The organism is Streptomyces sp. NPDC059740 (assembly GCF_042733155.1).
Lineage (GTDB): Bacteria > Actinomycetota > Actinomycetes > Streptomycetales > Streptomycetaceae > Streptomyces.
The window spans coordinates 1-56125 of the sequence record NZ_JBHWGP010000026.1; the positions used below are offsets into that span (position 1 = coordinate 1).

The window sequence follows — 56125 nt, forward strand, 5'->3', positions numbered from 1 at the left end:
GACTCGACACCCACATGATCACCAGCGGCCATGCCTGTTCTGCGTCCAGGGTCGCCTCCGACAGAAGTCGACAAGCCGTCATATCCGGAACTCAAAGGCCCTGCTCGCCCACCCGCCACCCACCACCAACCACCAACGGCAGCTCTTCCGTCGAAAGAACGACGTGGCAGGGCAGACCTGTGCCGGTAGACGTCAGCCCCTCAATGCCGGCACGGCGCCAGGCTCCATGAGGACTTCTTCCGGGGCGCCAGGGAAGCCGGCCGCCCAACCCTCCGGCAGCAGGGCCAGCACCCACGACCCCGTCTGCTCCGTGACAGCTCGGCCTCCAGCGGCGCCGGGTCTCGGGCCCGTACGCCCGGCAACAACTGGTCCTCAGGGGGGGCAGGAGGCCGCGGGGCACTGGACCGGTGGCTGAAGCGTCGAGAGCCGGTGGCTGAAGCGTCGAGAGGGGGCGCCCGGAAGGTGTTGCCGTCAGCCACTACCGTGAACGCCCCTGTGACTCATGATCACAGGGGCGTTCACGCTGTTCAGCAGCTGAGCCGACTGTCGGGTTCGAACCGACGACCTTCGCTTTACAAGAGCGGTGCTCTACCAGCTGAGCTAAGTCGGCGAGGCGTGTCCGTACGGGTGGCGGGGCCGTGCGTACGGGCAGGTGGACCCAGGGTACACAGTGCGGCTTCCGGTGTTCCACCACGATCGGCCGGCTGCCCCGCGGGCCTGTGGCGCGGGTGGCGGGCGGGCGAGGGGTGGGCGGCCGGCCGGTGAGCAGGAGTCGAACTCGTGACCTCCGGAGTACTGACACCGGCCGGGGTGCAGGGGTAGCGTCCACGCCAGCCCACGCAGTGGGCCGGACCGCGCGGGCAGGTCAGTGCGCGTCCACAGCACCTTTACTCGGATCGTCCGGCACGTTCCTGCCGGTGAAGGGACATACCGCCATGGCATCGGTCACCTATGACCAGGCAACCCGCATCTACCCGGGTGGCGACAAGCCCGCCGTCGACAAGCTCGACATAGCTATCGAGGACGGCGAGTTCCTCGTTCTGGTCGGCCCCTCCGGCTGCGGCAAGTCGACCTCGCTGCGCATGCTCGCCGGCCTGGAGGACGTCAACGACGGCGCCATCCGCATCGGCGACCGCGACGTCACCCACCTGCCCCCCAAGGACCGGGACATCGCCATGGTGTTCCAGAACTACGCGCTGTACCCGCACATGACCGTCGCCGACAACATGGGCTTCGCCCTGAAGATCGCCGGCGTGCCGAAGACCGAGATCCGCAAGAAGGTCGAGGACGCGGCGAAGATCCTGGACCTCACCGAGTACCTGGGCCGCAAGCCCAAGGCGCTCTCCGGTGGTCAGCGGCAGCGTGTGGCGATGGGCCGGGCCATCGTGCGTGAGCCCCAGGTCTTCCTGATGGACGAGCCGCTGTCCAACCTCGACGCCAAGCTCCGCGTCCAGACCCGTACGCAGATCGCCAGCCTCCAGCGGCGCCTGGGCATCACCACCGTCTACGTCACGCACGACCAGGTCGAGGCGCTCACCATGGGCGACCGCGTGGCAGTGCTCAAGGGCGGCCTCCTCCAGCAGGTCGACAGCCCCCGCAACATGTACGACCGGCCGGCGAACCTGTTCGTCGCGGGCTTCATCGGTTCGCCTGCCATGAACCTGGTCGAGGTGCCGATCACCGACGGCGGCGTGAAGTTCGGCAACAGCGTGGTGCCGGTGAACCGCGAGGCGCTGACCTCCGCGGCGGACGGCGGCGACCGCACGGTCACCGTCGGCGTGCGCCCCGAGCACTTCGACGTGGTCGAGCGGGGCGGCGAGGCCGCGGCGAAGTCGATGAGCAAGGAGACCGCGGACCAGCCCGCCGGCCTCGCCGTCACCGTCAACGTCGTCGAGGAACTCGGCGCCGACGCCTACGTCTACGGCACGGCCGAGGTCGGTGGCGAGCAGAAGGACCTCGTCGTCCGCGTCGGCGGCCGCAGCGTGCCGGACAAGGGCAGCCAGCTCCACGTGGTGCCGCGTCCCGGCGAGACGCACGTGTTCTCCACCTCCACCGGCGAGCGCCTGAGCGACTGATCACCGAGCGACTGATCACCGAGCGCATGAGCGACTGACGCCTGAGCGTCCTCACAGTGGTCCCAGCGGCGGCCCGCCGCACCTCGCCGAGTCCCCGGAAAACCGCACCACGCCGGACCACGCCGGACCACGCCGGACCGCACCAACACCAGCCGGACAGCGCCGGACCACTGCCGGCAGACACCCGCGGACAGCCCCGGACGCCCAAGTCACCAGGGTCGGGCGCACCACCGCGACCGGGTGCGTCACCAGGGTCGGGCGCGCCACCGCGACCGGGTGCGTCACCACGACCAGGCGTGCGCACCACGATCGGGCGACCCAAACCCGGGGTTTGGGGCAGGCGGGGGTGCGCTGCGCCGCAAATCGGGTCGGGACAAGGGCTCTTCGGGGACCAGTTGGCCGGACACTTCACCCTTTTCGGTTCCAGTCGTCAACATGGTGCACTTCTCGACGCCGTTTTCTGTCCCTCGAAGAGGTGACCAAATGTCGCCAAATCATTACTCCTCGCTACCATCGCGTCGTGAACTACGCACGCCGCATCGGCCGATCCCTCGCCTTCATGCTCCCCGTGGTGCTCGTCCTCTCGGGCACCCTCGCCGTGGCCCGCGTCCCGTGGGCGTCGACGACCTCCGACGCGCAGGTCCTCACGGCCGCCACGTCCTCCGACAGCGCGGCCCGCAAGAGCCGCCCGCAGGCGCCGCAGGACGTCCTGCGCAACCGGCTCCTGGACGAACTCCAGGAGAAGAACCCGGGCGTGGCTCTCACCGACCTCCAGAAGGCCACCACCGAACGCCCCTCGCTGGCCCGCTACTGCGCCTCCATCGCGCGTGCCCTCGGCCGGGCCGCCGTGGCCAAGTACGGCGCCGGCCACCGCGCGCAGTCCTTCTCCCGTCCGGTGTGCGACACCTCCTTCGCCGGCGGCGTCGCCTCCGCGCAGTGACCCCGGATCCCACCCAGCGACCACACACCCGCCCGTCCCACCGTCCGCAGTACCGCCCGCACCCCCGGTGCCCGGGCACCCGTACTCCGGACGCCCCCGCCCCCGTCGCCCGTCCTGCGCCCGCGCGTACGACGGGCGACCTCATGTCGTCCCCCGGAGCCCCCGACCGTCCCATCCGGCCACGCCCGTCCTGCCACGCCCTGCCACGCCCGGCCGTCCGCGCCCACCCCGCCACGCCCTGCCACGCCCGGCCGTCCGCGCCCGCCCTCCACGCTCGTCCTGCCACGCCCTGCCACGCCCTGCCACTCTCTGCCGTCCGCGGCACGTCCCCGCCGTCCGCGGTACGTCGACGCCGCGGTGCCGGCCCCGGCGCACCGTGTCGGGCATAGGCTGCGCGGCATGACAGGCGCCACCCCCTCCTCGCCCTCGCCCCTCCACCGTCCGACCCAGGCCGTCGTCCTGGCGGGCGGGCAGGGCACCCGCCTGCGCCCGTACACCGACGACCGGCCGAAACCGATGGTGGAGATCCCCGGCACCAGGACGCCCATCATCGGCCACCAACTGGCCTGGCTCGCCGAGGAGGGCGTCACCGACGCCGTCGTCTCCTGCGGCCACCTGGCCGAGGTGCTGGCGGACTGGCTCTCCCGCACCGAGCTCCCGCTGCGCGTGACGACGGTCGTGGAGAAGGAGCCGCTGGGCCGCGGCGGCGGGCTGAAGTACGCCGCCGCCTCGCTGCCCCGGCCCGACTGCCCCTGGTATGCCACCAACGGCGACATCTGGACCCGTTTCAGCCTCCGCGAGATGGCCGACTTCCACCACGAGCGCGGGGCGGTGGCCACGCTGGCGCTGGCCCGTCCCCGCATCCCCTGGGGGGCGGTGGAGACCGACGAGTTCGGCCACATCCTCGACTTCATCGAGGCCCCGCCCTCCCCGTACCTCATCAACGCGGGGGTGTACGTGTTCTCCGCCGACTTCGCCGGCCTGCTGCCCGACCGCGGCGACCACGAACGCACCACCTTCCCCCGCCTCGCCCGGGACCGTCACCTCGCCGGGTACCCCCTGCCGCACGGCGCCTACTGGCGGGCCATCGACACGGCCAAGGACCTGACGGAGGTGGCCAGGGAACTGGCGGGCCACCGGGGCTGAACCCGGAACGGTCCGGGCACCGCCCCGCCCCCGGGGCGGTCACCGGCCCACGACCGCCGCGCACCGGCCGAAATCCCCCGGAGCGCCCACCGCGTGGCCCCGGACGGCCCGGTACGCCCGCCCCGCCGCCCCAGCCCTACGCGGCACCGGGCCCCACCGCGCCCCGCCCCCGGAAACGCGGACGCACAACGCCCACGTGGCCGGCGCCGCGGGGTGCGGTACCGGCCACGTGGGCGTGGTGGGGGCGGTGGTGCGTCAGCCGCCGAGGAGGCCGCTCAGGGCACCCCGGCTGCCGCCGGAGCCCCCGTCCGAGCCGCCCTCGGAACCCGCGTCGCCCTCGCCCGAACCCGAGCCCGAGGCGCCGCCGCCGGAGGTGCCGCCACCGCTGCCCGTGCCACCTGCCGACGGCTGCTGGGGAGCGGTCGGCGGGCGTTGGGGGGTGGTGTTGCCCGGAGTGGTGCCGGCGGAGCCGCCGGTGGTGAGGGAGCCCGTGGCGCTGCCCGAACTGGGTGCGGTACCCGGCGCGGACGCCTCCGGGGAGGCCGACTTGCCGGCCCGGTGGGAGGGGTCGGCGGCGGGGCTGCCCTGGTGCGAGGGCGTCTTGCCGGTCCGCTCGCCGTCCTGCGAGCGGGCGGAACCCTTCCGCTTCTCCTGGGGCAGCGGGGAGCCCTGGAGGTTGTTGACCGGCGGCTCGCCGGGGCCGGGCACGGTCGGCACCGAGGCCGACCGCACGGCGCCGCCCAGCAGCGACCCGACGAGCAGCGTCAGCCCGGCCACGACGGCCGTCATCACCCCGCCGCGCCGCAGCACCCGGCGCCGCAGCTCCGCGACCTCGACCCGCGGCCCGAGGGTCCGCCACGCCTCACCCGCGAGCCGGGCGTCGAGGCTGAAGACCGGGGCGCCCGCGATGACCAGCGGGCTCCAGGCGGCCAGGTAGATGATGTCGGGCGTCTCGTAGGCGGGGACGGTGCGCCAGGTGACGGTGACCAGCAGCGCCGTGGACAGCAGCGCGCCGACGACGGCCGCGGCCCGCTGCCACAGCCCGAACATGGTGAGCACCCCGACCACGACCTGGAGGAAGGCCACGGTCAGCCCGGCCCCGACCGGGTGCGCGAGCGCGAAGTCCCGCAGCGGGGCGGCGAGCGCCCAGGGGTGGAGGGAGTTCAGCCAGGTCACCATCGACCCGCGCTCGCCGCCGTCGAAGTACACCGGGTCGCAGAGCTTGCCCATGCCGGCGTAGATCGAGATGAAGCCCAGGAAGACGCGGAGCGGGAGCAGCACCACGCCCAGGTTCATCCGGTGCCCGGGGTAGTAGGCGTGGCGCACGGAGTCCCCGGCCGGGCGCCGGCCGAAGCGGCGGGCCGGCGCGGGGGCACCGGATGCCTCCTCCGGCTCGTCCCACCCGGTGCCGCCGCCGTCCGCCCCGGATCCGCCCGCGGGCCCGGCAGGGCTCTGCGCGGGGACGAAGAGGTCGTCGTAGGCGCCCTCGGTGGGACGGACGCCCTGCAACAGGCGGGTGTCGGCGTCGGCGGCGTCGCGCGGCCCGACGACGGAGGGGGCCAGGGCGGTGTGCGCCGCGTCCCCCTCGGAACGGGAGCCGCCCCCTCGCACCCGCGGCAGGACCTGGGTGGCGCCGGCCGGCAGGGCGAAGCCCCCGGCGGGGGCCCCGCTCTCCGGTGCGGCCGGCAGGGCGCGGGCGGTGCGCTGGACGGCGTGCCGGAGCTGGTCCGCGGCGGCCGGGTCCACGCCGTCCGGTCCGCCGCTCCAGAGCACCGGGGCCCGGCGCCGGGTCACCGCGGTGGCGCCCCGTACCGCGGGCACGACGCGGGCCGCGGTCCCGGCGGTCGACGCCGCCGAGAGCACGGGGAGGCGTGTGGTGTCGGCCAGTGCGCCGCTGACCACGGGCACGGCGAGGCGTACCCGGAAGCTGGCGTGGTTGACGATGACCTGCGCGGGATCGCACGGCACCTTGACCGAGCTCAGGACCGGCTCGTCGTCGAAACTCGACGAGCGTCCCCCCGTAGGTGTGCGGGGTGTTCTTGTGTCCACGCTCATCTAACCGAGTGACCCGCGCTTAAGACACTGCCTTGACCGCGTCGATCTGTCCGAGACCCGTCAAAGATCTTGTGCGGCGGCCGGTGTCGGACCGCGGCGCCGCCGGGCACCGGCCCGCGAGCCCCGGGCGTGGTGCGGTCGGACGGGCGGGCGCGCACGTGCGTGCGGTGTCGCACCCGGCCGCCTCCGGGGCACTCGGAACAACGCAGGACTGCCGGCAGACGTCACGCAGGAGGACAGCATGGCCACTCCTACCAGCCGAGCGATCCAGGTCGCGGCACCGGACGAGACCCTCGGGGAGGTCCGGGTCGAGCAGCGGGAACCCGGTCCCGGACAGGTGCGGATCACCGTGGAGGCGTGCGGCGTCTGCCACTCGGACGCGATGATCATCTCGGGCGCGATGCCCGGTGTGGAGTTCCCCGTGACGCCGGGGCACGAGATCGCCGGCCGGATCGAGACGCTGGGCGAGGGCGTGGCCGGCTTCGCACCGGGGGACCGGGTGGCCGTCGGCTGGTACGGCGGCAGCTGCGGCCACTGCGAGGCGTGCCGGACCGGCGACGGGGTGAACTGCCCGGAGTTGCAGGTCCCCGGGGCCGCCTACCCCGGCGGTTACGCCGACCAGGTGACGGTGCCGGCCGTCGCCCTGGCCCGCATCCCCGACGAGCTGACGGCGGTGGAGGCGGCCCCGCTGGCCTGCGCCGGCGTCACCGTCTTCAACGCGCTCCGCCGCAGCGCCGCCGGGCCCGGGGACACCGTCGCGGTCCTCGGCGTCGGAGGTCTGGGCCACCTCGGGGTGCAGTACGCCGTCGCGATGGGCTTCGACACCGTGGCGGTCGCCCGGGGTGAGGAGAAGCGGGAACTGGCCCAGCAGCTGGGCGCACGCCACTACGTCGACAGCACCGCTGAGGACCCGGCGCAGGCGCTCCAGGCGCTGGGTGGCGCCAAGGTGGTACTGGCGACAGTCACCAACGGCCCGGCCATGACGGCGACGGTCGACGGTCTGCACCGGCGCGGTGAACTGGTCGTGGTGGGGGCCACCCCCGACGTCCTGGAGATCAGCGGCCTGCAGCTGATGGCCGGCGCGCGCCGGGTCTACGCCCACCCCTCGGGCATCGCCGTCGACACCGAAGACGCCATGCGGTTCGCCGTGCAGAGCGGGGTGCGGGCCTGGACGCAGGAGGCGCCGCTGTCCGAGGCGAGCACCGCCTACCAGCGGATGCTCACCGGGAAGGCCCGGTTCCGGATGGTGCTCACCACCGGGAACTGAAACTCCGCCGGGCCCACGGGCGGTGCCGGCAGACGCCTTCACCGCCCGTGGGGGGCGGGTTTCAGGAGGAGGACCTGCGGCGGGCCGCCTCCCACAGCACGACACCGGCGGCGACACCCGCGTTCAACGACTCGGCGCCACCGGGCATCGGGATGCGCACCCGCACGTCGCAGGTCTCGCCGACCAGGCGGGAGAGGCCCTTGCCCTCGCTGCCGACCACGATGGCCACCGGCCCGTCCAGCACCTGAAGGTCCTGGAGTTCCACCTCCCCGTCGGCGGCGAGGCCGACCACCGTGAGACCGGCCTTCTGGTAGGCCTCCAGGGCGCGGGTGAGGTTGGTGGCGCGGGCGACCGGGGTGCGGGCGGCGGTGCCCGCGGAGGTCTTCCAGGCACCGGCGGTCATGCCGGCGGCGCGCCGCTCGGGCACGACCACGCCGTGGCCGCCGAAGGCCGACACCGACCGCACGACGGCGCCGAGGTTGCGCGGGTCGGTGACCCCGTCGAGGGCGACGACCAGCGGGTCCTCACCCTCGTCGAAGGCGTGGGCGACCAGGTCCTCGGGGTGCGCGTACTCGTAGGGCGGGACCTGGAGGACCAGGCCCTGGTGGTTGAGGCCGTTCGTCATGCGGTCCAGCTCGGGCCGCGGGGCCTCCAGCAGGTTGATGTTGCCGCGCTCGGTGGCCTGCCGCAGCGCCTCGCGGACCCGCTCGTCGGAGTCGATGAACTGCTGGACGTACAGGGTGGTCGCGGGCACGCCCTCACGCAGCGCCTCGACCACCGGGTTGCGGCCGACGACCAGCTCCGAGGTGCCCTTGGCACCGCCGCGCCGGGGTGCCGGGCGGCGGTTGGCGGCCTGCTTGGCCTTGGCGTTGGCGATGCGGTTCTTCACGTGCCCCTTGCGGGCGGAGGCGGGCGGAGTGGGGCCCTTGCCCTCCAGGCCGCGCCGGCGGTTGCCGCCGCTGCCGACCTGCGGGCCCTTCTTGCCGGACATGCGGCGGTTGCTGCCTTGGCTGTTGCCGGCCATGGGTCACCTGTCTCTTCACAGCTCGCGCGCCCGTCGGCGCGTGGTGGTTCCTACGGTGGGTGGGGCGTCCGGGCACCGGACGCGCGCCCCTGACGTCGAGTGTCGCCCGGGACCGGGGCCCGGGGCGAACCGGCCGGTCGGGGCGGTGCGGGCCGCCGTGACGGGGCCCGCCCGGTGGGGTGCCGGGCGGGCCGCCGCTCCGGTCAGGACAGCGTCCACCTCGGTCCGGCGGGGGTGTCCTCGATGGCCAGCCCGGACTGCTGGAGGCTGTCCCGGATGGCGTCGGCGGTGGCGTAGTCCTTGCGGTCGCGCGCCGACTGCCGCTGCTCCAGAACGAGGTTGACGAGGGAGTCGACGACGCCGTGCAGCGCCTCACCACGCTCGGAGCCCGCGGCGCCGCCCCTGGTCCACGACGGGTCCAGCGGGTCGAGGCCGAGCACGCCCAGCATGGCGCGGACCTCGGAGAGCCGGGCCACCGCCGTCTCCTTGTCGTCGGCCGTCAGGGCGGAGTTGCCCTGGCGGACCGTGGTGTGCACGACGGCGAGGGCCTGCGGCACGCCGAGGTCGTCGTCCATGGCCTCGGCGAAGGCCGCGGGGACCTCGGCCGCGGGCTCGACCGCCCCGGCGAGTTCGGTGACGCGCTGCGCGAAGCCCTCGATGCGGCCGAAGGCGGCCTCCGCCTCGCGCAGGGCCTCCTCGCTGTACTCGATCATCGACCGGTAGTGCGGGGTGCCCAGGTAGTAGCGGAGCACGATGGGACGCCAGCGCCGGACCATCTCCGCGACGAGCACGGAGTTGCCCAGCGACTTGCTCATCTTCTCGCCGCTCATCGTCACCCAGGCGTTGTGCGCCCAGTACCGCGCGAACTCGTCGCCGTAGGCCCTGGCCTGGGCGATCTCGTTCTCGTGGTGCGGGAAGACGAGGTCGACTCCGCCGCCGTGGATGTCGAAGGTCTCCCCCAGGTACTTGTGCGCCATGGCCGAGCACTCCAGGTGCCAGCCGGGGCGGCCGCGTCCCCAGGGGGTCTGCCAGCTCGGCTCCCCGGGCTTGGCGGCCTTCCACATCGCGAAGTCCCGGGGGTCGCGCTTGCCCGTCTCCCCCTCGCCCGAGGGCTGCCGCAGGTTCTCCAGCTCCTGTCCGGAGAGGCTGAGGTAGTCGGGGAAGGACTTCACGTCGAAGTAGACGTTGCCGTCGACGGCGTAGGCGTGGCCGCGCTCGATGAGCCGGCTCATCATCTCGATCATCTCCGGCACGTGGCCGGTGGCGCGAGGCTCGTAGGTGGGACGCAGGCAGCCGAGGACGTCGTACGCGTCGTTGAAGGCGACCTCGTTCTCGTAGCCGATGGCCCACCACGGGCGGTGCTGCTCGGCCGCCTTCTGGATGATCTTGTCGTCGATGTCGGTGACGTTGCGGACGAAGGTCACCTGGTAGCCGCGGTAGGCGAACCAGCGGCGCATGATGTCGAAGTTGAGGCCCGAGCGGATGTGCCCGATGTGCGGGGCCGCCTGCACGGTGGCACCGCAGAGGTAGATCGAGACACAGCCCGGGACGAGCGGGGCGAAGTCGCGGATCTTCCGGGCGCTGGTGTCGTACAGGCGAATAGTCACCCCACAAGGGTAGCGGGGCCCGGCGGGCGGTCGGCGCCCTTCGCCCCGGTGGGCCCGTACCTCCCGGAACCGGTGCGGGAGCACCCCCGGACGGATCCGCCGGAGCCCGCCGCTGCGACGCGGCGGAACCGGTACGGCCGGCTCCGCCGCGTCCGGCGGGTCAGGGCGTGCGGCGGGGCACGACCAGCGCGGTGGCGATCGCCGCCAGGCCCTCCGCGCGGCCGGTCAGCCCCAGGCCGTCGGAGGTGGTGCCGGAGACCGCGACGGGCGCCCCGGCCGCCTCGGAGAGGACCTTGCAGGCCTCCTCGCGGCGCTTGCCGATCTTGGGTCGTACGCCCACGACCTGCACCGAGACATTGCCGACGGTGAAGCCCGCGGCACGCACGATGCGGGCGGCCTCGGCGAGGAGGGTGAGGCCGGAGGCGCCTGCCCACTCGGGGCGGCCGGTGCCGAAGTGGGTGCCGAGGTCGCCGACACCGGCAGCCGAGAAGAGGGCGTCGCAGGCGGCGTGCGCGGCGACGTCGCCGTCACTGTGGCCGGCCAGCCCGTACCCGCCGCTGTCCGCCTCGTCCCACAGCAGCCCGGCGCACCACAGCGGCCGGCCCGCCTCGAAGGCGTGGACGTCGGTGCCGATGCCCACCAGGGGCAGGGCCGGGAGGTGTTCAGACGTAGCCATCGGTGACCCTCCTGCGGGCGAGCACGGCCTCGGCGAGCAGCAGGTCGAGGGGGCGGGTGACCTTGAAGGCCTCCTCGTGGCCGCGGACCACGACGACTCGCTCGCCCAGACGCTCGACCATGCCGGCGTCGTCGGTGGCGCCCTCCCCTTCGACGGCCACCGTCCGGTGCGCCTTGACGAGCGTGGCGCGGTCGAAGCCCTGCGGGGTCTGCACGGCGCGGAGCCGGGCCCGGTCGGGCGTGGCGACCACGGGTTCCGGCTCGTCCTCGGCGCCCGGGCGGACCTCCTTGACGGTGTCCGCGAGCGGCAGGGCCGGGACCACGGCCAGAGCCCCGTCGCGCACCGCGGCGACGACCGCGTTGACGGTCTCGACCGGTACCAGGGGGCGGGCGGCGTCGTGGACGAGCACCGCCTCGATCGCCTCGGGCACGGCCCGCAGGCCGCAGCGCACGGACTCCTGCCGGGTGTTCCCGCCGGCCACCACGAGGAGGTCGGTCTCGGCCGCCGCGGCCTCGGGCAGCGGGTGGCTGTCGAGGATGCGCCGCACCTCGGCCTCACCGTCGGGCGGGGCGACGACCACCACGAGCTCGACGGCACGGGAGGCCGCCATGGCGCGTACGGCGTGGACGAGCATCGGCATGCCGCCGAGGGTGCGGAGTGCCTTGGGGGCGCCCGGGCCGAGCCGTACGCCCTTTCCGGCCGCCGGGATGACCGCCGCGGTCCGGAGCCGCGGGGGCGAGGCGGACATCTGTTGCGCGTTCAGGGTTTGCTTCCTCAGCCGTCTTGGGTATGGCCTCAAACGTGCCGGACAGGCCGCCCGACCGGACCCCTTCCGTGAACCGGTCGCCGGCGGACCGAGCCTGGCACGTCGGGGCAAGCGGATGATCGTCGTGGGTACAGCGCGGTACGCCCACCACTCACTCGGGCGCCCCGGACCGTCCCCGCAGACGCCGCGGCGCCCGGCGATCGCCCCGACGGGCCTCCTGGAGAGGACCACGTCGTGGGGGCGTCACTCGGGCACCACCGGCGGGTTTCGTCCTGTGCGCGATCCGTCCGTCCTCGTCGTCGGACGGCCCTCGCGGGTCACCGCTGGAGAGGGGAACGGCTCGGCACAGCCGGGTCAGGAGGCGAGCACCTCGTCGAGGAGAGCCTCGGCCTTGTCTTCATTGGTGTTCTCCGCCAGCGCCAGTTCGCTGACGAGGATCTGCCGCGCCTTGGCGAGCATGCGCTTCTCACCGGCGGACAGTCCGCGCTCGCGCTCCCGGCGCCACAGGTCGCGCACTACTTCGGCGACCTTGATGACGTCTCCGGAAGCAAGCTTCTCGAGATTCGCCTTGTAGCGGCGGGACCAGTTCGTAGGCTCTTCCGCATACGGTGCACGCAGCACCTCGAAGACCCGGTCCAGGCCGTCTTGACCGACTACATCGCGTACGCCGACGAACTCCGCATTGTCCGCGGGTACGCGTACCGTCAAGTCACCCTGGGCAACCTTCAGCACCAAGTAGGTCTTGTCCACGCCTTTGATCTGGCGAGTTTCGATGGCCTCGATCAGCGCGGCCCCATGATGGGGATAGACCACGGTGTCGCCAACCTTGAACGTCATGTGACAGGTACCCCTTCCGTGGCTATCCATGCTAACACGGGAACGGCGCGTTCTGAATGGCGTTTTCGCAGGTCAGAGCATATCTCAGGGCTTGACAACAGTGGTCGGGTCATGCTGGGCACCGGGTTCGGGGGCGGGTATCCGCAGGTCGGAGGGGATGTGCACGCGGAGGGAAACATCACCGTCACACCCCTTCGAGAAGCCCGGCACACCGGTGAACGTCCCGGTTTGCCGGAGTCCGGGTGATCGACTTCCCGGGATTCGGCATCACCTTCCCCGGCAGTGCCGCAAGGCCTCACGGGAGAACTCCCGTGCAGTTCGGAGGGTGTACGGGAACATCCTCTCGGCGTGTTCCGCAATATCGGAAATCGATCACCTAATCGATCTACAAGAGGTGGGGAAGTGGTGTGGCGGAGGTGACACGCCCCTCGGTCGCGGTGAATTTCCCGCACCGCTGCGAGTGGGCCGTTCCACCCACCGCACAGCCGCCGGCCAGGTGATTTCCCTGCACCGCGGCAGTCACTCACGGACCCGTCGGCCGGTGCTCGACGGGCGCGCCGCGAACCACCGCGAACCGCCGCACCCGGGGCCCGCCGTGCCCGTGGCCCGCGTCCGCCGCGGAGGTCGCCGTTCGGGACCGGAAGGCGGATGGGCTTCGGGAGGGGCGGTGGGGGCAGCGGGCGCTGCGGCCGGGAGAGCCGCCACGCCGCCGGCGCGGGCCCGTCCCCGGTGGGTGGGGTCGGCGTGGCGGCCCGGTGGCCGGGTGGTGATCGGCGCTGGGGCGGGTCGGGTGCGGCGAGCGAAGGGCGGCTCGATAACCTGGCGGCGCTGCAAAACCCTTAGGGCGGCTTTACGCGGGCGTCGTTTCCGGCGCCGGGACGTGAGCGTCGCCCACCGCCCACCCCGCGACCGGGCACCCCGTTCGGCCGCCAGCTCGTCCAAGGAGAAGCCGCCGCCGTGAGCCTCCCCAGCCTTCGCCGCGGTGCCCGTCGCGGCGCCGTCGCCGCCGTGCTCGGCCTGTCGGTCCTCTCGCTGTCGGCCTGCGCTGCCGGCAACGACGCGCAGACCAACGAGATCAAGCCTGACAACGCCGCGGTCTCGGTCGGCGACATCAAGATCCAGAACGCCTCCGTGGTCACCCAGGCGGCCTCGGACGCCAAGGGGCCGGCCACGGTCACCGCCCGGATCTTCAACTCCGGCACCCACGCCGAGACGCTGAAGTCGGTCACCGTCGTCGGCTCCGGCGAGAAGGCGCAGCTCAGCGCCGCCAAGGGCGGCGGCTCGATCACCGTCCCGGCCGGTGGCTGGGTCATGCTCGGCGGCAAGAACAACGCCTCCGCCGTCATCAAGAGCGGTCGTGAGTCCGTCCAGGACGGCAACTCCCAGGCCGTGGCCTTCGAGTTCAGCCGCGCCGGCAAGGTGCAGCTGAGGGCCCTCGTCGTGCCGGCCAAGGGCAGCTACGCCGACTTCGGCCCGACCGGCGGGCCCTCCCCGAGCGCCTCGAACGGCTCCTCCCCCTCCGGCAGCGCTTCGCCGGGCGCCTCCGGCTCCCCCAAGTCCTCGGGCTCCCCGGCGTCGCCGTCCGCCTCCTGACCGGGGCGCAGGGGCGCCCGTGCGGCAGCCGCGGGACCGTGCGCCCGCGCGGCAGCCGGACCCGCCCGGAACGGTGACCACCGGACGCCGAGGGCGCCGCTCCCCTCCACGGGGTGCGGCGCCCTCGGCGTTCCTCGCGCAACGGCCCGCGACGGCCGCGCTGCGGGGGTGGTGTCTAGGGCTCGAACTTGTAGCCGAGGCCGCGGACGGTGACGAGGTAGCGCGGGGCGCCGGGGTCCGGCTCTATCTTGGCGCGCAGCCGCTTGACGTGGACGTCGAGTGTCTTGGTGTCGCCCACGTAGTCGGCGCCCCACACCCGGTCGATGAGCTGCATGCGGGTGAGCACCCGGCCGGCGTTGCGCAGCAGCATCTCCAGGAGGTCGAACTCCTTGAGCGGCAGGTCGACCTTGCCGCCGTCGACGGTCACCACGTGCCGGTCGACGTCCATCCGGACCGGACCGGCCTCCAGGGCCTGCGGGGCGACCTCCTCCGGTTCGCCGCGGCGGCGCAGCACCGCACGGATGCGGGCCACCAGCTCGCGGGAGGAGAACGGCTTGGTGACGTAGTCGTCGGCGCCTATCTCCAGGCCCACGACCTTGTCGATCTCACTGTCCTTGGCGGTGACCATGATCACCGGGACGTTGGAGCGGCCCCGCAGCTGCCGGCAGACCTCGGTGCCGGGCAGGCCCGGCAGCATCAGGTCGAGCAGGACGAGGTCGGCGCCGTTGCGCTCGAACTCGTCGAGGCCCTCGGGTCCGGTGGCCGCGATAGCCACCTCGAACCCTTCTTTGCGCAGCATGTAGGACAGCGCGTCACTGAAGGACTCCTCGTCCTCGACGACGAGCACACGGGTCACGGAAGGACCTCCGGGGCGGTTTCGGGGGTGCACGAGGCGCCGGTCGGGGCGCTGCGCGGCACGGGGTGGAGGGTGCCGGCCGGCAGGCCGGTCCGGTGGGCGCTCGGCAGGTCTTCGTCGTCCTGCCCGTCCTGTCGGGCGACGGCAGCGGCGCCGGCGCCCTGGTGGTCTGCGGTACGGGTGGTGGGAGGGGCACCCGCGGGGCGGGTGGGCCGGTGTGCGCTCCCGGGGCCGGAGGAGGGGGCCTCGGGGCCGGAGGAGGAGGCTTCGGTTCCGTCGGCGGGGGCCTCGGAAGCGTCCTCGACGGCCCCGGTCGGGCCGGCCTCGCGGTGCTCCGCGGTCGGCCGTGCGGGGTCGCGGTCGCGGGGCGGGCCGGCCTCGGGGAGGTGCAGGGTGAAGGTGGAGCCCTGGCCCTCGGCGCTCCACACGGTGACCTCGCCGCCGTGCGAGGCCGCCACGTGCTTGACGATGGCCAGGCCCAGTCCGGTGCCGCCGGTGGCGCGGGAGCGGGCGGGGTCGACGCGGTAGAACCGCTCGAAGATGCGTTCCCGGTCCTTCTCGGAGATGCCTATGCCCTGGTCGGTGACGGCGATCTCGACGAAGGCGCCGGAGCCCATGCCCTGGCCCCCGCGGGGCCCGGGGACGCGGCGGACGGCTATGCCGACCCGGGTGCGGGCCGGGGAGTAGTTCACGGCGTTCTCGACGAGGTTGCCCAGAGCCGCGGCGAGCTGGCCGCGGTTCCCCCAGACGTACAGGTCGCAGGCGCCCGCCGGGGCGATGGTGATCTGCTTGGTGGTGGCCGGCTGGCGGCACCGGTCGACGGCCTCGGTGACCAGTTCGTCCACCCGGACCGGCTCGGCGTCCTCCAGCGGGTCGTCGTTCTGGACGCGCGAGAGGTCGATGAGTTCCTGGACCAGGTTGGTCAGGCGGGTGGCCTCGGTCTGCATGCGACCGGCGAAGCGCTGGACCGCCTCGGGGTCGTCGCTCGCGTCCACGACGGCCTCGGAGAGCAGGGAGAGCGCGCCGACCGGCGTCTTCAGTTCGTGGCTGACGTTGGCGACGAAGTCGCGCCGGACCGCCTCGATGCGGCGGGCCTCGGTCAGGTCCTCGACGAGGAGCAGGACCAGGCGCGAGCCCAGCGGCGCCACCCGGGCGGAGACCGCCAGCGCCTCGCCGCGTCCGGTGCCGCGCCGCGGCAGGTCGAGTTCCACCTGACGTATCTCGCCGTCCCGGCGGGTGTCGCGGGCCATCTTCAGCATCGGCTCCACCGCGAGCTTGCCGCCTCTGACCAGTCCCAGCGCGTATGCGGCGGAACTGGCCTTCACCACGCCGTCCGACTCGTCGAGCACGACGGCGGAGGAGCGCAGAACGGACAGGACGGTGTCGACGCCGGGCGGCAGGACGGCCTCGGTGTGCAGGGCGGTGCGCATGGGCTTGGTCTGGTCCCGTTCACTCCATCGGAACGCGAGCATGGCGATGACGCCGGTGACGACCCCGGCGATCGCTGCCACTGCGGCGAGGGCCGCGTTCACGTTCATGCGTCCAGGTTAGGCGCCACTGTTCGCCTCTCCCCAGCCGACGAGGGCCCTCCTCGCCGAGGCGTCGCCCAGAGTTCACCTTGAGGTAGGCGCTGGTTCACTCACGCGGACAGGGAGCGTCACGTGGCGGCCGGAAGGTTGCGGCGTGACCGGGTCGGGCTCCGGCCCGGCAGGCCCCGCTTCGGGCGAGGCCCGCAGGTCAGCGCCGTGGAGCGGGTGCGCCTCGTCTCGGGTACGCCCCGCCGCCGGTGCCCGGCCGTCCGGGGAGAAACGTCACGGCGCCTGTGCCGGAAGAACCGCGAACGAGAGAAGGACACCATGCGGGACGCGTACCACGAGGAGCTGGACTCCCTGAGTGAGGACCTGGTGGAGATGGCACGGCTGGTCGGCTCGGCGGTGGGGCGTGCCACCACGGCCATCCTCGACGCGGACCTCAACCTGGCCGAGAACGTCATCGCCTCGGACCAGAAGGTCGACGACCTCCAGCACGACCTGGAGGCGAAGGCCATCGCGCTCCTGGCCCGCCAGCAGCCCGTCGCCACCGACCTGCGGATCGTCGTCACCTCGCTGCGCATGAGCGCGGACCTGGAGCGCTCCGGGGACCTGGCGCAGCACGTGGCGAAGCTGGCCCGGCTGCGCTTCCCGCAGAGTGCGGTGCCGCAGGACCTGCACGCCACCATCCTGGAGATGGGGCAGCTCGCCCAGCGCCTGATGGCGAAGGCCGGCGAGGTGATCATCACCAAGGACGTCGACCTCGCGCTCCAGCTGGAGCAGGACGACGACGCCATGGACGCGCTGCACCGGACGCTCTTCCAGCACCTCATGGACGACCGCTGGCGGCACGGCATCGAGACGGCCGTCGACGTGACGCTGCTGGGCCGCTACTACGAGCGGTTCGCCGACCACGCCGTGTCGGTGGCCAAGCGCGTGGTCTACCTGGTGACCGGCGAGCACGCGGACGTGGCGGCGGCGGTGCTCGAGGCGGTGCCGGGCGAGGGCGCCTGACCGCGCCCCACGCCGTCCGGGAGCCGAAGCCTTCGCGGTGTCGGGTGCGCCGGGTGGTGCGCCGGGTCCGGGGCGCCGGTCCCGGCGGGACGGGTCGCCGGGCGGCGCACCGGGCTCAACGTCCGTACGCCCGTGCGCCGTTGACGCACCGGAGGGGGCGAACGTCCAATGAGGAGTCTGACTGGCTCTCTAGGAGGAGATCATGCCGGCCACGCCTGCACCCGCGAAGTCCCCGGTCACCTCTCGCGACACCGAACCGACACCCGCCCCCACCGCTCACGACCCCCGCCGCCTGCCCCTGCTCGGTGCCTGCGGCTGTGGTTCCGGCTGTAGCTGCGGCTGCCAGTCCGGCAGCGCCTGCCAGTGCGGCGGCGGCTGCGGCTGACCGTCCACCCCGGGCGGCGGGCGGCCACCACCGCACCGTCCCGCCGCACCACACCTGAGTGCGCAGGTCTGCGAAGCCCTTCCCGCCAAACACGACGGGAAGGGCTTCGTCGCGTATCGACGCGGGTGGCCGGAGGTCAGGACGGCAGGGGCCCCTACCGAGCGGCGGCCCGGGCGGCGGGCTCGGCCACCGGAGCGGCGTGACGCGCCGGAGCCGGGACCGGAACCGGGGTCGCCGCACGCCGAGCCCCACCCACAGCCGGGACCGGAACCGGGGTCGCCGCACGCCGAGCCCCACCCACAGCCGGAACCGGAACCGGAGTCGCCGCACGCCGAGCCCCACCCACAGCCGGGACCGGAACCGGGGTCGCCGCACGCCGAGCCCCACCCACAGCCGGGACCGGAACCGGAGTCGCCGCACGCCGAGCCCCACCCACAGCCGGAACCGGAACCGGAGTCGCCGCACGCCGAGGAGCCGCGGCCTCGGCCGTGCCCGGGTGCCGGGCGGCAGCGTCGTGGGCCGCGACTGCCGGGTGGCCGGCGGGCGGGGTGGTCGCCGAGGCGATACCGCTGATGCCGGCGGCGACCAGGGCGGCGCCGGCGGTGAGGCCGTACATCAGGCGACGGTTCTGAGTGATCTTGCGGTGGCTGGTCAACGCTGTTCCTCTGTTCGCGGTTGCGGGCTGCCGCCGCTCGGCGGGAGCCCCTGTGCGAGAGGAGTACGGCGCAGGGCCCACCCGGGTTGCACGCGGGAGAAGCCGGAATCCGCGCTGCCGGACGTGCAACCTCCCGGCGCGCAGCACCGTATGGAGGTACGGGGGCCGGCACGGGCCGCAGGGGCTGGGAGGGCGGGGCGGGTGAGGGAAGCAGTCCGGGAGCGCGAGTTCCGGGAGTTCGCCGAAGCACGGCAGGCGCAGCTCCGGCGCAGCGCCTACCTGCTCTGCGGAGACTGGCACCAGGCGCAGGACCTGACCCAGACCACGCTGATGAAGCTGTACGCGGCCTGGGGCCGGGTCCGCCGGGACGGCAACGTGGACGCCTACGCCCGCACCATCCTCACCCGCACCTTCATCGACCAGCAGCGCAGAGGCGGTTGGCGCGAGGAGCCGGTGGGTGACCCGCCCGACCTCCCGGCCGCCCTGCCGGACACCCCGGAGCTGCGTCTGGTGATGCAGGCGGCGCTGCGGGAACTGCCGCCCCGCTACCGTGCGGTCCTCGTGCTGCGCTTCTGGGAGGACTGGACGGTCGAGCAGACGGCGCACGCGTTGCAGGTGAGCACGGGGACGGTCAAGAGTCAGAGCGCCCGGGGACTGGCCCGGCTGCGTGGCATCGTCGAACTGCTGGTGAGTGAGAGGGCGGGCAGGTGAGCCGGGACATGGCCGAACGGGACGGAGAGGCCCTGCGCCTCGCCTTCACAGCGGTCGTGGACGCGGGAGCGGAGCCGCCGTTCCCCAGCCTGGCCGACGCGGCCGTCACGGGTGGCCGGCGGCTCAGGCGCCGCCGCGCGGCGGTGTCGGCGGCGGGTGCCCTGGCGCTCACGGCGTCCGCGGTCGTCCTCGCCCTCGCTCTGGGCGCCGGGCCCGGCACCGGCCGCACGTCCCTTCCCCCGGCGCACACCGGCAGCCCGGGGCCCCACCCCGCCTCTCCCTCCGCCGCCACCCCCATGCCCCTGCCCTCTGTGCCCTCCGCCCCGTCCCGCGTCCCGGGGGCCGAGCGCCGCGCCGCGTCGGCCGGACGGCACTGACCGTCGACTGGCCGGCGGTCCTGGGCCACGGCACCACCGTCGACCTGCCCACCTACGCCTTCCACCGGCTGCCGCCTGCGGGGAGGCCGGCAGGGGGGGCGGTGCGCAGGGGCCGCAGGAGGCAGACCTCGCGGACGTTCCGCCCCTTCCCCCCGCATGGCATGCTCGTCAGGGGGTACCTGGACTGTTCTGTGCAGCCGGCCGAGGAGGGACATGGACGTCGCCGAGCCCGGCACGGTTCTCCCCGGATCCGGGCACCCCCCGCGGTCCGGCGCCCTGCTCGGCGGTTCCCTCGACCACCTGCAGGCGGCAGCCCTCGTGGTCGACTCCGACGACGTGGTCGCGGCGGCCAACGGTCCTGCCCGCACGCTGCTGCGGCGGTCCGCCGAGGAGCTCACCGGACAGGACGCCCACGATCTGCTGCACCGGGACAGCCTCGGGCACCGGCTTCCCCGCACCCGCTGTCCTCTGCGGGAGACACTGCGCACGGGCGGTACCGGCCACGGTGGCCAGGAGTGGTTCGCCCGCGGGGACGGCACCCTCGTGCAACTGTCCTGGCTGGTCGCCCCCTACGCCCTCCCTCCCGGGGGTGCGGGCGCGCTCGTCCTGCTCTACGAGCAGGAACAGGGGAAGCCGGACGAGGACGCGGGCGGGTCACCCACCACGCTGTCGGAGCTCGACCGCCTGGCCCTGCTGGCGGACACGACCACCCAGCTCACCTCGACACTCGACGTGGAGGAGGCCCTGCACCGGCTGGCGGCCCTGACCGTGCCGCGGCTGGCGGACTGGGCGGTCGTCGACCTGCTGACGGAGCGGGACGAGGTCCGGCGTGCCCTGGTCGTGCACCACGAGGACGGCGTCCTGGTCGCACGCGAGGACCTCCAGGGCCCCATGCCACCGGTGCTCGAGGAGTCCCCGATGCCGCTGTCGCGGGCGCTGCGCGGTGCCGCGTCCTCGCTCGCCGGGTCTTCCACCTACCAGGGCCCACCCGATTCGGGCATCGCGGTCGAGCAGCGCCGGCTGTTCGCCGAGACGGGCATGCACTCGGCGGCCATCGCACCGATCCGCGGTCTGCGGGAGGTGCTCGGCGCCCTGACACTGGGCCGCTCGGCGCCCTCTCGCGCCGACTTCTCCACCGCCGACCTGCCGCTGCTGGAGGACCTCACCCGCCGTACCGGGCTGGCCCTGGACAACGCGCGTCTGTACCAGCGTCAACGCAAGGTCGCCGAGACCATGCAACGCCACCTGCTGCCGCAGCTCCCCAGCGTGCCCGGACTGCAGATGGCGGCGCGCTACCTTCCCGCTCCGGACGCGTCCTCCGTCGGCGGTGACTGGTACGACGCCTTCCCGCTCGCGGACGGCGCCCTCGCCCTGGCCATCGGTGACGTCGTCGGTCACGATCTGGACGCCGCGGCGGGGATGGCCCAGCTCCGCAACATGCTGCGTGCTTTCGCGTGGTCCCGGCCCGAGTCGCCCGGCGCCATCGTCAGCCGGCTCGACGACGCCGTGCTGCACATCGCCGAGGTGCCCATGGCGACCATGGTCCTGGCGCGGCTCACCCGTGACGGCAACGGGCTGTGGCGCCTGCACTGGACGAACGCCGGCCATCCCCCGCCCCTGCTGGTCACCCACGACGGCCAGGCCCAGTACCTCACCGACGCCCACGGCATGCTGCTGGGCACGGGCCTGGCCCGGCCCCGCCCCGACGCCGCGGTCGCCGTCCTGCCGCCCCGCGCCACGCTCCTGCTGTACACCGACGGCCTGGTGGAGTCCCCGCACCACCCCATCGACGAGGGGCTGAACCGGCTGCGTCAGCACGCCGCCTCCCTCGCCCGCCGTCCGCTGGACTCCTTCAGCGACTCCCTCCTGGAGCGGGTCCGCCCCACCGACAACGACGACGACGTCGCCGTCCTCGCGCTGCGCACCCCCGAGCCGTAGCCGGGCCCGGTACCCACCACACCCCCGCGGACGGCTGACCGGGCAGGTCACGCGGTGCCGTGCGCCTGGCGGGGCCGCTCCCCGCACCGGAAGAACCCCTGCCCGCGCCAGAGCCGCGGGCAGGGGTTCAGGTTGCCAGGGGAGTCACTTACCGGGCAGGGTGACCGGCCGCCGGTCGCCGCCGGTCGCGCGGGGCCGGCCTCGTGCCGTCCTCACGGTTTCGCGTAGTCATTCGCCGTCTGACCGGCGAAGTCGAACGCCACGCACGGCTCGTCACCGACGGTCCATGCGTCGTGTCCAGGGGTGCAGACGAACACGTCACCGGGACCGACCTCGGTCTCTGCTCCGTCGTCCATGCGGATGTGCAGCCGCCCCTGCACCACCATCCCGTTGTGGTGGCACTGGCAGCTCTCGGTCCCGGCGATCGGTGCGATGTCCTTCGACCAGCGCCAGCCGGGCTCGAAGGTCGTCACCGCGAAGTCCAGCCCTGACAGGTGGAAGGCCTCGAGGTGGCCATGAGGATATTCCCGCTGCTCGTCCGGTGTACCGGGGGTCTTGACCTCCAACATGACGGTGCCTCCTCACTACGTCACACCTCCAGGATGCGCCGTCCCCGCCAGGTGCGCCAAGGCGGACAGGCCGCTGCCGGCCGCCGCCTGCCCGGCGTCGGGAAGCCGCCCCGGACACCGCCGGGCGGCAGCGCGAAGCCCCCTGTCCGCGGGAGGACCGCGAGCAGGGGGCTTTCACCGCGAGGGGGCGTTACTTCTTCTTGCCCTGGTTCTTCACAGCCTCGATGGCGGCCTTGGCGGCCTCCGGGTCGAGGTAGGTGCCGCCCGGGTTGAGGGGGCGGAAGTCGGCGTCGAGCTCGTAGGCGAGCGGGATGCCGGTGGGGATGTTCAGGCCCGCGATGTCCGCGTCGGAGACGCCGTCGAGGTGCTTGACGAGGGCGCGCAGTGAGTTGCCGTGCGCGGCGACCAGCACGGTGCGCCCGGTCAGCAGGTCGGGGACGATGCTGTCGTACCAGTACGGCAGCATGCGCTGGACGACGTCCTTGAGGCACTCGGTGCGCGGGCGCAGCTCGGAGGGGATCATCGCGTAGCGGGGGTCGTCGCTCTGGGAGAACTCGGAGCCGTCCTCGAGCGGCGGCGGCGGGGTGTCGTAGGAGCGGCGCCACAGCATGAACTGCTCCTCGCCGAACTCCGCGAGGGTCTGCGCCTTGTCCTTGCCCTGGAGGGCGCCGTAGTGGCGCTCGTTGAGCCGCCAGGAGCGGTTGACCGGGATCCAGTGCCGGTCGCAGGCCTCCAGGGCGATCTGCGCGGTGCGGATGGCGCGCTTCTGCACGGAGGTGTGGACGATGTCGGGCAGCAGGCCGGCGTCCTTCAGCAGCTCACCGCCGCGCAGCGCCTCCTTCTCGCCCTTCTCGTTGAGGTTGACGTCCACCCAGCCGGTGAACAGGTTCTTCGCGTTCCACTCGCTCTCGCCGTGGCGGAGGAGGATCAGCTTGTACGGTGCGTCGGCCATGCCTTCGAGACTAATCCACTTTTGTGGGTGATCAGCCCCTGGTCCCCGCTCGGGCCGGCGGTGCCGTCGCGGGCAGCCCAGGGGGCCCGCGACCGGGCTCGCCGGACGGCTACTGCGGGCGTTCGGTCAGGTGGGCGAAGGCCTGGAGGTTGCGGGTGGACTCGCCGCGGGAGGTCCGCCAGGCGTACTCCTTGCGGATCGCGCTCGCGAAGCCCATCTCCAGGAGGGTGTTGAAGGAGCCGTCGGCGTTCTCCAGCACGGTGCCCAGGAGCCGGTCGACCTCCTCGGGGGTGACGGCGGCCAGCGGCAGTTTGCCGACGAGGTAGATGTCGCCGAGCCGGTCGAGGGCGTAGCCGACCCCGTAGAGGCGGGTGTTGCGCTCCAGCAGCCAGCGGTGGACGGCCTCGTGGTTCTCGTCCGGCCTGCGCACGACGAAGGCGTTGACCGACAGGGCGTGGCGGCCGACGCGCAGGGAGCAGGTGGTGGCGAGCTTGCGGGTGCCGGGCAGGGTGACGACGAAGACGCCCGGCTCGGGGGACTCCCAGTCGACGCCGGCTTCCGTCAGGGCGCGGGTGAGGGCCTCGCGGGCGGCGCGCTCGGCGGGGGAGGCAGGCTCGGCCGTCGCGTCCTCGTCGACGGTCGGACCTGCGGTCTCGCCAGTGGTCCTGCCGGTGGCCTGGTCGTTCGCGGGGGGCACGTCAGACATGCGGTGATCGTAGGCGACGCCGGCGTTCGTGGGTGGCGGCGGCGTAGACGTCGGCGGTCGCCGCGGCGGCGGTGTCCCAGCCGAAGGACTGCGCGTGCCGGTGCGCGGCGGCGCCCATGCGGTCCGCCAGCGACGGGTCGTCGAGGAAGCGGCGCAGTTCGGCGGCGTAGGCGGCGGGGTCGTGGCCGGGCACGAGGAATCCGCTGACCTGGTCGTGGACGGCGACCGGCAGTCCGCCCACAGCGGCGGCGACGACGGGGGTGCCGCAGGCCTGGGCCTCGATGGCGACCAGTCCGAAGGACTCGCTGTAGGAGGGCATGACCAGGACGGACGCGGCGCGGTACCAGTCGGCGAGCTGCTCCTGGGCGACCGGAGGGCGGAAGCGGACGATGTCGGCGACGCCGAGGCGGGCGGCGAGCTTCTGGAGGCGTTCGGGTTTGGCCAGGCCGCTGCCGCTGGGGCCGCCGACCACCGGCACCACCATGCGGGAGCGCAGCGTCGGGTCCTGGTCGACGAGGTGGGCGACGGCGCGGAGCAGGATGTCGGGGGCTTTGAGGGGCTGTATGCGGCCGGCGAACAGCGGGACGAAGGCGTCCTGCGGCAGGTCCAGGCGGGCGCGGGCGGCGGCCCGCGCGGCGGGGTCGGGCCCGGGCGCCTGCGGGTCGGGCCGGAACCGGTCGAGGTTGACGCCGGGGTGGACCACGGCCAGCTTCCCGGGGTCGGCGTCGTAGTACCGGGCCAGTTCGCCGGCCTCCTCCTCGGTGTTGGCCACCAGCCGGTCGGCGGCCTCGACGATCTGCGTCTCACCGATGACCCGGGCGGCCGGCTCGGGGGTGTCGCCCGCGGCCAGCGAGGCGTTCTTCACCTTGGCCATGGTGTGCATGGCGTGCACCAGGGGGACGCCCCAGCGCTGCGCCGCCAGCCACCCGACGTGCCCGGAGAGCCAGTAGTGGGAGTGGACCAGGTCGTAGTGACCGGGCCGGTGGCCGGCCCAGGCCTGCATCACTCCGTGGGTGAAGGCGCAGAGCTGGGCGGGCAGGTCCTCCTTGTTGAGGCCCTCGTACGGCCCGGCGTCGACGTGCCGCACCAGGACGCCCGGTGTCAGCTCGACCACGGGCGGCAGGCCGGCGGTGGTGGCCCGGGTGAAGATCTCCACCTCGATGTTGATCGCGGCGAGCTTGCGGGCCAGCTCCACGATGTAGACGTTCATGCCGCCGGCGTCGCCGGTGCCCGGCTGGTGCAGCGGCGAGGTGTGGACGCTCAGCATGGCGACGCGCCGGGGCCGGCGGGCGCCGCCGGGCAGCCGCAGCCTCGACTGGCCGGCGAGCGATCCCTGGGAGCGGGCGCGGAGCCGGGACACCTGTGGGGTCACTGGGCGCTACCTCCTCGCAGGCGTCATGAGCCCGCACTGCTTTCCTGCCTGGTCGTGGCTGTCCGCGCCGTTCGGGTCACGGGCGCGGACGGGTGGCGGCGACCGTCGCCCCGTCGCGCCGGCCCGCCCCGGTCCCGCGGCCGTGCACGGGACCGACCCGTCCGTGCGTCCGCCGTGCCGTCCCGCACGACCGGCCGTACGGGTCAGGTCAAGGCTGCAACAACGGCACGGCCCCCCGCCATTCCGCCCCTGTCGTCCCGCCCGCGGCACTTTGCCAAAGTGTGACGCAGGCGCCTCCCACCGGAGCCTCCGGCCCGCGCCTGCCGCCGGTCGTCCTCCTCTACCGGGTGGGCGTCAGGGCTCGCGGGCCGTGCCGGGTGGGCTTCAGGGCTCGCGGGCCGTGCGGTCCCGGTCCGCTGTGCGGCGGGCCCGGTGGGCGCGGACTCTCCCTCTGCTGGCGCAGGCCGGCGCCGGGCACCAGCGGCGGCGGCCCGCCGGGTCGGCGAAGACGCCGCGGCAGTCGCTCTCGGGACAGACCTTGAGGGTGTGCCGGTCGGGGCCGGTGAGGTGGTCGACGGCCTGCCGGGCGACGCGGGCCAGGGCGGCGGCGGGCGAGGGCGGCGGGGTGCGGACGAGCCTGTCCTGGACGCGCAGGTCCACCGGGTCCTCGTGGTCGGCGAGGAAGCGGGCGAGGTCGCGGGCGGCCCCGCCGGGTGGCGGTGTGCCGGCCACGGTCGGCTGGGCCAGCTCCCGCAGGGTCTCGCGCAGTTCCCGGGCGCGCGCCAGGTCCGTCTCGTCCGGCGGGACGGCGGGGGTGAGTTCGCTGCGGGTGAGCCAGTGCGCGAGCACCTCGGGTGAGGTGAGGCGTTCGACGGGGGCGGCCCCGAAGACCCGTCCGCGGGTCGCCATCAGGTTCAGCCAGGAGGCTCCGCAGTCGAAGCGGAGGGTGAGGTCGCCGGACACCCCGACATCGTAACGGCTCAGGCGTTACCTCTGCTACAGTCCCGGACGGTAACGCCTCAGCCGTTACGGATGGCTCGGCTGGTGCGCCCCCGCCCCCACGGCACCGCCTTCCCTCGATGACGCGCCCGCGCCGCGGGCCGCCCGACGACACGGGAGTCCCCATGGCACGCCCCACCCCCGTCCCGGACCACCTCCGCCGGACCCCGCCCGGCCGCGACGCCGGGTCCGCGGCGCCCGGCCGTCCCCAGGTGGCGTCCCGGTGACCGCCACCGGCCCCTCGCCCCGCATCCGCACCGTCCTCGGCGACATCCCGCCCGCCGAGCTCGGGACCTGCGACGCCCACGACCACCTCTTCCTCCGGTCCCCCCGGTTGCCGGGCCAGGAGCTGGACGACGTGGCCGCCGCCGAGGCGGAGCTGCGGGCCTTCGCCGCGCTGGGCGGTTCCGCGCTGGTGCAGTGGACCCCGGCGGGGATGGGGCGCCGGGCCGACGCCCTGCCCGCGCTCTCCCGTGCGACCGGCGTCCACCTCGTCGCCGCCACCGGCCTGCACCAGGCCCACCACTACGCCCCCGAGCTCCTGCCCGGCCTGACCGACCGCCTGACGGAACGGCTGGTCACCGACGTCACCGAGGGGGTGCGGCCAGGGGGAGGCGGGCCGGGTCCCGCCGCCGGCCGACGCCTCGACGTCCGCGCCGGCCTGGTGAAGGTCGCCGGCTCCTTCCACGGCCTCGACGCCCATGCCCGGCACACCTTCGCCGCCGCCGCACAGGCCCACCACGCCACGGGCGTGCCGATCGCCGTGCACCTGGAGGCCGGTACCGCGCCGGGCGAGGTCCTGGAGCTCCTCTGCGACCGGCACGGCGTTCCGCCGCACCGCGTGATCCTGGGCCATCTCGGCCGGCTGCCCGACGTCCGCCTCCACCTGGCGGCCGCCCGCAGCGGTGCGTTCCTCGCCTTCGACGGCCCCTCGCGCGCCCACCACACCACCGACTGGCGCCTGTTCGACTCCCTGCACGCGCTCACCGAGGCCGGCCACGCCGACCGGCTCCTCCTGGGCGGTGACACCACCGTGGCATCGGCCCGGGCCGTCACCGGCGAGGGGCCGGGCCTCCCCTACCTGCTGGCGGGCCTGCGCCCGCGTGTCGAGAAGGAGTTGGGTCAGGAGGCGGCCCGGGCGTTCTTCGAGGCGAACCCCGCCCGCGCCTTCGCGGTGCCGTGGCAGGAGTAGGGCTCCCGTCTCCCTGCACCCTGCGCCGGGCTCGTGCGGCCGGGCCGGGCCCACCGCCGTCGCCTACGCTTGTCCACCGTGCCCAGCAGCCGTCCCCGCCTCCCCGCAGGTTCCTCACGCCCGGTCGGGAACGTCACCCGCGGCACGACCAACCCCAACCGGTTGCGGCGCATGGACCGGTGGATCGCCGCCACGCACGCGGCCGAGCTGCGGCGCTGCGCGGACCCGGTGGCCGTCGACCTCGGGTACGGGGCGGCGCCCTGGACCGCGGTGGAGCTGCTGGCCAGGTTGCGTCAGGTCCGCGCCGACGTGGAGGTCGTCGGCGTGGAGATCGACCCGGAGCGGGTCCGGGCGGCCCAGCCCTACGCCAGGGAGGGGCTGAGCTTCCGGCACGGGGGCTTCGAGGTCCCGCTGCCGGCCGGCGGGGGCCGGCCGCGGGCGCCGGTGCTGATCCGGGCGGCCAACGTGTTGCGCCAGTACGACGAGGGCCGGGTGGCCGAGGTCTGGAGTGACCTGTGTGCGCGGCTGGCCCCCGGCGGGCTGCTGGTGGAGGGGACCTGCGACGAGATCGGCCGTCGTCACGTGTGGGTGGCGCTGGGCCCCGAGGGTCCGCGGACGGTGACCTTCGCGACCCGTCTCGGCTCCCTCACCACCCCGTCCGACCTGGCCGAACGCCTGCCGAAAGCGCTCATCCACCGCAATGTGCCGGGCGAGGCCGTGCACGCCTTCCTCCGCGACTTCGACCGCGCCTGGGCCGCCGCGGCACCGTGGGGCGCGCTGAGCGCCCGGCAGCGCTGGACCCGCGCCGTCCGCACCCTGCGCGAGGAGGGGTGGCCGCTGGCCGACGGGCCCCTGCGGTGGCGGCAGGGCGAGGTCACCGTGCGCTGGGAGGCGCTGGCCCCCCGCTGACCGCACGGCACCGGGCCCGGCACCACCGGGGGAAGTGGTGCCGGGCCCGGGGAAGGGGGCCGTGCTCAGGCGCCGGCGCTGATCTGCTTCGCCTGGCCGCCGCCACCACTGATGTGGATCTTGCGGGGCTTGGCCTTCTCGGCGACCGGGATGCGCAGCGTCAGCACCCCGTTGTCGTAGTGCGCGTCGATGCGCTCGGCGTCCAGCGTCTCGCCGAGGAAGAGCTGGCGGCTGAAGGTGCCGGTGGGGCGCTCGTCGGCGACGAGTTCGGCGCCGCCCGGGGCGGGCGAGCGGCGCTCGGCCCGCACGGTGAGCACGTTGCGTTCGACGTCGAGGTCGATCGTCTCCGGTTCGACACCCGGCAGGTCGAAGTGGACCACGAAGTCGTCACCGGACCGGTAGGCGTCCATCGGCATGGTCGCGGGCCTGGCGGCGGTGTGGAGGACCTGCTGGGCGAGGCGGTCGAACTCGCGGAACGGGTCGGTGCGCATGAGCATCACGGTCATCTCCTTTTCCTGGGCTCTGCGTGCGATGCCCTCATGCACATAGTTATACCCAGACGAAGCTAAGTTGACAAGCCTGGACTCAACAAAGCGGAGTGGGTCGCGAAGGGAAGGGTTCGGAAGGGGCCGGGCGGGGCGTGCCGGGGGCGCGCGGGAAGGAGGGAGAGGGGTGCCGGCGGGGCGGTGCCGGGGTACGGGGAACCCGCAGGGCTCGGCCGCGAGCCCCGGAGGACCCCGCCGAGGACCGCCCGAGAAGGAGAACGCCTGATGCCGGACCGCACCGACGCCCCCGTCACGCTGATCACCGGAGGTTCCACCGGCATCGGCGCGGCCACCGTCAGCAGGCTGCTCGACGCGGGGCACCGGGTGACGGCCACCGGACGCGACGCCGGGAAGCTCGACGCGCTGGCCGGGGAACTCGACGCCGGTGACCGGCTGCTGCTCGTCGCCGGGGACACCGCCGAACCGGAGCACGTGCGGCAGGCCGTGGACCGCACGGTGGGGCGGTGGGGCCGACTGGACGCCGCGGTCGCCAACGCGGGCTTCTCCTCACTCGGCACCGTCGCCGACATGGACCCCGAGGACATGCGGTCGATGGTCGCCACCAACGTGCTCGGCCCCAGCCTGCTCGTCCGGGAGTCGCTGCCGCACCTGAAGGTGACGAAGGGCCGCATCGTCCTCGTCGGGTCGGTGGCGGGTGTGAAGAACAGCCCCGGCAGCCTCTACTCGGTCACCAAGTGGGCGGTGCACGCCCTCGCCGAGAACACCCGCATGCTGGTGACGGGCGACGGCGTCGGAGTCACGCTGATCGCGCCGGGCAAGGTGGACACCCCCTTCTGGGAGACGCGCGGCGGCACCCCCGAGGGCCCGGTGATGACCTCCGAGGACATCGCCCGGGCCATCGCCTTCGCGCTCGACCAGCCGGCGGGCCTGGACGTCAACCACATCCAGCTCCGGCCGCTGGGCCAGCCCAACTGACGCACCCGCGACCGCGGACCCCGCCCCGGGCGCATCACCGGGGCGGGGCGACCGAGCCGCCCGCCCCCGGCAGCCGCACCGCGCCCGGCCCGGCGTCCTCACGGGGAGGCGGGGCTTCGGCCGGCCGGCACCTCGAAGACGAGTTCCCGGCCGTCCTCCTCGTCCCACTGCTCCCCCACCTCGGCGAAGCCGAAGCCGGCGAGCGTGGCCAGTGACGCCGCGTTGTCCGGGCTGACGGTGGCGCGCACGGCCGTGACCTCGGGGCCGGCCGCCGCCCGGCGGAGCAGCTCGACGAGGGCGGCACGGGCATGGCCCCGGCGCCGGAACGCAGCGGACACGAAGTAGCCGATCTCGACCGTCCCGGCCTCGTCGGGCGGCCCGTGGAACCCGGCGTGCCCGACGACCAGCCCCTCGGCGTCCAGGAGCGCATACCGCACCATCCACCGCACCCGGCCGGGGTCGGCGGCCATCTGACCGAGCCGGTACCGCCACAGCCACCGCGCCCGCTCCGTCAGGAAGTCGCCGGTCAGCGCCACCCCGGCCAGTCCGCCCGCCGCTGCGAGGTCGCCCTTGAGCAGTGCGCTCATCACCTCGCCCGACAGCTCGACGAACCGCACGTCCGGTGCGCTGCGCGCCGGGCGCTGCCGGTGATCCGTCTCGTCCGCCTGATCCGCCGCCTGTGCTGCTGCTTCCTCGGTCATCCCCGGATGGTCACCGCTCGGTGTCGCGGGTCACCAGTGGTTTTCGACCGGGCCCGGCACAGGGCGGGCGGCGCCGCGCCTCACTCCAGCACCTCCAGCAGCGCGTCGACGAGGTAGCGGTCGCGCTCCTGGGTGGCCTTCGCCCGTGCCTGCGCAGGTGAGAGCCACAGCAGGGCGTCGACCTCGGTGTTGGGGGCGAAACGTCCGCCGACCGCCTCCGCCTCCCAGTACCGGACCTCCTTGGGGCGGTCGCCGACCAGGTAACGGACGGTGGGCAGGCGGACGCCGGGCCGGCAGTGCATCCCGGTCTCCTCCGCGACCTCCCGCACCGCGGCGGCCAGCGCGCTCTCGCCGCGCTTGAGCTTGCCCTTGGGGTGCGACCAGTCGTCCCACTTCGGCCGGTGGACCAGCGCCACCCGCAGCCCCTCCCGCGCCGACCGGTACCAGAGCACGCACCCGGCGGCACGCACCAACTCCCGCGCGGCCCGCTGCGGGGGCTCCGCGTCGCACAGGTCGCCGCTGAGACGGTCCAGGGCACCCTCCCGGCCCTCGCCCCGACCCCCGGCCGGTGTCCCCCTCGGCGCCGTCACGAGCCGCCCCCCGCTGCCCCTGCGCCGCGCGCCCCCGGGACGCCCACCGGGTCCGGTGCGCGGAGCACGGCCGCCTCGGCGCCCCTGCCCGTCCCCGTGGTGAAGCCCGTCGCGCCGGTGGGGGTCCGGGCCCGCAGCCACAGTTCGGTGAAGGCCGCCCGGGCCGCCTCGGCCTCCTGGCGCTGGTCCGCGTGGAGGACGCCCAGGGCGTAGGCGGTGGCCGGGGAGATGCGCGGGGTGCGGGCCGCCTCGGCTGCCGCCGTCGCCGCGTCGGCGGCCAGCAGGTGGCGCTCCAGCAATCGGCCGGCCCCGGCCGGCAGCACCGCCTCCCCCGGCCCGGCCGGTGCCCGCGGCCCGTCCCCGCGGCCCTCGCAGTGGTCGAGCACCTCCTGGGCGTAGCGGGCGTACCCCAGCACCCGTCCGGCCGTGCGCCAGGGGGCGTCCGGGGCGGGGCCGCGGTCCGCCCGCTGCTGCGGCCCGGTGCGATCCGGTGCGGTCAGGTCCGCGAGGGCGTCGCCGACAAGCCGGTACGCCTGCTGGACCAGCGGGGGGACGGCCTCGGCCGCGGGGGCGTCGGCCGCCGCGGACAGCGGGACCTCCGAGGCCAGGACCGCCACGGCGTCGGCGAGTGCGTGGAAGCGGGAGGACTGGAGCGCCTGGAGGGCCGCCGAGTGGGCGCGGGTGCAGGCCAGCGCCGACTGGCGGTCCAGGAGCGCGCCGGCCCGGGCGGTGCCGGCGGCCAGTGCCGCCTGGGCGGGCCCGGCCGCGGTGCCGTCGGGGGCGGGGAACTGCGGCCCGGTGCTCGACTGCCCGAGGCTGCGCTGCCCTGGGCGGACGGTCGCGCCGCGGCGGGTGGGGCGGCTGCCGCCGTCGGTGCCCGCGGGTACGGTGCCGCCTCCGTCCGTTTCGGCCGCTGCGGCGGGGTCGGAGGCATGCGCGGGCCGGGTGCCGGGCGGGGCGCCGGTGGCATCGAGAAGCCGGCTCGGGTGGCCGGCGCCGTCCCGGACCAGCCGGTGCAGGGCGCCGGTGAGCTGTTCACGTCGTCGCAGGCACCGCGCCTCCAGGCCCAACGTGGTGTCGAGCCAGACCAGTTCCTCGCGCAGCCGCCCGGCCCACGCCTCGTCGGTGAGGGGGCGGAAGGTGTGCAGGGCGCCGGCGACACGGCGTGCCGCGCGGCGCAGGTGGCTGCCGGCCCGGGCGGTTCCGCCGGCGTCCGAACCCGCCTCGTGGTGCAGTCGCAGTCCGCGCAGGAACTCGGCGGACTGCTCGTGGAGGTAGCGCGCCAGCACCTCACCCGCCGTCGGCGGGCCGCCCGTTCCTGCGGACGCCGGCGCGGCCAGGGGCGTCGCGGCGCCCTCGCCGGCGCCGGCCGCCACCGTGGCCGGCCCTCGCCCCGTCCGCGCCGCGGTGGCCTGGTCACCCCCCTGCCCCCTCACGCCGTCCTCCTCGCCGTAGCCCCTCCGGTTCCGGTGCCCCTCGCCCCCCGCCGCCCGCCGGTCCCCGGGCGGCGCGCACGTCTCAGGAGGCCGGGCCACGCCGGCGCCTCCGCCCTTCGATGAGCGACTCCTGGACGTTGCGCAGCGGCCTGCCCTCGGTGTCGACGGCGTGCCGGGTCCAGGAACCGTCCGGTCCCAGGTGCCAGGAGGAGGTCGCGTCGGACATGCCGGTCCGCAGCAGCCGGTCGAGCGAGGCCCGGTGGCCGGGGTCGGTGACCCGTACCAGCGCCTCGATGCGGCGGTCGAGGTTGCGGTGCATCATGTCGGCGCTGCCGATCCACACCTCGGGGTCGCCGCCGTTGCCGAAGGCGAAGACGCGGGAGTGCTCCAGGAAGCGGCCCAGGACGCTGCGGACCCGGATGGTCTCGCTCAGTCCCGGCACCCCGGGCCGCAGCGCGCAGATGCCGCGCACCCAGACGTCGACGGGGACGCCGGCCCGGGAGGCCCGGTAGAGCGCGTCGACGACGGCCTCGTCCACCATCGAGTTGACCTTCATGCGCACGCCCGCGGGCCGCCCCGCCCGGTGGTGGGCGATCTCGCGGTGGACGCGTTCGACCAGCCCGTCGCGGAGGGAGCGGGGGGCGACCAGCAGGCGGCGGTAGGTCTCGCGGCGGGAGTAGCCGGAGAGCCGGTTGAAGAGGTCGGAGAGGTCGGCGCCGACCTGCGGGTCCGCGGTCAGCAGGCCCAGGTCCTCGTAGAGCCGGGCGGTCTTGGGGTGGTAGTTGCCGGTGCCGACGTGGCTGTAGCGGCGCAGCGTCTCGCCCTCCTGCCGCACCACCAGCGAGAGCTTGCAGTGCGTCTTGAGGCCCACCAGCCCGTAGACGACGTGGCAGCCGGCCTCCTCCAGCTTGCGGGCCCACTTGATGTTGGCCTGCTCGTCGAAGCGCGCCTTGATCTCGACCAGGACGAGGACCTGCTTGCCGGACTCCGCGGCGTCTATCAACGCGTCCACGATCGGGGAGTCTCCGGAAGTGCGGTAGAGCGTCTGCTTGATGGCGAGGACGGCGGGGTCGGCGGCGGCCTGCTCCAGGAAGGCCTGCACGGAGGTGGAGAAGGAGTCGTAGGGGTGGTGCAGCAACACGTCGCGGGCGCGCAGCGCGGCGAAGACGTCGGGGGCGGAGGCCGACTCGACCTCGGCGAGGTCGCGGTGGGTGCCGGCGACGAACTTGGGGTACTTCAGCTCCGGCCGGTCCTGGGCGGCGATGCCGAAGAGGCCGGTGAGGTCCAGCGGGCCGGGCAGCGGGTAGACCTCGGCGTCGGTGATCTTCAGCTCGGCGATGAGCAGGTCGAGGATCTCCGGGTCGATGGACTCCTCCACCTCCAGCCGCACCGGCGGCCCGAAGCGGCGGCGCAGCAGTTCCTTCTCCAGCGCCTGCAGGAGGTTCTCGGCGTCGTCCTCCTCGACCTCCAGGTCCTCGTTGCGCGTCACCCGGAACATGTGGTGGGCGCGGACCTCCATGCCGGGGAAGAGCTCCTCCAGGTGTGCGGCGATGACGTCCTCGATGGGGACGTAGCGGTGCGGGGAGGCCTCCAGGAAGCGGGAGAGCAGCGGCGGCACCTTGACCCGGGCGAAGTGGTCGTGCCCGCTGACGGGGTTGCGCACCACCACGGCCAGGTTGAGGGAGAGGCCGGAGATGTAGGGGAAGGGGTGGGCGGGGTCGACGGCGAGGGGGGTGAGGACGGGGAAGATCTGCTGGCGGAAGAGGGTGAACAGGCGTCCCTGCTCCCGCTCGGTCAGCTCGTGCCAGCGGATGAGGTGGATGCCCTCGTCGGCGAGGGCCGGCGCCACGTCCTGCTGGTAGCAGGCGGCGTGCCGGGCCATCAGTTCACGGGAGCGGGTCCAGATCTGCTCCAGGATCTCCCGCGGTTGCAGGCCGGAGGCGGAGCGCGTGGCCACGCCCGTGGCGATGCGGCGCTTGAGGCCGGCGACGCGGACCATGAAGAACTCGTCGAGGTTGCTGGCGAAGATGGCCAGGAAGTTGGCGCGCTCCAGCAGCGGCGTGCCGGTGTCCTCGGCGAGTTCCAGCACCCGCTCGTTGAACGCCAGCCAGCTTCCCTCCCGGTCCAGGAAGCGGTCGCCGGGCAGCTCGTCCTCGCCCGGCTCCGGACCGTCGTAGGTGTCCGGGTCGGCGTCTATGTCGGGTTCCAGCGCGGGGACGGGGGCGACGACCGCGTGCGGGCGGTGGGCGGCGATGGACCCCACCGACGGCTGTGACGAGGCGTTCTGCGCCACGCGCCGCGGGGTGGCCGCGGCGCGGGCCGCGGAACCGGACGTACGGTGCTCACCGAGCGGCATGGCGCGGCTCTCGGCGGGGCTCTCGGCCTGGGCGCTGCGGTGCTGCTTCATAACCTCATTCTTCCGCGCACTGGCGAGGTCAGCCCTGTCGGAGGCGACGGGTGCGGACGGCGTCCGGGCCGGCCGGCCCGGCGAGGGCGCGGCCGACCGCCTCGGAGAAGGAGCGGGCTGCATCGGCTGATGCTTGCAAGCGCGTCTGAATGGGTGGTGACGGGGACGTGGCGGCCAGGCAAGCACGGGGCTACCGGGACCTGCACGGGGAGGCCGTGGGCCGCGCGGGCCCCTGCGCCGCTCCGCACGGGTCCACGGCCTCCCGGCCCGGCCGCCGGGCACCCGGAGTACCGTTGCTCGCACTCTCCGTCACGGCCTCGTGCCGGGGCCGGCCCCCACCTCTTCCGTCACCTCTTCCGTCCGGTCGCGCGTCCACACGCCGGCGCCCCTCCGCCGCAGGACGTGGTGGAGGGGCGCCGGAGTACGGGCAGGGGTCGCGGCGGACGGAGTGCCCGTGGCCGGGCTTCCCCGCCTGGCGCGCGCCGGGTCGGCCGGGGAGGTCTCAGCCTTCCGTGCGGTACATCAGGTCCGTCTCGTGGACGGTGAAGCCGAGGCGTTCGTAGACCGTGACCGCCGGGACGTTGTCGGCGTCCACGTAGAGCATGGCCGTCGGCAGGTGGCGCGCCGCCAGGTGGCGCAGGCCGATGGCGGTGAGCGCCCGGCCCAGTCCGCCGCCCTGTGCCTCGGGGCGGACGCCGACGACGTAGACCTCGCCCAGCCCCTCGTCCGCGTGCTCCTTGGTCCAGTGGAAGCCGACGAGTTCGCCGCCGCGTTCGGCGAGGAAGAAGCCGGCGGGGTCGAACCAGGGCTCGGCCTTGCGGTCGTCGAGGTCCTGCTGGGTCAGGGCGCCCTGTTCGGGGTGGTGGGCGAAGGCCGCGGCGTTCGTCTCCAGCCATGCCTTGTCGTCCTCCCCGGGCCGGAAGGTGCGCACGGTGACGCCCTCGGGCAGGTCGGGTTCGGCGAGGTTGAGGTCCTCCAGCGGGCGCCGCATCTGGCGCAGTTCACGGAAGAGGCTCAGACCGAGCGACTGGGCGAGGCGGCGGGCCGGGGCGTGCCCGCCGTGGGCCCAGACCCGCAGCCGGCGCGAGGAGCGGTTGAGCAGCTCACGTCCCAGGGCCCGCCCGTGGCCCCGCCCCCGGTGCCCGGGCCGGACCAGCATCTCCGCCGCGGGCGCCTCGACGGGGTCGGCCCCGTCGAGCTGCGCGTAGCCGACGAGGTGCCCGTCGGCGTCGTGCACCAGCAGGTGGGCGACGCCCTCACGGTGACCGCCGCGCAGCCGCAGCCGGCCCTGTTCGGACACGGCCGACTGCCCGTCGTGGCGGGCCGCCTCGTCGATCAGGTCGAGGACCTCCTCGGCCTGCTCGGCCGTGAGGGCGTCGTACAGCTGGATGTCGCGGCCGGTCGCGCCGGCCCCTGGTGCGGCGTTGGTGGTCATGGTCGAAGCGTACGGCGTGGTGGGGGCGGGTCCGGGGCCGGTCGCGGGCGTGCCAGAGCGCTGCCGCCCGGGCGGCGGAAGGCGGGGCGGGGCCGTCCGGTGGGCGGGACGGACCGGCCGCGGAGGGGGACGGTCCGGCGTCGGACACCGCGCCGTCACCCGACGGGCCTGTCGCACTACGCGCGTTGACCGTAGTCTGCCGCTCGGCCGACGAGCCCGGCCCGAAGCCCGCGGCACGGAGGAATCCGGTCGCCGGTGCACCGCGGGTCGCCAGTGAACGGGAGGAACTGATCCGATGGCAGCAGTCCCTGTCAGACGCCGACGCCGAGGGGTGCTGACGGTCGCCGTCGCCCTGCTCGCCGCCGCCGGGGTGGGCGCGGGCACCGCACCCGCCGGTGCGGCCGCCGGCCATCACCGCGGCGGTGGCCACGGCCGCACGGTGGACGTGCAGATGCTCAGCTTCAACGACTTCCACGGCAACCTGGTGCCGCCGCAGGGCTCCTCGGGCCAGGTGGACGAGGCGCAGGCGGACGGCTCGGTGAAGAAGGTCGACGCGGGTGGCGTGGAGTACCTGGCCTCCTCGCTGCGCAAGGCCCGCCGGGGGCACCCCTACTCGGTGACCGCAGCCGCCGGTGACCTGGTGGGCGCCAGCCCGCTGCTCTCCGGCCTCTTCCACGACGAGCCGACCGTGGAGGCGATGAACAAGCTCGACCTGGACGTCACCTCCGTCGGCAACCACGAGTTCGACGAGGGCCGGGCGGAACTGACCCGCCTCCAGAACGGCGGCTGCCACCCCACCGACGGCTGCTACGACCCGAAGGCCCCCTTCCGGGGCGCGGACTTCCCCTACCTGGCCGCGAACGTCACCGACGAGAAGACCGGCAAGCCGATCCTCAAGCCGTACACGGTCTGGCGCCACGGCGGCGTGAAGATCGGCTTCATCGGCGTCACCCTGGAGGGCACGCCGAACATCGTCACCGCGCAGGGCGTGAAGGGCCTGAAGTTCCACGACGAGGTCGAGACCATCGACAAGTACGCCAAGGAGCTGGACCGCCAGGGCGTGAAGGCCATCGTCGCGCTGGTCCACGAGGGCGGCCTGCCGGCGTCCACCGCGTACAACTACGACTGCGACAGCCCCGGCGCGGGCGACGGGATCTCCGGGCCCATCACCGAGATCGCCCGGCACGTCACGCCGAAGGTCGACGCGCTGGTCACCGGCCACACCCACCAGGCCTACGTCTGCGACATCCCCGACCCCTCCGGCGCGCCGCGCCTGGTGACCTCGGCGTCCAGCTTCGGCAAGGTCTACACCGACACCACCCTCACCTACGACCGCCGCACCCGCGACGTCGTCCGCGCCGGTGTCGCCTCCGCCAACCACGCGGTGGTGCGCACCCAGCCGAAGGCTGCCGACATGACGCAGCTGGTCAGCCGCTGGAACGCCCTGGCGAAGCCGATCGCGGACCGGCCCGTGGGGTACGTCGCCGGTGACGTGCCGGGCCGCGGCTCCACCGCGCCGGAGAGCCCGCTGGGCGACCTCATCGCCGACGCCCAGCTGGAGGCCACCTCGGCGTCCGACAAGGGCGGGGCGGTGCTGGCGCTGATGAACCCCGGCGGCATCCGCGCCGACCTCGCCTACCGGGCGGCCGGCGACGAGGGCGACGGGGTGGTGACCTACGGGGAGGCGTTCACCGTCCAGCCGTTCACCAACATGACCCAAGTCCTCACCCTCACCGGCACGCAGCTCCTCACCGCCCTGCAACAGCAGGTCAGTGGCGCCAACGAGGCCCAGCCGCGCATCCTCCAGGTCTCCGGCGGCCTCACCTACACCCTCGACATGACGCGTACCGGCGCCGACCGGGTGGTGGCCGGCTCGGTGCGGCTCAACGGCGAGCCGCTGGTGGCGTCGGAGACCTACCGGGTGGCGATGAACGAGTTCCTGGCGGGCGGCGGCGACGGCTTCGCCGTGCTGGCGCAGGGCACCGACAAGTACGTCGGCCCCTCCGACCTGGACGCGCTGAACGCCTACCTGGGCGCGCACTCCTCAGCCTCGGCCCCGCTGCCGGTGCCGGCCGCGGACCGGATCACGGTCGTGAGCTGACCGCGGGCCGGGACGGCGCCGGGCCGCCTCCCGCACGGGGGCGGCCCGGCGGCGGGCGGCCGGTCACCGCCCGGCGTTCCCGGTGCGGCGGGGGCCGGCCGCCGGTGCGGCCAGGACGTCCGCGGCGAGACCTCGTGCGTAGGCGCGGTCCAGCCCGTCGGGGCGGAAGAGGATGCGGTACATCAGGGGGGCCACGACACCGTCGAGGACGCTCTCCACGTCGGGGGCGGCCTCCCCCCGGTCGGTGGCGCGGCTGAGGACGACCGCGACCTGCTCCGCCGCGTAGGCCGAGCAGCGGCCCGCGTTGGTGCCGTCCGGGTCGCCCAGGAGGGCGTCGCGCACGTAGGCGCGCCCGGACGGCGAGGCCATCTCGTCGAGGAACTGCTCGGCCCAGGCGGCCAGGTCGGCCGCCAGGTCGCCGTGGTCCTCCGGCGGAGCCTCCGGACGCAGGCGTTCCACCGCCACGTCGGACAGCAGCTCCTTCAGGTCGCCCCAGCGGCGGTAGATCGTCGACGGGGTGACCCCCGCGCGGGCGGCGACCATCGGCACCGTGAGGGCGTCGCGGCCCTGCTCGGCCTGGAGTTCGCGGACGGCGGCGTGCACCGACTCCTGGACGCGGGCGCTGCGCCCGCCCGGACGGGCCATCGGTCTGTGGCTCATGGCCGCCACCCTAAAGCAGGGCGGCGGCGTCCGAGTCGGGCCGGGCAGGCTGCCCCGAAGCGCCTGTGACCTCCTCGTACGCCCGGCCCAGACGCAACAGCAGCGGCTCGGCGAAGGGACGTCCGAGCAGTTGCATGCCGACCGGGAGGCCCGGGCGGGAGTCCCCCGCCGGGACCGCGTTGCCCACGGGGACGGAGAGGGCGGGGAGGCCGGTGATGTTCGCGGGGGCCGACAGCCGCACGCAGGCGTCCGAGACGCTCTCCACGCTCCCGTCCGCCCAGGTCACGGTCTCCTGGCCGACCGGCACCGCCGTCAACGGGATGGTGGGGGCAGCGATCACGTCGACCGTCTCGAACAGGCGCCCCCAGGCGCGGCGCATGAGCGTGCGGGCCCGCTGGGCCCGCAGGTGGTCGGCCGCGGGCAGCAGCGCACCGGCCTCCAGCAGCACGCGGACGTCCGCCGAGTAACGCTCCGGCGCGGTGCGCAGCGTCTGTTCGTGGTAGGCGGTGGCCTCCGGGACCATCAGCCCCCACTGCACCGCCTTGATGTAGCGGGCCAGGGGGATCTCCACCTCGACCAGGTGGGCCCCGAGGGCGGCGAACCGGTCGACGGCGCGGCGTACCGCGGCCTCGACGCCGGGTTCGACGTGGTCGAAGTAGTGGTTGCCCGGGACCCCGACCCGGAGTCCGGTCAGGTCCGTCTCTTCCGGGCCCGGGCGGTCCGCCCCGCCCGGGTCCGCCTCGGCGGCGCGGTCTGCGGCGCCCGCGGTGAGGGCGGCCAGGACGGGTGCGAGGTCCCGGACGGTGCGGGTAAGGACGCCGACGTGGTCGAGCGACCAGGACAGCGACGTGACCCCGTGGCGGGGGACGAGTCCGTAGGTGGGCTTCAGGCCCACGACGCCGTTCAGCGCGGCGGGCACCCGCACCGAGCCGCCGGTGTCGGTCCCCAGCGCGAAGGTCGCCGCACCGGCGGCCACCGCGACGGCCGAACCGCCGCTGGAGCCCCCGGCGATGCGCCCCGGGTCCACGGCGTTGCGCGTCTGCGGGGTGATCAGGCCGTAGGCGAACTCGTGGGTGTGGGTCTTGCCCACCAGGGCCGCACCGGCCGCGGTCAGCCGGGCGGCGACGGTGCTGTCCGTCCCCGCCACGTGGCCCCTCCGGACGCGGGAGCTCGCCGTGGTGGCCAGTCCGGCGACGTCGATCAGGTCCTTGAGTCCCACCGGGATGCCCAGCAGCGGGCTGTGCGGCGTCCCTGCTGCCACGGCCCGTTCGGCCTCCCGCGCCGCGCGCCGCGCACGGTCGGCGGTGACCGTGACGTAGGCGTTGAGTCGCGGTTCGACGTGCTCGATCCGCTCCAGCACGGATTCCACCAGCTCTACCGGGGAGAGGTGCCGGTCCCGGATCAGCTCGGCGGCTGCGGTGAGTGTCAGGTCAGCGGGTTGCACGGCGCCGCCCCTCCCGCACCTGGAACTCGGCCGCCGCGTGACCGGCCACGTCGTGACCGGCCGGGTCGGGGTCGGCCACGAGGTAGTCGGCGGCCGGTGCCGTGTCGCCGAGGTCCAGCTCCTTCAGGACGGAGAGGACGCCGTGGATGTGTTCGGCCGTCGCGGCGACCTCGGCCCATCTGTCGGGCGGCAACGGGACGGCGGAGCGCGCGGCCCAGCGGCCGGCCTCGGCGGGTGTCAGTGCGGTCATGCCGGTTCTCCTGACGCGTCGCGGGCAGGACGACGCGACCGCCCCACCGCAAAAGCTAAGTAATTGCGTTAGTGGACGCTACGCACTACCGTCACTTAACGCAAACTCTTAGCTTTAACGACCCTTGTCGTCACCTCCCGCCCGGCGCCACCCGCTTACCGGGCCCACCATCACCGCCCCGCCCAGAAGAGCCAGAGACCAGAGAGAAGGACCCGTGCACACGCCCACGCAGCCCGGCCCCGCACCGCACGCCGGATCCGGCACCCCCCACTGGACCGTGGGAGAGGCGACCGTCCACCGCATCGACGAGACCCCCCTCCCCCCGGAGACCGGACGGTGGCTGCTCCCCGGCGCCACCGCGGACCTCGTCGAGCAGCAGGAGTGGCTGCGGCCCGACTTCGCCGACCAGGGCGTCCTGCGCGCCGACAGCCACAGCTTCGCGATCCGCACGGGCGGCCTGCGGGTGCTCGTCGACACCGGCATCGGCAACGGGAAGCAGCGCGCCAACCCGGCCTGGCACGACCTCGACACCCCCTACCTGGACCGTCTGACCCGCGCGGGCTTCCCCCCGGACTCCGTCGACCTGGTGATCCTCACCCACCTGCACACCGACCACGTCGGCTGGAACACCCACTGGTCCGCGGCGGCCGGGGCCTGGGTACCGACCTTCCCCCGCGCCCGCCACCTCACCAGCCGGACCGAGTGGGACTTCTGGCGCGGCCAGGAGCGGGAGATGGACGAGCCGCGGCGGCAGATGTTCCGGGACTCGGTGCTGCCGGTAGCCGACGCCGGCCTGCTCGACCCCCTCGACGTCCCGGACGACGGCCTGGAGATCGCCCCCGGGCTCAGCCTGCTCCCCACCCCCGGCCACACCCCCGGCCACCTGGCCGTCCGCCTGCACAGCGCCGGGGCCACGGCGCTGATCACCGGCGACTGCGTCCACCACCCCGTCCAGCTCGCCCACCCCGGCATCGGCAGCTGCGTCGACATCGACCCCGCCCGGGCCGAGGCGACCCGGCGCGCCCTGTTCAGCTCACTCGCCGGGACCGACACCCTCCTGCTGGGGACGCACTTCGCGCCGCCCACCGCCGGCCACGTGGTCCGGGACGCGGACGCCTACCGGCTGCTCCCGTCAGCCCCTCGGGGGTAGCCCGTGACCGGCTCCCGCTCCTCCGGCAGCGGCCTCACCGGGACGGGCCCGACGGCCGGCCACCGGCGCCGGGACGGGCCCCAAGACGGCCACCGGCGCCGGGCGCCGGCCGTCGGGCCCGCCTCGTGCCGGACCCGACCCCGTCGGACCGGCGACCTCAGCGGAAGTCGGCCGCGTGGTCGCGTGCCCACTCCTCGAAGGTGCGGGCGGGCCGGCCGGTGATGCGCCGCACCTCGTCGGTGATCACGGGCTTGGTGCCGACGGTCTGCCGGAAGTAGTCCAGGAGGGTGCGGGCCGCCTGCTCGGGGAAGTGGGGGCCGGCCATCTCGGCGGCTGCTTCGTCGACGCTGATCTGCTCGAACCTCACCTCGCGACCGAGCGCCCGGCCCACGGCCGCCACCTGCTCGGCCACCGTGACGGCTTCGGGTCCGGTGACCACCGGCGCGGTGTGCAGGTGCTCCCCCGTCCCGTCCAGCAGGCCGACCGCGGCCACCTCGGCCAGGTCGGCCTCGTGGACGGGGGCGCCCACCGCGTCGGGGTAGGGGCCGCGGACCACGCTGCCGGCGCGGACGCCGGGCGCCCAGCCCAGTGCGTTGGTCGCGTACATCCCGCCCCGCACGAACATCCACTCCACACCGGCCTCCCGCACCGCCTGCTCGACGTCGGCATGCATGCGGGCGATGAAGCTGTCGCTGTCCGGCCCCTCCTCGACCACCGAGATCGAGGAGTTGAGCACGATGCGCCCCACCCCGGCGGCCCGCGCCGCCTCGACGGCCGCCACGCCGCCCTGCGCGCCGCCCGCGGCGAGGTTCAGGTAGAGGGCGGTGGCTCCCCGCAGGGCCGGGGCGAGCGAGGCCGGGTCGTTCAGGTCCGCGCGGACCACCTCCGCGCCGGACGGCAGCCCGGCCCGGTCGGGGTCACGCGTCAGGGCCCGGACCGGTGCCCCTCGCTCCAGCAGACGCTCCACCAGAACGCGTCCGATGTTCCCGGTCGCTCCCGTGATGACGATCATGTGCGTCCCTTCGAGAAAAGGTTGCCGGTACGGGCACTTGGCCCCCTCAACACCCGGAGCGGCGAAAACTTTCCCGGCAGGGGGCGATGAGGCCCCTCTCACCCGCGACCGGCGTTTCCCACCCGCCCCAGCGGTCACGCGAACGGGATGAGTGCCTCCGCTCCGCCCTCCCGCCGGGCCACCGGCCCCCGTCCCACTGGCCCGGACGCCGCACGCCCGGCCACCACCGCACCCACCGTCGCGACGTCCGCCGTCACCAAACCCGGCGCACCTCTTCACCCGCCCGTAAGAAAAAATGCCTCATCCCGCGACATCCCTCACGTACCCCCGGTACGACTTGCGCAGGCGGGGTCGCCCCGTGGTTGGGTGGCGTGATGCGCTCCTCCACTCGCATATCGTCGTATTCACCGACTTCACCGACAGACGGTCAGCAAACGCCGGTACCGGGCGCACGAGGAGACGCCTCCATGCCCGAGCCGGGTGGTGCCGGCGCGACGGCCGGTCACCGGGGCGTCTCCGGCGGCACCGGTCGACGCCCTGCGGGCAACCCGTACGAGGCCCTCGCCTCACTGGCCGACCCCGAGCCGGACTACGGCCCGCGCCGCGGTGACGCGGGTCTGGGCATCCTGGACGCCGACGGGGCGGGCGCGAGCGGCACCGCGTCCACCACGGCGTACGGCGACACCGGCGACGACGAGTGGCAGCCGCCCAACCACCGCCGCGGGCGCCGGGGCCGCCGGCGGTTCCGCTGGTTCAAGAACCTCTCGCGCTTCCTCAAGACGGTCATCGCCCTGGTCGTCCTCCTCGCCTTCCTGGCACTCGGCGACCGCTTCGCCGTCCTCTACGCGGAGAAGAAGGCCGAGGGCCAGCTCCAGAAGTCCCTCCATCTGGAGGCGGCCCCCCAGGTCGACATCGACGGCTTCCCCTTCCTGACGCAGCTCCTGGACAAGCGCATCGACACGGCGCACGTCACCGTCCCCGACCTCGCCGCCGACCGGGTCTCGCTGGCCAAGGTCCAGGCAACGGCGCACGACGTGCAGCTGGACGGCGATCTGCCCAAGCACCTCACGGGCGGCACGGTGCGGTCCGTCGACGGCGACGTGCTGCTCTCCTTCGCCGACCTCAACCGCGAGCTGGGCGCCTCGCAGGTCCGCTTCAGCCAGCTCGGCCCGAACACCGTCAAGGCGGAGGGCCAGGTCCCGCTCGGCGGCCAGCACCTCGGCCTGCACGCCGTGGCCGGCATACACCGTTCCGGCGAGCGGGGCGTCTCCCTGGACATCAGCCGGATGCGGCTCGACATCGGCGACATGGCCGTCTACCGCCCGGGCACCGGCCACGGCGAGGGCCTCCAGCTCACCCCGAAGGCCGCCAAGGAGGTCAGCCGCCAGACGGAGAAGGTCCGCTCGCTGCTCGCCGTCCCCGCCATCGCCCACCGCGCCGGCATCCAGCAGTCCCAGATCGACCAGGCCCAGCGCAGCGAGGCCGCCCTCCACCGGCTCACCGGCTCACCGGAGTTCGTCGGCAAGCTGATGAAGGTCAACCTCTTCGACGTGGTCGCCGACAACCCCTCCCTGCTCTCCGAGATCGGCATCGACCCCAAGGTGCTGGGGGCGGTACAGGGCCTCACCAAGCCCCAGCTCGCCGACCGGCTGAACCTCTCCTTCCAGCTCCCGAACACCCCCGGCGACGTCCGCATCCAGCGCATCACCGTCCACCGCAACGGCATCGACGCCCACCTCACCGGCGAGAACCTGCCGTTCGGGGACGCGGCGAAGAAGAAGTAGCCGCCGAAGGAGCAGCAGGGGCGCCGAGCGTGCCAGGACGCCGGCCCCCTGCCCGTGCGGGCCCCTCGCACCTCACCCCTCACGCAACGGCAGCGCGAACTCGGCCCACACCGTCTTGCAGGGCGCCGGGCCCGGGTGCGCGCCCCACCGGTCGGACAGGGCGTCGACCAGCACCAGCCCCCGCCCCGACTCCCCGTCCGGCAACGGCTGCACCACCGGCATCCGCGCCCCCCGCGCGTCCACCACCTCCACCCGCAACACGCCGGCCCGGACCACCATCAGGAGCCGGAAGTCCCGCCCCGGCACATGCCCGTGCGTGACGGCGTTCGCAGTCAGCTCCGCGACCACCTGCGCAACCGTCCCGAACGGCAGCCGCCAGGCTCGCAGTTGCTCGACGGCCAGCAACCGGGCCAGCCGCGCCCCTCTGCGGGTGGCGGAGAGCTGGACGCGGAACTGGCGGGCCGTCCGCTGCGACTGGGACCCGCCGCCGGACGCAGCCGCCGGTCCGGCCCTCTCTCCCGCAGCCGATTGGGTCACTCCCCTGATCACGTCGTCTCCTTGATGCCGTGGGTGCGGCTCGGGGTCTCACGAGGAAACGGCATGTCACCGAGGACGACGTGGGTCCGGCCGAGCAGTCGGCCGGTTGAGGTCGACCGGCACACAGTCAACCGCTGAACACCTAGAGTGATAAGGGGCCCGAAAAGGGCCCTTTGGGGGCCGGCCGAGGCCCTGCACCGGTCGCTCTCCGGGAGTGCACATGCCCAACGGAACCACCGCCCTCGGAGATCTGATCCAGGCCGCCCGCGAGCGCCGGGGCTGGACCAAGGTGCGCCTGGCCCGCGAACTGGGCATGGCAGAGGGAGGCGGCCCCGACCGTCTCGACGGCAAGGCCGTCAGACGCTGGGAGCAGGGCACACGCGTGCCCCGGTACTGGTTGGCCCACCTCGTCGAGGTCCTCGAACTGGACCTGGACCAGGTGGCGCACGTACCGCGCGGACGCATGACTCCCCCCGGTCCAACGACTACCGGCGATACCGTGACCTCGGTGATCGAGTTGGCGAGGAGCGACGTGGACCGACGAGCGTTCGTAGCAACCGGCGCCTACGCCTTGAGCGTGTTGGCTCTCCCCGACCCCGAAGCCCTCACCCGCCGCACCGCGACTGCTCGCGGAAGGGCCACCGTGGGGCGCGGTGAAGTGGACGCCGTGCGCGCCATGACCACGGCGCTGGGCGACGCTGCCGCCGAGCACGGTGGTGGACACGCCCGCCATCTGGCAGTGCGCTACCTCGCGACCGATGTCGCACCCTGGCTTGAGGGAAAGTACACGGCCGCCACAGGCCGCGCCCTGTACGCCGCAACCGCGGAACTGGCGCACCTGGCCGGCTGGATGGCCGCCGACGAAGGCCACCAGGGCCTCGCCCAGCGCTATTACGGCCACTCCTACCGGCTGGCGTCGGAGGCCGGTGACGCCGAGACCGCCGCCACGGCGCTGCGCGGTCTGGCCGTACAGGCACTCGCGCTCGGTCACCACGGTGCTGCCCTGCGTCTGTCAGAAGCCTGCGTGGCCCATGCGAAAGCACTCGACGACCCCCGCGCCACGGCGTACTACCAGGCGACGCTGGCCAACGCCGCGGCACACGACCGCGACGCTCCCACAGCCACCCGGGCCCTACGCCGGTCCGAGCAGGCCATCGACCGGGCACCTGCCACCCCCGGCGCGTCCTGGGCGGCCCACTACAGTCCGGGGCGGTGGGCCCACGAATCCGGCCTCATCCACGCCCGACTCGGTGACCTCGACGCGGCGGAGGAACACCTCCGGCTGGCACTGGACATCCACGGCCTGGACCGTCGTCGCACCCGTGCCATCGTCCTTGCCGACCTGGCCGCCCTTCACCTCCGCCGGGGTGACACCGAAGCGGCCCTCACCTCCTGGGACTCCTTCCTCACCACGGCCGCCGGTGTGCGCTCCGTCAAGGTGGACGAGGCACGCACCGACATGCAGGCCCGTCTCTCCCGCGTTCCCGACCCCCGGGCTGCCGACCTCGTCCGACGGGTGGAAGCCTGAGATACGCGCTGCTCTTGTACGTCCGTGCGGGCCGCTCATCTCTGCACGGACCGGGCAGCGCCGACGGCAGACGTTACGGAAACGCACCTACGTGCGCTTCCGAAAACGCCCTCTGACGCCCGCCACGGGGGTGACGGATCTCTTCCGGCACCACCTGCAAGAGGAACCGTCCCTGGCCTCCTGAGAACTCATCACACACCAAAGGACAGCTTTTCCCCGCATCCACTCCACTGGCGTTCTACTTCGTTCGCCTCTACGTTGTGTGCACCACAGCGAGGGAGCATCTGCATGGACAGGAACGTTCGCAGCGTGGACGATGTGCTCAGCCTTATGGACAGCCTGTTCGCCCCGGATGCCGACCGTTGGTCGAGCGGTGCGGCCTCGTGGTGGGACGCCTTTTACGCAAATCGTTCGAGGCCGGTTCCCTTCTTTGTCGACAAGCCGGACGAAAACCTGGTCTCCTCCATCGACCGTGGTCTGATCACCCCCGGACGCGCTCTGGATCTGGGCTCCGGGCCGGGCCGCAACGCCCTGTACCTCGCCTCCAAGGGCTTCACCGTGGACGCCGTCGACCTGTCCCCTGCGGCGATCGAATGGGCTCGGGAACGTGCCCGTGAAGCCGGGGCCGACGTCCACTTCCACTGCGGCGACGCCTTCGCCTTACCCGCCGCTGACTTCGACGGCCCCTACGACCTGATTCACGACTCCGGCTGCTTCCACCATCTACCGCCGCACCGCCGCATCAGCTACCTCCACCTCCTCGATCGCCTTCTGATCCCAGGAGGGCATTTCTCCCTCTCCTGTTTCGCGTCCGGCGCGATGGGTTCGGAACTTTCCGATGCCGACTTCTACCGCCAGTCCCGTCTTCACGGGGGCCTCGCCTACACGCCCGAATCCCTGGGCTGGATTTTCTCGGACCTGGTGACCATCGAGATTCGCCGAATGCGCGACGAACCCGCGGACTCCCCTTTCTTCGGTGAGCCCTTCCTGTACACGGCACTGTTCCGTCGGCCGGAGGGCTCCGCCTGACACACGCCACCGGCCTACCTGGCCGGAACGCCGCAGCCGAGCCAGGACTGAGGACCACCAGACCGCCTCGCGCCTCCCTCCTCACCCCTCACGCAACGGCAGCGCGAACTCGGCCCACACCGTCTTGCAGGGCGCCGGGCCCGGGTGCGCGCCCCACCGGTCGGACAGGGCGTCGACCAGCACCAGCCCCCGCCCCGACTCCCCGTCCGGCAACGGCTGCACCACCGGCATCCGCGCCCCCCGCGCGTCCACCACCTCCACCCGCAACACGCCGGCCCGGACCACCATCAGGAGCCGGAAGTCCCGCCCCGGCACATGCCCGTGCGTGACGGCGTTCGCAGCCAGCTCCGCGACCACCTGCGCAACCGTCCCGAACGGCAGCCGCCAGGCTCGCAGTTGCTCGACGGCCAGCAACCGGGCCAGCCGCGCCCCTCTGCGGGTGGCGGAGAGCTGGACGCGGAACTGGCGGGCAGGGGGCACCGGCTGCGCGGACGCTCGCCGGTGGGTGGTTTCTCGGTTCACACCACCGACCCTCTCCCCACCCCTCTACGTTGAACAGTGACCGGACCAGTACTCCGAGTGACTTGTCCAGAGGTGGTCAGGAACTGTCCACAGGGTCCACGTGACCTCTCTCGGCCACGGGCCTTGGACAGGGGGAGGCCAGTGGAGGAGGCAGGGATGGATGGAGACGGCAGCAGGCACCCGGGACGGGAGACGTCACCTCGCGCCCCCGGAACCAGGCAGACGGACCCGGCGGAGGCGGACGTGGATGTCGACCCGACGGACGACTCCGGAGCGGTCCTCGCGGCGGTGGGACGCCAGGTACGGCTCTGGCGGGAGGCCGCCGGCCTCCGCCCCGCCGAACTGGGCAAGGCGCTCGGTTACGGCGAGAACCTGATCTACAAGATCGAGTCCGGCAAGCGCATCCCACGACCGGAGTTCCTGGACCGCGCGGACGAGGTGCTCGGAGCGGGCGGCCGGATCGCCGCCATGAAAAAGGACGTGGAGGAGACCCGGTACCCCAAGAAGGTGCGGGACCTGGCCAAACTGGAGGCCAGGGTCGTCGAGTTGGGGGCGTACTGCAACCACAACTTGCCGGGCCTGTTGCAAACCGAGGACTACACACGGGCGCTCTTCGAAATGCGGCGCCCCGCCTACTCGACGGATGAGGTCAGTCGACATGTGGCGGCCCGGATGGCCCGCCAGACGATCTTCCAGCGCGAGCCGATGCCCACCCTCACGTTCGTGCTGGAAGAGGTGACCTTGAGGCGGCCGCTCGGTGGCAAATCGATCTTCCGCCGACAACTTTCACGCCTCGTCGAGGTGGCCCGGTTGCGTCACGTGGAGGTGCAGGTCATGCCTACCCTCTGCGAAGACCACGCGGGGATGGGTGGTGAACTTCGCGTGCTCAAGCTCCCTGACGGGCGCACCCTGGGACAATCGGAAGGGCAGATGTCCAGCCACTTGACAGCAGACCCGAAAGTGGTCCGAAGCGTCGAACTACGTTATGGGATCATCCGATCGCAGGCTCTTTCCCCCAGAGAGTCACTGGCCTTCATCGAGAAAGTACTGGAAGAGACATGACCGACACGTCTACCGGGACAGTCGCTGAAGCCTCCTGGAGGAAGAGCACCTACAGCAGTAACGAGGGGCCCGACTGCGTAGAAGTCGCCCCATCCCCCCTCACCGTCCTCGTCCGGGACTCCAAGAAGGCCGACGGCCCGCGGCTGAGCTTCACCGCTACCGCGTGGGCCGACTTCCTCACGCACGCCGCCGGAGACTGAGCCGTCTGGGCCCCTCGGAGCCGTGTGCCACCTCGTGGGGCCTCATACACAGCCCGGTCGTCTGGGTTGAGGTCGACTGCCAGGCAGCGGGGCCGCTGGGTGGCGCTTACGGGGCGTCCCGGGCCGACGGGCCGACCCAGAAGCACGTCCACTCCGTCATCCGCACGCCCAACGGCAACGACTACGACAGGGAGCTGCTGCGCCAGCACTACGCCACGTCGCCGCACCACCGGTGACACCACCGCCCACGGGAGGGCCCCGGTCGCCGGACCGACACCGGGCGCCGGTCACCCGCTGAAGTCCGCAGGCACGCGGTAGGCCCCCGCTCGTCCTCCTTGGGGGTGGGGACGGGGCGGGGGCCTGCAGTGCCGGGCACGGTGCGTGGGTGCACGCTCAGTGCCGAAGGGGCCGGCTGCTCACCGGAGGTGCTGCCGGATCAGTGGGCGAAGCCCCAGTCCAGCATCTTCGTGGCGTCGGAGAGGCGGGTCTTGGCGTCGGGGTCCGCGAGGATCGCGCCGACGAGGGTGCGGTTGTCCCGCTTGGCGGCGAAGACGAGGCAGTAACCGTCCTCGGGGCCGCTGCCGGTCTTGACGCCCAGGGCGCCGTCGTAGGTGGTCAGCAGGTCGTTGGTGTTGGTCCAGGTGTAGTACCGGGTGTGGCCGTTGGCGGCCGGGGCCTCGGTCTTGTACTGGGTCTCGCCCACGATGTCGGCGAACTTCGGCTGGAGCATCGCGCGCTGACCGAGCTTGGCCAGGTCGCGGGCGGTGCTGTGGTTGTTGCCGTGCGAGATGCCGTCGAAGGTGTCGTAGTGCGTACCCGTCAGGTTGAGCTGCCGCGCCTCCTCGTTCATCTGGTTGACGAAGTCGGCGATGCGCGCGTCCTGGGTGTCGCCGTTGCCGAAGCTGTCGGCCAGGGCCATGGCGGCGTCGGCACCGGAGGGGAGCAGCATGGCGTGCAGGAGCTGCTCGGCGGTCAGCGTGTCACCGGTCTGGAGGTCGGCGGTGCTGCCGCCCGCCGCCTGGACGTAGTCCCGGTAGGCCTGCTTGACCTGGATCTGCCGGTTCAGCCACTCCGGGTGCTTGAGCACCACCAGGGCCGTCATGATCTTGGTGGTGCTGGCCATCGGCACGCTGTCGTCGGCCTGGGACCCGGCCCACATCTCGCGCTCCTGGCTGCCGTCACGGGCGTCGAGCAGGAAGGCGTGGGTGGCGTTGATCTCAGGACCGGCCTGGTCCTGCGAGTCGGCGGCGGCCTGGTTGTTGACAGCGGCCTGCTTCGCCTGGGCAGTCTGGGTCTGCGTGCCCTGGTCGGCCGTCGTGGTGCTGCCGGCCTGCTGGTCGGTGTCGTCGACGGAGTGCGTGACGGTGGCCGCCTGGGCGAGGCCGGCCGCGGTGAGCGGCATGGCGGCGCCGACCAGCGCGACCGTGGCGATCCGGACTCCGGCGCGGTGGATGCGGTTGGGGCGTGCGTGGGCTCCCATGGGCGTCCCTCCTCCCGGCGCGGGGACGCCGGCGGGTAGTAGAAACTCGGTTTATACCGAACCTACTTGGGCGATGACAGTGACCGTCAAGGCGGTCGTGTCATAGCCGCGTAACAGCGCGCGCCGCCGTGGAGATGTTGTGCCCGTGACCTGTGGGGCTCGTGACGTCATGTCACGGTGGGCGATGCCGCGCCTCCCTCAGGTGACGGGAAGTCCGGGTTGAGGGTGTTCGTCCGCTTGTGCGCCCGACGGGGCGCCCACCTCGTCCTTCTGCCTGTTTGTCTGCGCCCTTCTGCCCGTTCGTCCGCCTCTGTCCGGCCGCCCCGGGTGCCGCCGCAGCCGCGCCGCGACGGCACCCGGGAACCGTACGCCGTCCGCCTCGCCTACGGTCAGCCCGCCGGCTCCTCGGCGCGCCCGTCCTCCGCCCACAGGGTGTGGAAAGCGCCCTCCCGGTCGGTGCGGTGGTAGGTGTGGGCCCCGAAGTAGTCGCGCTGCCCCTGGACGAGGGCGGCCGGCAGCCGCTCGGCGCGCAGGCTGTCGTAGTAGGCCAGCGCGGCGGAGAACCCCGGGGTGGGGATGCCGAGTTCGGCGGCCGTGGACACCACGCGGCGCCAGGCGCTCTGGGCGTCGTGCAGCGCCTGGGAGAAGTCCTCGTCGATGAGGAGCGTCGGCAGGTCGGGGCGGGCGTCGAAGGCCGCGCGGATGCGGTCCAGGAACTTGGCGCGGATGATGCAGCCGGCGCGCCAGATCGCGGCGACCTGCCCCTGGTCGATGTCCCAGCCGTACTCGGCGCTGCCGGCGGCGATCTGGTGGAAGCCCTGGGCGTAGGCGACGATCTTTGAGGCGTACAGCGCCTGTTCGACGTCGTCGGCGAACCGGTCGTAGGCCGCCGAGTCCAGCGTCGTGGGTGTCGGGCCGGGCAGGTCGCGGGCGGCCTCGCGCAGGTCGGCGTGGCCGGAGACCGAGCGGGCGAAGACGGCCTCGGCGATGCCGCTGACGGGCACGCCGAGGTCGAGGGCGGTCTGCACGGTCCAGCGGCCGGTGCCCTTCTGCTCGGCCTGGTCCAGGACGACGTCGACGAACGGCTTGCCGGTGGCCGCGTCGTCGTGGGCGAGGACCTGCGCGGTGATCTCGATGAGGTAGGAGTCCAGCCGCCCCTGGTTCCAGGTCCGGAAGACCTCGGCGATCTGGGCGGGCCGCAGGCCCAGCGCGTGGCGCAGCAGGTCGTAGGACTCGGCGATGAGCTGCATGTCGGCGTACTCGATGCCGTTGTGGACCATCTTGACGAAGTGGCCCGCGCCGTCGGGACCGACGTGGGTGACGCAGGGGCTGTCGTCGGGCGCCTTCGCGGCGACGGCCTCCAGCATCGGGCCGAGCGACCGGTAGGACTCGGCGGAACCGCCCGGCATGATGCTGGGCCCGTGCAGGGCGCCCTCCTCGCCGCCGGAGACGCCGGCGCCCACGAAGTGGATGCCGCGCTCGCGCAGCTCCTTCTCGCGCCGCCGGGTGTCGGCGAAGTGGGCGTTGCCGGCGTCGATGACGATGTCGCCCTCGTCGAGCAGCGGCGCGAACTCCTCGATGACCGCGTCGGTCGGCTTGCCCGCCTTGACCATCACCACCAGGCGCCTGGGCCGTTCCAGCGAGGCGACGAACTCCTCCGGCGACTCGGCGGGCAGGAAGCGTCCCTCGTGGCCGAACTCGTCGACGAGGGCCCGGGTGCGGGAGGCGGTCCGGTTGTGGACGGCCACGGCGTAGCCGTTGCGGGCGAAGTTCCGGGCCAGGTTGCGGCCCATCACCGCCAGCCCCGTCACCCCGATCTGCGCCGTGCCGCCGTCCTGCGTGCCGTCTGCCGCCGGGTTCGCGGAGGTCATGTGCACCACCTTCTCTGACGTGGGCGGCCCCACCCCTCGCGCGGCGCGGGGCCGCTGCCAGGCTTCGGGGCCGCTCGAAGTTGCCACTGGTTCTTCTCGCCCCTCAAGGGGCATGTATGGCACTTCGTCGCGTTTCCCACACGCCACCGCGGTAGACCTCCCGCGGCGCCGGTCGCCTTTCGCCTGTTCGGCCCCCGCCCGGCAGGGGGACGGACGCGGGGGTGTGACGGGCTCAGGGGCGGCCGGGCGGGCTCCCCGGTGCGCGGGCACCGGGGGCGGGTCAGTCCTCCGACGGGGTGTCGCCGCCCCCGCCCGGCCCCCGCTCCCCGTCCACACCGTCCGTTCCGTCCGCGCGATCCCTGCGATCCGTGCGATCCGTGCGATCGGCTCGGTCCGCGCGATCCGCTCGGGGGCGCGGGCCCTCGCTCGGCGGCGGCTCCCCGGGGCCGGCCTGTGCGGCGGGCCCGGTGCCCTGCGGCACGTCCCGCGGCACGTCCTGCGGTGGCGGGGTCGGCGCACCCGGCAGCTGGACGACGGCCTCGGTGCCGCCGCCCTCCGCCGCCCGCAGCCGGACGGTGCCGCCGGCCTGCGCGACGGTGCGGGCCACGATGGACAGGCCCAGGCCGCTGCCGGGCAGGCTGCGGGCGGACGGGGAACGCCAGAACCGTTCGAAGACGTGCGGCAGGTCCTCGGCGGGGATGCCGGGGCCGTGGTCGCGGACGGTGAGCACGCCCTGGCGCAGACGGACCTCCACGGTGCCGCCCTCGGGGCTGAACTTCACCGCGTTGTCGAGCAGGTTGACCACCGCCCGCTCCAGGGCCGCCGGCTCGGCCAGCACGTACCAGTCGTCGAGCTCGTCGACCACGTCGAGGTGCGGGCCGCGCAGCCGGGCGCGGCGCAGGGCGGTGCGGACCGTCTCGTGCAGGGCGACGACCCCGGCGTGTCCGCCCTGGCCGGCTCCGGGGGTGCGGGAGAGCTCCTGGAGGTCGCCGATGAGGGTGGCGAGCTCCACCATCTGCGCCTTGACCGAGTCCAGCAGCGCCTTCTTCTCCTCGGCGGGGATCTGCCGGCCGGACTGCTCTATGCGCACCAGCAGGTCGATGTTGGTGCGCATGGACGTCAGCGGGGTCCGCAGCTCGTGCCCCGCGTCGGCGATGAGCTGCTGCTGGAGGTCGCGGGAGGAGGCCAGTGCCGCCGTCATGGCGTTGAAGGAGCGGGAGAGCCGGGCGATCTCGTCCTCCCCCTCGACGGGGATGCGCAGCCCCAGGTCCTCGGTGCGGGCGACGTGCTCCACGGCCTCCGCGAGCCGGTCCACCGGCCGCAGCCCGGCCTGCGCCACCCACAGCCCGGTGGTGGCGGCGCACAGCACGCCGACCCCGGCGACGATGAGGAGGATGAGGGCGAGCTGGTCGAGGGGGCGGTCCACCTGGTCCGTCGGGGTGGCCAGGGACGCCGTGACGTGGCCCCCGGCGACCTGGTACCGCTGGGTCCACACCCGCATCTCCCGGCCGTCCTGCGCGCGGGCGGTGTGCAGGACGCTCCGCACCACGCCCTGCGCCACCGCCTTGTCCGCCGCGGTGGCGGGGATCGGCGACTTCCCCTGGGAGGTGCAGACGTCGCCGCCCTGGGAGACGAGCTGGACGGTGTAGGTGGTGGGCGGGAACCGGCTCAGCTGGGCGCCGGCCGAGGCGTCACCACTGCACGCCTGGCCCTGGAGCTGGAGGTAGGCGGTCTCGGGGCTGCTGGCGCGCAGTGAGGAGTCCAGCTGCTCGTTGAGCTGGTCCCGGACGATCGCCCAGGACGCCGCGGCGCACAACGCCACCGCGATGGCCACCGCCGCGGCGGTCAGCATCGCCAGGCGCGAGCGGAGCGGCATCTGCTGGTAGCGGTGCGCCAGCCGTCGCCACAGGTTCACTCGGCGCCGCCCTCGGTCCGCAGCACATAGCCGACGCCGCGCACGGTGTGCACCAGCCGCGGCTCCCCACCTGCCTCGGTCTTGCGGCGCAGGTACATGACGTAGACGTCCAGGGAGTTGGAGCTGGGTTCGAAGTCGAAGCCCCAGACCGCCTTGAGGATCTGCTCGCGGGTGAGGACCTGGCGGGGGTGGGCCAGGAACATCTCCAGCAGGGTGAACTCGGTGCGGGTCAGCTCCACGGCCCGCTCGCCGCGCAGCACCTCACGGGTGGCGAGGTTCATCCGCAGGTCGGCGAAGGCGAGCCAGTCGCCGTCCACGACCTGTTCGGCCGCCGCCGCGGCGGCGTAGGAGCTGCGGCGGAGCAACGCGCGGATGCGGGCGAGGAGTTCGTCGAGCTCGAAGGGCTTGACGAGGTAGTCGTCGGCGCCGGCGTCGAGCCCGGTGACGCGGTCGCCGACGGTGTCGCGGGCGGTGAGCATCAAGATGGGCACCGTCACGCCGCGCGAGCGCAGCCGGCGGGCGGCGGTGAGGCCGTCCATGCGCGGCATGAGCACGTCCAGGACGATGAGTTCCGGGTGGAACCCGGCGACCTTCTCCACCGCGTCCAGACCGTCGACGGCCTCCCGCGTCTCGTAGCCCTCGAAGGCCAGCGAGCGGCGGAGCGCCTCGCGGACGGCGGGCTCGTCGTCGACGATCAGGATGCGGGCGGGGTGCTCACCGTGCTCGGCGATGCTCATGGTGACTGACTACCTCGTGGTGAAGGGCGCGTCGGCGGGCCGGCGGCCGGTCGGGGGTGCCGGCCCCAGCCTCGCACGACGGTCGGCGGGCGCCGGCTCTCCGGCCCCGCGGTGGGGGAGCACCGCAGGACCCGAGGGCCGACGCCCGCGAGGGGGCCGGGTCAGGCGTTCTCGCCGCCGTCGCGCAGGTGGGCGAGGTCGGCCTTGACGGTGTTGACCGGTATGGCGAAGCCGAGGCCGACGCTGCCGGCCGAGCTGGAGTCGCTGCTGCCGCTGCTGGAACTGGGCGAGTACATCGCGGAGTTGATGCCCACGACCTGGCCCTGGAGGTTGAGCAGCGCGCCGCCGGAGTTGCCGGGGTTGAGGGAGGCGTCGGTCTGGATGGCCTTGTAGGTCGTCTTGGACGAGCCGGTGTCGCCGTTGTACTGGTTGCCGCCGAACTCGAACGGCCAGGGGAGGCCGCCCTGTCCGTCGCCCTGGCCGCCCTGGCCCTGACCGCCGCCGAAGCCCTGGCCGCCGTTGCCGTACTGGGGTGTCTGCGACTGGCCCTCGCTCTTGGGCACCGTCACGTCGCGGTTGAGGGCGGAGACGATGCCGCTGGTCACCGAGCCGGTCAGGCCCTCGGGGGAGCCGATGGCGACGA

Annotated in this window: 51 protein-coding genes and 1 tRNA gene (1 of these 52 cut by a window edge); 21 read left to right on the top strand and 31 right to left on the bottom strand. The window is 73.7% G+C overall.

The annotated features are described in order from the left end of the window. Positions 1-537: 537 nt before the first annotated feature. A tRNA-Thr gene (locus ACFV3R_RS24505) sits at positions 538-610 on the bottom strand. Positions 611-935: 325 nt separating this feature from the next. Here ACFV3R_RS24505 and ACFV3R_RS24510 point away from each other — a divergent pair. The 3 genes from ACFV3R_RS24510 (at position 936) to ACFV3R_RS24520 (ending at position 4161) form a co-directional block, all read left to right on the top strand. Further along, complete coding sequence (locus ACFV3R_RS24510) at positions 936-2075, top strand: ABC transporter ATP-binding protein (protein WP_385587024.1); 1140 nt, start codon at positions 936-938, stop codon at positions 2073-2075. A 559-nt stretch (positions 2076-2634) separates the two neighbouring features. Further along, entirely contained in the window at positions 2635-3015 is a 381-nt protein-coding gene (locus tag ACFV3R_RS24515; protein ID WP_385587249.1) for a hypothetical protein, read from the top strand. 399 nt (positions 3016-3414) lie between these two features. Next, positions 3415-4161: an NDP-sugar synthase gene (locus ACFV3R_RS24520; protein ID WP_385587027.1), complete on the top strand. Its 747-nt coding sequence runs from the start codon at positions 3415-3417 to the stop codon at positions 4159-4161. A 255-nt stretch (positions 4162-4416) separates the two neighbouring features. Here ACFV3R_RS24520 and ACFV3R_RS24525 read toward each other — a convergent pair whose 3' ends face one another. Continuing rightward, a complete protein-coding gene (locus ACFV3R_RS24525; protein WP_385587030.1) occupies positions 4417-6216 on the bottom strand; it encodes a DoxX family membrane protein in 1800 nt (599 codons plus the stop codon). Positions 6217-6457: 241 nt separating this feature from the next. On the opposite strand from ACFV3R_RS24525, the gene ACFV3R_RS24530 reads away from it, so the two are divergent. Continuing rightward, complete coding sequence (locus ACFV3R_RS24530) at positions 6458-7483, top strand: alcohol dehydrogenase catalytic domain-containing protein (RefSeq protein WP_385587033.1); 1026 nt, start codon at positions 6458-6460, stop codon at positions 7481-7483. A gap of 61 nt (positions 7484-7544) precedes the next feature. On the opposite strand, the gene rlmB is transcribed toward ACFV3R_RS24530, so the two are convergent. From rlmB to ACFV3R_RS24555, 5 genes are all read right to left on the bottom strand, one after another. After that, positions 7545-8507, bottom strand: coding sequence for a 23S rRNA (guanosine(2251)-2'-O)-methyltransferase RlmB (rlmB, locus tag ACFV3R_RS24535; protein WP_385587036.1), 963 nt, complete (start codon positions 8505-8507; stop codon positions 7545-7547). Between the two features lie 203 nt (positions 8508-8710). Further along, positions 8711-10114 carry a cysteine--tRNA ligase gene (gene cysS, locus ACFV3R_RS24540; protein WP_385587039.1) on the bottom strand — a complete coding sequence of 468 codons (1404 nt, stop codon included), beginning with the start codon at positions 10112-10114 and terminating at the stop codon, positions 8711-8713. Between the two features lie 160 nt (positions 10115-10274). After that, positions 10275-10790: a 2-C-methyl-D-erythritol 2,4-cyclodiphosphate synthase gene (gene ispF, locus ACFV3R_RS24545; RefSeq protein ID WP_385587042.1), complete on the bottom strand. Its 516-nt coding sequence runs from the start codon at positions 10788-10790 to the stop codon at positions 10275-10277. Next, positions 10777-11538, bottom strand: coding sequence for a 2-C-methyl-D-erythritol 4-phosphate cytidylyltransferase (gene ispD, locus ACFV3R_RS24550; protein ID WP_385587045.1), 762 nt, complete (start codon positions 11536-11538; stop codon positions 10777-10779). Before ispD ends, ispF begins: the two co-directional genes overlap by 14 nt. Before the next feature lie 372 nt (positions 11539-11910). Then, positions 11911-12393: a CarD family transcriptional regulator gene (locus tag ACFV3R_RS24555; protein ID WP_003953493.1), complete on the bottom strand. Its 483-nt coding sequence runs from the start codon at positions 12391-12393 to the stop codon at positions 11911-11913. 957 nt (positions 12394-13350) lie between these two features. Here ACFV3R_RS24555 and ACFV3R_RS24560 point away from each other — a divergent pair. Continuing rightward, positions 13351-13986, top strand: a complete 636-nt coding sequence (locus ACFV3R_RS24560) for a DUF461 domain-containing protein (protein WP_385587048.1) — start codon at positions 13351-13353, stop codon at positions 13984-13986. Positions 13987-14161: 175 nt separating this feature from the next. Here ACFV3R_RS24560 and ACFV3R_RS24565 read toward each other — a convergent pair whose 3' ends face one another. Together ACFV3R_RS24565 and ACFV3R_RS24570 are read right to left on the bottom strand one after the other, a co-directional pair. Then, positions 14162-14842 carry a response regulator gene (locus ACFV3R_RS24565; RefSeq protein ID WP_385587050.1) on the bottom strand — a complete coding sequence of 227 codons (681 nt, stop codon included), beginning with the start codon at positions 14840-14842 and terminating at the stop codon, positions 14162-14164. Continuing rightward, the gene (locus ACFV3R_RS24570; RefSeq protein ID WP_385587053.1) at positions 14839-16380 is read right to left on the bottom strand and encodes an ATP-binding protein; all 1542 of its coding nucleotides are present in this window, start codon (positions 16378-16380) and stop codon (positions 14839-14841) included. Before ACFV3R_RS24570 ends, ACFV3R_RS24565 begins: the two co-directional genes overlap by 4 nt. Before the next feature lie 318 nt (positions 16381-16698). Between ACFV3R_RS24570 and phoU the strand changes: the two genes are divergently transcribed. From phoU to ACFV3R_RS24595, 5 genes are all read left to right on the top strand, one after another. After that, positions 16699-17385: a phosphate signaling complex protein PhoU gene (gene phoU, locus ACFV3R_RS24575; RefSeq protein ID WP_385587056.1), complete on the top strand. Its 687-nt coding sequence runs from the start codon at positions 16699-16701 to the stop codon at positions 17383-17385. Positions 17386-17587: 202 nt separating this feature from the next. Next, on the top strand, positions 17588-17770 hold the full coding sequence (locus ACFV3R_RS24580) for a hypothetical protein (protein ID WP_385587059.1): 183 nt from the start codon (positions 17588-17590) through the stop codon (positions 17768-17770). A gap of 856 nt (positions 17771-18626) precedes the next feature. Beyond that, a complete protein-coding gene (locus ACFV3R_RS24585) occupies positions 18627-19136 on the top strand; it encodes a SigE family RNA polymerase sigma factor (RefSeq protein ID WP_385587062.1) in 510 nt (169 codons plus the stop codon). 8 nt (positions 19137-19144) lie between these two features. Next, a complete protein-coding gene (locus tag ACFV3R_RS24590) occupies positions 19145-19513 on the top strand; it encodes a hypothetical protein (RefSeq protein WP_385587065.1) in 369 nt (122 codons plus the stop codon). 213 nt (positions 19514-19726) lie between these two features. Next, positions 19727-21451, top strand: a complete 1725-nt coding sequence (locus ACFV3R_RS24595) for a SpoIIE family protein phosphatase (protein WP_385587068.1) — start codon at positions 19727-19729, stop codon at positions 21449-21451. Positions 21452-21663: 212 nt separating this feature from the next. On the opposite strand, the gene ACFV3R_RS24600 is transcribed toward ACFV3R_RS24595, so the two are convergent. The 5 genes from ACFV3R_RS24600 to ACFV3R_RS24620 form a co-directional block, all read right to left on the bottom strand. After that, positions 21664-22020, bottom strand: a complete 357-nt coding sequence (locus ACFV3R_RS24600) for a cupin domain-containing protein (protein WP_385587071.1) — start codon at positions 22018-22020, stop codon at positions 21664-21666. Between the two features lie 190 nt (positions 22021-22210). Continuing rightward, positions 22211-22972 carry a phosphoglyceromutase gene (locus ACFV3R_RS24605; protein ID WP_385587074.1) on the bottom strand — a complete coding sequence of 254 codons (762 nt, stop codon included), beginning with the start codon at positions 22970-22972 and terminating at the stop codon, positions 22211-22213. A 109-nt stretch (positions 22973-23081) separates the two neighbouring features. Continuing rightward, positions 23082-23678 carry a YbjN domain-containing protein gene (locus tag ACFV3R_RS24610; protein ID WP_385587077.1) on the bottom strand — a complete coding sequence of 199 codons (597 nt, stop codon included), beginning with the start codon at positions 23676-23678 and terminating at the stop codon, positions 23082-23084. After that, entirely contained in the window at positions 23671-25050 is a 1380-nt protein-coding gene (gene mshA / locus ACFV3R_RS24615; RefSeq protein WP_385587080.1) for a D-inositol-3-phosphate glycosyltransferase, read from the bottom strand. Before mshA ends, ACFV3R_RS24610 begins: the two co-directional genes overlap by 8 nt. A 384-nt stretch (positions 25051-25434) precedes the next feature. Continuing rightward, positions 25435-26013, bottom strand: coding sequence for a CGNR zinc finger domain-containing protein (locus tag ACFV3R_RS24620; protein ID WP_385587083.1), 579 nt, complete (start codon positions 26011-26013; stop codon positions 25435-25437). Positions 26014-26272: 259 nt separating this feature from the next. Between ACFV3R_RS24620 and ACFV3R_RS24625 the strand changes: the two genes are divergently transcribed. Further along, positions 26273-27241, top strand: coding sequence for a phosphotriesterase (locus ACFV3R_RS24625; protein ID WP_385587086.1), 969 nt, complete (start codon positions 26273-26275; stop codon positions 27239-27241). 78 nt (positions 27242-27319) lie between these two features. Next, positions 27320-28150 carry a class I SAM-dependent methyltransferase gene (locus ACFV3R_RS24630; protein ID WP_385587089.1) on the top strand — a complete coding sequence of 277 codons (831 nt, stop codon included), beginning with the start codon at positions 27320-27322 and terminating at the stop codon, positions 28148-28150. Positions 28151-28215: 65 nt separating this feature from the next. Here ACFV3R_RS24630 and ACFV3R_RS24635 read toward each other — a convergent pair whose 3' ends face one another. After that, positions 28216-28647: an Hsp20/alpha crystallin family protein gene (locus ACFV3R_RS24635; protein ID WP_385587252.1), complete on the bottom strand. Its 432-nt coding sequence runs from the start codon at positions 28645-28647 to the stop codon at positions 28216-28218. Between the two features lie 273 nt (positions 28648-28920). Between ACFV3R_RS24635 and ACFV3R_RS24640 the strand changes: the two genes are divergently transcribed. Then, positions 28921-29631 (top strand): SDR family oxidoreductase, encoded by a 711-nt coding sequence (locus ACFV3R_RS24640; protein WP_385587093.1) that lies wholly within the window; start codon positions 28921-28923, stop codon positions 29629-29631. Positions 29632-29729: 98 nt separating this feature from the next. Here the strand turns inward: ACFV3R_RS24640 and ACFV3R_RS24645 are convergent, their stop codons facing one another. The 5 genes from ACFV3R_RS24645 to mshD all read right to left on the bottom strand — a co-directional run bounded on the left by ACFV3R_RS24645 (position 29730) and on the right by mshD (position 36200). Further along, positions 29730-30332: a GNAT family N-acetyltransferase gene (locus ACFV3R_RS24645; RefSeq protein WP_385587096.1), complete on the bottom strand. Its 603-nt coding sequence runs from the start codon at positions 30330-30332 to the stop codon at positions 29730-29732. Between the two features lie 80 nt (positions 30333-30412). Continuing rightward, positions 30413-30805: an NUDIX hydrolase gene (locus ACFV3R_RS24650; RefSeq protein ID WP_385587255.1), complete on the bottom strand. Its 393-nt coding sequence runs from the start codon at positions 30803-30805 to the stop codon at positions 30413-30415. A gap of 113 nt (positions 30806-30918) precedes the next feature. Further along, positions 30919-32358 carry a metal-binding protein gene (locus tag ACFV3R_RS24655; protein ID WP_385587099.1) on the bottom strand — a complete coding sequence of 480 codons (1440 nt, stop codon included), beginning with the start codon at positions 32356-32358 and terminating at the stop codon, positions 30919-30921. An 82-nt stretch (positions 32359-32440) separates the two neighbouring features. Continuing rightward, positions 32441-34888 carry an RNA degradosome polyphosphate kinase gene (locus ACFV3R_RS24660; protein ID WP_385587103.1) on the bottom strand — a complete coding sequence of 816 codons (2448 nt, stop codon included), beginning with the start codon at positions 34886-34888 and terminating at the stop codon, positions 32441-32443. A 379-nt stretch (positions 34889-35267) separates the two neighbouring features. Continuing rightward, a complete protein-coding gene (mshD, locus tag ACFV3R_RS24665; RefSeq protein WP_385587106.1) occupies positions 35268-36200 on the bottom strand; it encodes a mycothiol synthase in 933 nt (310 codons plus the stop codon). A gap of 295 nt (positions 36201-36495) precedes the next feature. Here mshD and ACFV3R_RS24670 point away from each other — a divergent pair, with 295 nt between their 5' ends. Next, entirely contained in the window at positions 36496-38301 is a 1806-nt protein-coding gene (locus ACFV3R_RS24670) for a bifunctional metallophosphatase/5'-nucleotidase (RefSeq protein ID WP_385587109.1), read from the top strand. A gap of 63 nt (positions 38302-38364) precedes the next feature. Here the strand turns inward: ACFV3R_RS24670 and ACFV3R_RS24675 are convergent, their stop codons facing one another. Genes ACFV3R_RS24675 through ACFV3R_RS24685 form a run of 3 tightly spaced genes read right to left on the bottom strand, consistent with a single transcriptional unit; the run spans position 38365 to position 40655 of the window. Continuing rightward, a complete protein-coding gene (locus ACFV3R_RS24675) occupies positions 38365-38961 on the bottom strand; it encodes a TetR/AcrR family transcriptional regulator (protein WP_385587111.1) in 597 nt (198 codons plus the stop codon). 10 nt (positions 38962-38971) lie between these two features. Further along, positions 38972-40405 (bottom strand): amidase, encoded by a 1434-nt coding sequence (locus ACFV3R_RS24680; protein WP_385587114.1) that lies wholly within the window; start codon positions 40403-40405, stop codon positions 38972-38974. Continuing rightward, entirely contained in the window at positions 40392-40655 is a 264-nt protein-coding gene (locus ACFV3R_RS24685; RefSeq protein ID WP_385587117.1) for a hypothetical protein, read from the bottom strand. The genes ACFV3R_RS24680 and ACFV3R_RS24685 overlap by 14 nt, the downstream gene beginning before the upstream one ends. 214 nt (positions 40656-40869) lie before the next feature. Here ACFV3R_RS24685 and ACFV3R_RS24690 point away from each other — a divergent pair, with 214 nt between their 5' ends. Next, entirely contained in the window at positions 40870-41805 is a 936-nt protein-coding gene (locus ACFV3R_RS24690) for an MBL fold metallo-hydrolase (RefSeq protein ID WP_385587119.1), read from the top strand. A 157-nt stretch (positions 41806-41962) separates the two neighbouring features. Here ACFV3R_RS24690 and ACFV3R_RS24695 read toward each other — a convergent pair whose 3' ends face one another. Next, positions 41963-42817 (bottom strand): NAD(P)H-binding protein, encoded by an 855-nt coding sequence (locus ACFV3R_RS24695; RefSeq protein WP_385587122.1) that lies wholly within the window; start codon positions 42815-42817, stop codon positions 41963-41965. 467 nt (positions 42818-43284) lie between these two features. Between ACFV3R_RS24695 and ACFV3R_RS24700 the strand changes: the two genes are divergently transcribed. Further along, positions 43285-44601: a DUF2993 domain-containing protein gene (locus ACFV3R_RS24700; protein WP_385587125.1), complete on the top strand. Its 1317-nt coding sequence runs from the start codon at positions 43285-43287 to the stop codon at positions 44599-44601. A gap of 72 nt (positions 44602-44673) precedes the next feature. On the opposite strand, the gene ACFV3R_RS24705 is transcribed toward ACFV3R_RS24700, so the two are convergent. Beyond that, positions 44674-45150 (bottom strand): ATP-binding protein, encoded by a 477-nt coding sequence (locus ACFV3R_RS24705; protein ID WP_385587128.1) that lies wholly within the window; start codon positions 45148-45150, stop codon positions 44674-44676. 208 nt (positions 45151-45358) lie between these two features. Here ACFV3R_RS24705 and ACFV3R_RS24710 point away from each other — a divergent pair, with 208 nt between their 5' ends. Together ACFV3R_RS24710 and ACFV3R_RS24715 are read left to right on the top strand one after the other, a co-directional pair. Then, positions 45359-46666 carry a helix-turn-helix domain-containing protein gene (locus ACFV3R_RS24710; RefSeq protein ID WP_385587131.1) on the top strand — a complete coding sequence of 436 codons (1308 nt, stop codon included), beginning with the start codon at positions 45359-45361 and terminating at the stop codon, positions 46664-46666. Positions 46667-46954: 288 nt separating this feature from the next. Next, the gene (locus tag ACFV3R_RS24715; protein WP_385587134.1) at positions 46955-47695 is read left to right on the top strand and encodes a class I SAM-dependent methyltransferase; all 741 of its coding nucleotides are present in this window, start codon (positions 46955-46957) and stop codon (positions 47693-47695) included. Positions 47696-47776: 81 nt separating this feature from the next. Here the strand turns inward: ACFV3R_RS24715 and ACFV3R_RS24720 are convergent, their stop codons facing one another. Further along, entirely contained in the window at positions 47777-48217 is a 441-nt protein-coding gene (locus tag ACFV3R_RS24720) for an ATP-binding protein (protein WP_385587136.1), read from the bottom strand. Positions 48218-48460: 243 nt separating this feature from the next. Here ACFV3R_RS24720 and ACFV3R_RS24725 point away from each other — a divergent pair, with 243 nt between their 5' ends. The 3 genes from ACFV3R_RS24725 to ACFV3R_RS24735 are packed head-to-tail and all read left to right on the top strand — an operon-like array spanning position 48461 to position 49715. Continuing rightward, positions 48461-49279 (top strand): helix-turn-helix domain-containing protein, encoded by an 819-nt coding sequence (locus ACFV3R_RS24725; RefSeq protein ID WP_385587139.1) that lies wholly within the window; start codon positions 48461-48463, stop codon positions 49277-49279. Beyond that, positions 49276-49479 carry a DUF397 domain-containing protein gene (locus ACFV3R_RS24730; RefSeq protein WP_385587142.1) on the top strand — a complete coding sequence of 68 codons (204 nt, stop codon included), beginning with the start codon at positions 49276-49278 and terminating at the stop codon, positions 49477-49479. The genes ACFV3R_RS24725 and ACFV3R_RS24730 overlap by 4 nt, the downstream gene beginning before the upstream one ends. Beyond that, complete coding sequence (locus tag ACFV3R_RS24735) at positions 49443-49715, top strand: DUF3500 domain-containing protein (RefSeq protein ID WP_385587145.1); 273 nt, start codon at positions 49443-49445, stop codon at positions 49713-49715. The genes ACFV3R_RS24730 and ACFV3R_RS24735 overlap by 37 nt, the downstream gene beginning before the upstream one ends. A gap of 200 nt (positions 49716-49915) precedes the next feature. Here the strand turns inward: ACFV3R_RS24735 and ACFV3R_RS24740 are convergent, their stop codons facing one another. The 5 genes from ACFV3R_RS24740 to ACFV3R_RS24760 form a co-directional block, all read right to left on the bottom strand. Beyond that, positions 49916-50959 carry a D-alanyl-D-alanine carboxypeptidase family protein gene (locus ACFV3R_RS24740; RefSeq protein WP_385587148.1) on the bottom strand — a complete coding sequence of 348 codons (1044 nt, stop codon included), beginning with the start codon at positions 50957-50959 and terminating at the stop codon, positions 49916-49918. A gap of 389 nt (positions 50960-51348) precedes the next feature. Then, entirely contained in the window at positions 51349-52830 is a 1482-nt protein-coding gene (gene gndA / locus ACFV3R_RS24745) for an NADP-dependent phosphogluconate dehydrogenase (protein ID WP_385587151.1), read from the bottom strand. A gap of 280 nt (positions 52831-53110) precedes the next feature. Continuing rightward, entirely contained in the window at positions 53111-54706 is a 1596-nt protein-coding gene (locus ACFV3R_RS24750; RefSeq protein ID WP_385587258.1) for a sensor histidine kinase, read from the bottom strand. 35 nt (positions 54707-54741) lie between these two features. Beyond that, positions 54742-55482, bottom strand: a complete 741-nt coding sequence (locus ACFV3R_RS24755) for a response regulator transcription factor (RefSeq protein ID WP_385587153.1) — start codon at positions 55480-55482, stop codon at positions 54742-54744. Positions 55483-55643: 161 nt separating this feature from the next. Further along, positions 55644-56125, bottom strand: the 3' end of a protein-coding gene (locus ACFV3R_RS24760) for a S1C family serine protease (RefSeq protein WP_385587156.1). It continues 877 nt past the right edge of the window; 482 of the gene's 1359 nt are visible here — the last part of the coding sequence; its start codon lies off the right edge, out of view; the stop codon is at positions 55644-55646.

What these genes read in the sequence shown, in the direction of transcription:
- ACFV3R_RS24590 (WP_385587065.1), top strand. Translation starts at nt 19,145, where the DNA reads ATGGCCGAACGGGACGGAGAGGCCCTGCGCCTCGCCTTCACAGCGGTC.
- ACFV3R_RS24595 (WP_385587068.1), top strand. Translation starts at nt 19,727, where the DNA reads ATGGACGTCGCCGAGCCCGGCACGGTTCTCCCCGGATCCGGGCACCCC.
- mshD (WP_385587106.1), bottom strand. Translation starts at nt 36,200, where the DNA reads ATGACCACCAACGCCGCACCAGGGGCCGGCGCGACCGGCCGCGACATC.
- ACFV3R_RS24675 (WP_385587111.1), bottom strand. Translation starts at nt 38,961, where the DNA reads ATGAGCCACAGACCGATGGCCCGTCCGGGCGGGCGCAGCGCCCGCGTC.
- ACFV3R_RS24600 (WP_385587071.1), bottom strand. Translation starts at nt 22,020, where the DNA reads ATGTTGGAGGTCAAGACCCCCGGTACACCGGACGAGCAGCGGGAATAT.
- gndA (WP_385587151.1), bottom strand. Translation starts at nt 52,830, where the DNA reads ATGACCTCCGCGAACCCGGCGGCAGACGGCACGCAGGACGGCGGCACG.
- ACFV3R_RS24670 (WP_385587109.1), top strand. Translation starts at nt 36,496, where the DNA reads ATGGCAGCAGTCCCTGTCAGACGCCGACGCCGAGGGGTGCTGACGGTC.
- ACFV3R_RS24530 (WP_385587033.1), top strand. Translation starts at nt 6,458, where the DNA reads ATGGCCACTCCTACCAGCCGAGCGATCCAGGTCGCGGCACCGGACGAG.
- ACFV3R_RS24640 (WP_385587093.1), top strand. Translation starts at nt 28,921, where the DNA reads ATGCCGGACCGCACCGACGCCCCCGTCACGCTGATCACCGGAGGTTCC.
- ACFV3R_RS24730 (WP_385587142.1), top strand. Translation starts at nt 49,276, where the DNA reads ATGACCGACACGTCTACCGGGACAGTCGCTGAAGCCTCCTGGAGGAAG.
- ACFV3R_RS24685 (WP_385587117.1), bottom strand. Translation starts at nt 40,655, where the DNA reads ATGACCGCACTGACACCCGCCGAGGCCGGCCGCTGGGCCGCGCGCTCC.
- ACFV3R_RS24520 (WP_385587027.1), top strand. Translation starts at nt 3,415, where the DNA reads ATGACAGGCGCCACCCCCTCCTCGCCCTCGCCCCTCCACCGTCCGACC.
- ACFV3R_RS24555 (WP_003953493.1), bottom strand. Translation starts at nt 12,393, where the DNA reads ATGACGTTCAAGGTTGGCGACACCGTGGTCTATCCCCATCATGGGGCC.
- ispD (WP_385587045.1), bottom strand. Translation starts at nt 11,538, where the DNA reads ATGTCCGCCTCGCCCCCGCGGCTCCGGACCGCGGCGGTCATCCCGGCG.
- ACFV3R_RS24525 (WP_385587030.1), bottom strand. Translation starts at nt 6,216, where the DNA reads ATGAGCGTGGACACAAGAACACCCCGCACACCTACGGGGGGACGCTCG.
- ACFV3R_RS24635 (WP_385587252.1), bottom strand. Translation starts at nt 28,647, where the DNA reads ATGCTCATGCGCACCGACCCGTTCCGCGAGTTCGACCGCCTCGCCCAG.
- ACFV3R_RS24695 (WP_385587122.1), bottom strand. Translation starts at nt 42,817, where the DNA reads ATGATCGTCATCACGGGAGCGACCGGGAACATCGGACGCGTTCTGGTG.
- ACFV3R_RS24700 (WP_385587125.1), top strand. Translation starts at nt 43,285, where the DNA reads ATGCCCGAGCCGGGTGGTGCCGGCGCGACGGCCGGTCACCGGGGCGTC.
- ACFV3R_RS24515 (WP_385587249.1), top strand. Translation starts at nt 2,635, where the DNA reads ATGCTCCCCGTGGTGCTCGTCCTCTCGGGCACCCTCGCCGTGGCCCGC.
- ACFV3R_RS24710 (WP_385587131.1), top strand. Translation starts at nt 45,359, where the DNA reads ATGCCCAACGGAACCACCGCCCTCGGAGATCTGATCCAGGCCGCCCGC.
- ACFV3R_RS24580 (WP_385587059.1), top strand. Translation starts at nt 17,588, where the DNA reads ATGCCGGCCACGCCTGCACCCGCGAAGTCCCCGGTCACCTCTCGCGAC.
- ispF (WP_385587042.1), bottom strand. Translation starts at nt 10,790, where the DNA reads ATGGCTACGTCTGAACACCTCCCGGCCCTGCCCCTGGTGGGCATCGGC.
- ACFV3R_RS24510 (WP_385587024.1), top strand. Translation starts at nt 936, where the DNA reads ATGGCATCGGTCACCTATGACCAGGCAACCCGCATCTACCCGGGTGGC.
- ACFV3R_RS24740 (WP_385587148.1), bottom strand. Translation starts at nt 50,959, where the DNA reads ATGGGAGCCCACGCACGCCCCAACCGCATCCACCGCGCCGGAGTCCGG.
- ACFV3R_RS24610 (WP_385587077.1), bottom strand. Translation starts at nt 23,678, where the DNA reads ATGTCTGACGTGCCCCCCGCGAACGACCAGGCCACCGGCAGGACCACT.
- ACFV3R_RS24750 (WP_385587258.1), bottom strand. Translation starts at nt 54,706, where the DNA reads ATGCCGCTCCGCTCGCGCCTGGCGATGCTGACCGCCGCGGCGGTGGCC.
- ACFV3R_RS24605 (WP_385587074.1), bottom strand. Translation starts at nt 22,972, where the DNA reads ATGGCCGACGCACCGTACAAGCTGATCCTCCTCCGCCACGGCGAGAGC.
- ACFV3R_RS24570 (WP_385587053.1), bottom strand. Translation starts at nt 16,380, where the DNA reads ATGAACGTGAACGCGGCCCTCGCCGCAGTGGCAGCGATCGCCGGGGTC.
- ACFV3R_RS24755 (WP_385587153.1), bottom strand. Translation starts at nt 55,482, where the DNA reads ATGAGCATCGCCGAGCACGGTGAGCACCCCGCCCGCATCCTGATCGTC.
- ACFV3R_RS24715 (WP_385587134.1), top strand. Translation starts at nt 46,955, where the DNA reads ATGGACAGGAACGTTCGCAGCGTGGACGATGTGCTCAGCCTTATGGAC.
- ACFV3R_RS24645 (WP_385587096.1), bottom strand. Translation starts at nt 30,332, where the DNA reads ATGACCGAGGAAGCAGCAGCACAGGCGGCGGATCAGGCGGACGAGACG.
- rlmB (WP_385587036.1), bottom strand. Translation starts at nt 8,507, where the DNA reads ATGGCCGGCAACAGCCAAGGCAGCAACCGCCGCATGTCCGGCAAGAAG.
- ACFV3R_RS24660 (WP_385587103.1), bottom strand. Translation starts at nt 34,888, where the DNA reads ATGCAGCCCGCTCCTTCTCCGAGGCGGTCGGCCGCGCCCTCGCCGGGC.
- phoU (WP_385587056.1), top strand. Translation starts at nt 16,699, where the DNA reads ATGCGGGACGCGTACCACGAGGAGCTGGACTCCCTGAGTGAGGACCTG.